At 35.2% G+C, this 53,176-nt stretch carries 52 protein-coding genes and 1 pseudogene; 49 read left to right on the top strand and 4 right to left on the bottom strand.

The window, feature by feature from the left end:
• Positions 1-93 precede the first annotated feature (93 nt).
• The 4 genes from ACR65M_RS12950 to tmk (ACR65M_RS12965) are packed head-to-tail and all read left to right on the top strand — an operon-like array spanning position 94 to position 5,710.
• Entirely contained in the window at positions 94-2,562 is a 2,469-nt protein-coding gene (locus ACR65M_RS12950) for a tyrosine-type recombinase/integrase (RefSeq protein ID WP_440273494.1), read from the top strand.
• A gap of 12 nt (positions 2,563-2,574) precedes the next feature.
• Positions 2,575-4,542 carry a tyrosine-type recombinase/integrase gene (locus ACR65M_RS12955; protein ID WP_440273495.1) on the top strand — a complete coding sequence of 656 codons (1,968 nt, stop codon included), beginning with the start codon at positions 2,575-2,577 and terminating at the stop codon, positions 4,540-4,542.
• Complete coding sequence (locus ACR65M_RS12960; protein ID WP_440273496.1) at positions 4,500-5,054, top strand: hypothetical protein; 555 nt, start codon at positions 4,500-4,502, stop codon at positions 5,052-5,054. Before ACR65M_RS12955 ends, ACR65M_RS12960 begins: the two co-directional genes overlap by 43 nt.
• Before the next feature lie 38 nt (positions 5,055-5,092).
• On the top strand, positions 5,093-5,710 hold the full coding sequence (gene tmk, locus ACR65M_RS12965) for a dTMP kinase (protein WP_440273497.1): 618 nt from the start codon (positions 5,093-5,095) through the stop codon (positions 5,708-5,710).
• A gap of 659 nt (positions 5,711-6,369) precedes the next feature.
• Here tmk (ACR65M_RS12965) and ACR65M_RS12970 read toward each other — a convergent pair.
• Complete coding sequence (locus ACR65M_RS12970; protein ID WP_440273498.1) at positions 6,370-7,743, bottom strand: hypothetical protein; 1,374 nt, start codon at positions 7,741-7,743, stop codon at positions 6,370-6,372.
• A gap of 382 nt (positions 7,744-8,125) precedes the next feature.
• Between ACR65M_RS12970 and ACR65M_RS12975 the strand changes: the two genes are divergently transcribed.
• From ACR65M_RS12975 to ACR65M_RS13025, 11 genes are all read left to right on the top strand, one after another.
• On the top strand, positions 8,126-8,812 hold the full coding sequence (locus ACR65M_RS12975; RefSeq protein ID WP_440273499.1) for a FadR/GntR family transcriptional regulator: 687 nt from the start codon (positions 8,126-8,128) through the stop codon (positions 8,810-8,812).
• A 135-nt stretch (positions 8,813-8,947) separates the two neighbouring features.
• Positions 8,948-9,967, top strand: a complete 1,020-nt coding sequence (locus ACR65M_RS12980; RefSeq protein WP_440273500.1) for a TRAP transporter substrate-binding protein — start codon at positions 8,948-8,950, stop codon at positions 9,965-9,967.
• Positions 9,968-10,051: 84 nt separating this feature from the next.
• Positions 10,052-10,540, top strand: a complete 489-nt coding sequence (locus tag ACR65M_RS12985; RefSeq protein WP_440273501.1) for a TRAP transporter small permease — start codon at positions 10,052-10,054, stop codon at positions 10,538-10,540.
• 15 nt (positions 10,541-10,555) lie between these two features.
• On the top strand, positions 10,556-11,848 hold the full coding sequence (locus tag ACR65M_RS12990) for a TRAP transporter large permease (RefSeq protein ID WP_440273502.1): 1,293 nt from the start codon (positions 10,556-10,558) through the stop codon (positions 11,846-11,848).
• 25 nt (positions 11,849-11,873) lie between these two features.
• Positions 11,874-12,887: a C-terminal binding protein gene (locus tag ACR65M_RS12995; RefSeq protein ID WP_440273503.1), complete on the top strand. Its 1,014-nt coding sequence runs from the start codon at positions 11,874-11,876 to the stop codon at positions 12,885-12,887.
• Entirely contained in the window at positions 12,874-13,518 is a 645-nt protein-coding gene (locus ACR65M_RS13000; RefSeq protein WP_440273504.1) for a bifunctional 4-hydroxy-2-oxoglutarate aldolase/2-dehydro-3-deoxy-phosphogluconate aldolase, read from the top strand. Before ACR65M_RS12995 ends, ACR65M_RS13000 begins: the two co-directional genes overlap by 14 nt.
• A gap of 20 nt (positions 13,519-13,538) precedes the next feature.
• Complete coding sequence (locus ACR65M_RS13005; RefSeq protein WP_440273505.1) at positions 13,539-14,216, top strand: RraA family protein; 678 nt, start codon at positions 13,539-13,541, stop codon at positions 14,214-14,216.
• Between the two features lie 10 nt (positions 14,217-14,226).
• Complete coding sequence (locus ACR65M_RS13010) at positions 14,227-15,216, top strand: 2-dehydro-3-deoxygalactonokinase (RefSeq protein ID WP_440273506.1); 990 nt, start codon at positions 14,227-14,229, stop codon at positions 15,214-15,216.
• 78 nt (positions 15,217-15,294) lie between these two features.
• Complete coding sequence (locus ACR65M_RS13015; protein WP_440273507.1) at positions 15,295-16,584, top strand: nickel pincer cofactor-dependent isomerase, group 22; 1,290 nt, start codon at positions 15,295-15,297, stop codon at positions 16,582-16,584.
• Positions 16,585-16,826: 242 nt separating this feature from the next.
• Positions 16,827-17,033: a hypothetical protein gene (locus tag ACR65M_RS13020; RefSeq protein ID WP_440273508.1), complete on the top strand. Its 207-nt coding sequence runs from the start codon at positions 16,827-16,829 to the stop codon at positions 17,031-17,033.
• 551 nt (positions 17,034-17,584) lie between these two features.
• On the top strand, positions 17,585-17,827 hold the full coding sequence (locus ACR65M_RS13025) for a hypothetical protein (protein ID WP_440273509.1): 243 nt from the start codon (positions 17,585-17,587) through the stop codon (positions 17,825-17,827).
• 267 nt (positions 17,828-18,094) lie between these two features.
• Here the strand turns inward: ACR65M_RS13025 and ACR65M_RS13030 are convergent, their stop codons facing one another.
• Entirely contained in the window at positions 18,095-18,352 is a 258-nt protein-coding gene (locus ACR65M_RS13030) for a hypothetical protein (protein ID WP_440273510.1), read from the bottom strand.
• Positions 18,353-18,736: 384 nt separating this feature from the next.
• Here ACR65M_RS13030 and ACR65M_RS13035 point away from each other — a divergent pair, with 384 nt between their 5' ends.
• From ACR65M_RS13035 to ACR65M_RS13045, 3 genes are read left to right on the top strand one after another with little or no spacing between them, the layout of a single operon-like run.
• Positions 18,737-19,120 carry a hypothetical protein gene (locus tag ACR65M_RS13035; RefSeq protein ID WP_440273511.1) on the top strand — a complete coding sequence of 128 codons (384 nt, stop codon included), beginning with the start codon at positions 18,737-18,739 and terminating at the stop codon, positions 19,118-19,120.
• Between the two features lie 10 nt (positions 19,121-19,130).
• The gene (locus ACR65M_RS13040) at positions 19,131-20,192 is read left to right on the top strand and encodes a serine/threonine-protein kinase (protein WP_440273512.1); all 1,062 of its coding nucleotides are present in this window, start codon (positions 19,131-19,133) and stop codon (positions 20,190-20,192) included.
• Between the two features lie 35 nt (positions 20,193-20,227).
• Positions 20,228-20,410, top strand: a complete 183-nt coding sequence (locus tag ACR65M_RS13045; protein WP_440273513.1) for a hypothetical protein — start codon at positions 20,228-20,230, stop codon at positions 20,408-20,410.
• A gap of 273 nt (positions 20,411-20,683) precedes the next feature.
• Here the strand turns inward: ACR65M_RS13045 and ACR65M_RS13050 are convergent, their stop codons facing one another.
• Entirely contained in the window at positions 20,684-20,971 is a 288-nt protein-coding gene (locus ACR65M_RS13050) for a helix-turn-helix domain-containing protein (RefSeq protein ID WP_440273514.1), read from the bottom strand.
• Between the two features lie 196 nt (positions 20,972-21,167).
• Between ACR65M_RS13050 and ACR65M_RS13055 the strand changes: the two genes are divergently transcribed.
• The 13 genes and pseudogenes from ACR65M_RS13055 to rsmI all read left to right on the top strand — a co-directional run bounded on the left by ACR65M_RS13055 (position 21,168) and on the right by rsmI (position 35,069).
• On the top strand, positions 21,168-22,835 hold the full coding sequence (locus ACR65M_RS13055; protein WP_440273515.1) for a DUF262 domain-containing protein: 1,668 nt from the start codon (positions 21,168-21,170) through the stop codon (positions 22,833-22,835).
• Between the two features lie 415 nt (positions 22,836-23,250).
• The gene (locus ACR65M_RS13060; protein ID WP_440273516.1) at positions 23,251-24,753 is read left to right on the top strand and encodes a type I restriction-modification system subunit M; all 1,503 of its coding nucleotides are present in this window, start codon (positions 23,251-23,253) and stop codon (positions 24,751-24,753) included.
• Entirely contained in the window at positions 24,743-26,023 is a 1,281-nt protein-coding gene (locus ACR65M_RS13065) for a restriction endonuclease subunit S (protein WP_440273517.1), read from the top strand. Before ACR65M_RS13060 ends, ACR65M_RS13065 begins: the two co-directional genes overlap by 11 nt.
• A complete protein-coding gene (locus ACR65M_RS13070; protein WP_440273518.1) occupies positions 26,020-29,163 on the top strand; it encodes a type I restriction endonuclease subunit R in 3,144 nt (1,047 codons plus the stop codon). The genes ACR65M_RS13065 and ACR65M_RS13070 overlap by 4 nt, the downstream gene beginning before the upstream one ends.
• Before the next feature lie 221 nt (positions 29,164-29,384).
• Positions 29,385-29,810, top strand: a pseudogene (tmk, locus tag ACR65M_RS13075) (dTMP kinase); the annotation flags it as partial.
• A 164-nt stretch (positions 29,811-29,974) separates the two neighbouring features.
• Positions 29,975-30,304 (top strand): cyclic di-AMP receptor DarA, encoded by a 330-nt coding sequence (darA, locus tag ACR65M_RS13080; protein ID WP_077620134.1) that lies wholly within the window; start codon positions 29,975-29,977, stop codon positions 30,302-30,304.
• Positions 30,305-30,456: 152 nt separating this feature from the next.
• A complete protein-coding gene (locus ACR65M_RS13085; protein WP_440273519.1) occupies positions 30,457-30,897 on the top strand; it encodes a YaaR family protein in 441 nt (146 codons plus the stop codon).
• Between the two features lie 18 nt (positions 30,898-30,915).
• A complete protein-coding gene (gene holB, locus ACR65M_RS13090; RefSeq protein ID WP_121449321.1) occupies positions 30,916-31,920 on the top strand; it encodes a DNA polymerase III subunit delta' in 1,005 nt (334 codons plus the stop codon).
• Positions 31,913-32,740, top strand: coding sequence for a competence/sporulation regulator complex protein RicT (gene ricT / locus ACR65M_RS13095; protein WP_099353536.1), 828 nt, complete (start codon positions 31,913-31,915; stop codon positions 32,738-32,740). The genes holB and ricT overlap by 8 nt, the downstream gene beginning before the upstream one ends.
• 13 nt (positions 32,741-32,753) lie before the next feature.
• Positions 32,754-33,107 (top strand): DNA replication initiation control protein YabA, encoded by a 354-nt coding sequence (gene yabA / locus ACR65M_RS13100; RefSeq protein ID WP_099353535.1) that lies wholly within the window; start codon positions 32,754-32,756, stop codon positions 33,105-33,107.
• Positions 33,108-33,198: 91 nt separating this feature from the next.
• Positions 33,199-33,942: a tRNA1(Val) (adenine(37)-N6)-methyltransferase gene (locus ACR65M_RS13105; RefSeq protein WP_440273520.1), complete on the top strand. Its 744-nt coding sequence runs from the start codon at positions 33,199-33,201 to the stop codon at positions 33,940-33,942.
• Complete coding sequence (locus tag ACR65M_RS13110; protein WP_121449319.1) at positions 33,929-34,228, top strand: GIY-YIG nuclease family protein; 300 nt, start codon at positions 33,929-33,931, stop codon at positions 34,226-34,228. The genes ACR65M_RS13105 and ACR65M_RS13110 overlap by 14 nt, the downstream gene beginning before the upstream one ends.
• On the top strand, positions 34,194-35,069 hold the full coding sequence (rsmI, locus tag ACR65M_RS13115; RefSeq protein WP_440273521.1) for a 16S rRNA (cytidine(1402)-2'-O)-methyltransferase: 876 nt from the start codon (positions 34,194-34,196) through the stop codon (positions 35,067-35,069). The genes ACR65M_RS13110 and rsmI overlap by 35 nt, the downstream gene beginning before the upstream one ends.
• 47 nt (positions 35,070-35,116) lie before the next feature.
• Here the strand turns inward: rsmI and abrB are convergent, their stop codons facing one another.
• Positions 35,117-35,401, bottom strand: a complete 285-nt coding sequence (gene abrB, locus ACR65M_RS13120) for a transition state genes transcriptional regulator AbrB (RefSeq protein WP_121449317.1) — start codon at positions 35,399-35,401, stop codon at positions 35,117-35,119.
• A 506-nt stretch (positions 35,402-35,907) separates the two neighbouring features.
• Here abrB and metG point away from each other — a divergent pair.
• The 18 genes from metG to ACR65M_RS13210 all read left to right on the top strand — a co-directional run bounded on the left by metG (position 35,908) and on the right by ACR65M_RS13210 (position 53,175).
• Positions 35,908-37,857, top strand: a complete 1,950-nt coding sequence (metG, locus tag ACR65M_RS13125) for a methionine--tRNA ligase (protein ID WP_440273522.1) — start codon at positions 35,908-35,910, stop codon at positions 37,855-37,857.
• Between the two features lie 55 nt (positions 37,858-37,912).
• On the top strand, positions 37,913-38,680 hold the full coding sequence (locus tag ACR65M_RS13130) for a TatD family hydrolase (RefSeq protein WP_121449315.1): 768 nt from the start codon (positions 37,913-37,915) through the stop codon (positions 38,678-38,680).
• A 224-nt stretch (positions 38,681-38,904) separates the two neighbouring features.
• Positions 38,905-40,101, top strand: a complete 1,197-nt coding sequence (locus tag ACR65M_RS13135; protein WP_121449314.1) for a resuscitation-promoting factor — start codon at positions 38,905-38,907, stop codon at positions 40,099-40,101.
• Positions 40,102-40,349: 248 nt separating this feature from the next.
• On the top strand, positions 40,350-40,913 hold the full coding sequence (rnmV, locus tag ACR65M_RS13140) for a ribonuclease M5 (protein ID WP_440273523.1): 564 nt from the start codon (positions 40,350-40,352) through the stop codon (positions 40,911-40,913).
• The gene (gene rsmA, locus ACR65M_RS13145; RefSeq protein ID WP_440273524.1) at positions 40,867-41,799 is read left to right on the top strand and encodes a 16S rRNA (adenine(1518)-N(6)/adenine(1519)-N(6))-dimethyltransferase RsmA; all 933 of its coding nucleotides are present in this window, start codon (positions 40,867-40,869) and stop codon (positions 41,797-41,799) included. The genes rnmV and rsmA overlap by 47 nt, the downstream gene beginning before the upstream one ends.
• Positions 41,800-42,797: 998 nt before the next feature.
• Positions 42,798-43,682 (top strand): sporulation peptidase YabG, encoded by an 885-nt coding sequence (gene yabG / locus ACR65M_RS13150; protein ID WP_440273525.1) that lies wholly within the window; start codon positions 42,798-42,800, stop codon positions 43,680-43,682.
• A gap of 244 nt (positions 43,683-43,926) precedes the next feature.
• A complete protein-coding gene (gene veg, locus ACR65M_RS13155; RefSeq protein ID WP_077620147.1) occupies positions 43,927-44,196 on the top strand; it encodes a biofilm formation stimulator Veg in 270 nt (89 codons plus the stop codon).
• A 287-nt stretch (positions 44,197-44,483) separates the two neighbouring features.
• Positions 44,484-44,669 (top strand): small, acid-soluble spore protein, alpha/beta type, encoded by a 186-nt coding sequence (locus tag ACR65M_RS13160; protein ID WP_121449310.1) that lies wholly within the window; start codon positions 44,484-44,486, stop codon positions 44,667-44,669.
• Positions 44,670-44,849: 180 nt separating this feature from the next.
• The gene (ispE, locus tag ACR65M_RS13165) at positions 44,850-45,719 is read left to right on the top strand and encodes a 4-(cytidine 5'-diphospho)-2-C-methyl-D-erythritol kinase (protein ID WP_121449309.1); all 870 of its coding nucleotides are present in this window, start codon (positions 44,850-44,852) and stop codon (positions 45,717-45,719) included.
• A 54-nt stretch (positions 45,720-45,773) separates the two neighbouring features.
• Positions 45,774-46,634 (top strand): pur operon repressor, encoded by an 861-nt coding sequence (gene purR / locus ACR65M_RS13170; RefSeq protein WP_121449308.1) that lies wholly within the window; start codon positions 45,774-45,776, stop codon positions 46,632-46,634.
• Positions 46,631-47,005 carry a RidA family protein gene (locus tag ACR65M_RS13175; protein WP_440273526.1) on the top strand — a complete coding sequence of 125 codons (375 nt, stop codon included), beginning with the start codon at positions 46,631-46,633 and terminating at the stop codon, positions 47,003-47,005. Before purR ends, ACR65M_RS13175 begins: the two co-directional genes overlap by 4 nt.
• Positions 47,006-47,148: 143 nt before the next feature.
• Positions 47,149-47,439, top strand: coding sequence for a septation regulator SpoVG (gene spoVG, locus ACR65M_RS13180; RefSeq protein WP_010285377.1), 291 nt, complete (start codon positions 47,149-47,151; stop codon positions 47,437-47,439).
• Positions 47,440-47,744: 305 nt separating this feature from the next.
• The gene (gene glmU, locus ACR65M_RS13185; protein ID WP_440273527.1) at positions 47,745-49,124 is read left to right on the top strand and encodes a bifunctional UDP-N-acetylglucosamine diphosphorylase/glucosamine-1-phosphate N-acetyltransferase GlmU; all 1,380 of its coding nucleotides are present in this window, start codon (positions 47,745-47,747) and stop codon (positions 49,122-49,124) included.
• 17 nt (positions 49,125-49,141) lie between these two features.
• Complete coding sequence (locus ACR65M_RS13190; RefSeq protein WP_341329577.1) at positions 49,142-50,095, top strand: ribose-phosphate diphosphokinase; 954 nt, start codon at positions 49,142-49,144, stop codon at positions 50,093-50,095.
• Between the two features lie 94 nt (positions 50,096-50,189).
• The gene (locus ACR65M_RS13195) at positions 50,190-50,825 is read left to right on the top strand and encodes a 50S ribosomal protein L25/general stress protein Ctc (RefSeq protein WP_440273528.1); all 636 of its coding nucleotides are present in this window, start codon (positions 50,190-50,192) and stop codon (positions 50,823-50,825) included.
• Between the two features lie 187 nt (positions 50,826-51,012).
• A complete protein-coding gene (gene pth / locus ACR65M_RS13200; protein ID WP_341329579.1) occupies positions 51,013-51,576 on the top strand; it encodes an aminoacyl-tRNA hydrolase in 564 nt (187 codons plus the stop codon).
• Between the two features lie 99 nt (positions 51,577-51,675).
• Positions 51,676-51,906 carry an anti-sigma-F factor Fin gene (gene fin / locus ACR65M_RS13205; protein ID WP_121449302.1) on the top strand — a complete coding sequence of 77 codons (231 nt, stop codon included), beginning with the start codon at positions 51,676-51,678 and terminating at the stop codon, positions 51,904-51,906.
• Positions 51,907-52,059: 153 nt separating this feature from the next.
• The gene (locus ACR65M_RS13210; RefSeq protein WP_440273529.1) at positions 52,060-53,175 is read left to right on the top strand and encodes a transcription-repair coupling factor family protein; all 1,116 of its coding nucleotides are present in this window, start codon (positions 52,060-52,062) and stop codon (positions 53,173-53,175) included.
• Position 53,176: the final 1 nt, after the last annotated feature.

Here is a 53,176-nt window from a genome sequence, read left to right on the forward strand (position 1 = left end):
GCCATACAGACACACCTCGTTATAGTTGATATATTTATTATAACAATCTGTGTCTACTTTTTAGTCTAGCATCAAAAGAGGGGGGCTGTATATTTGATTCAAATTTCAAAAGAGAAGATACAGGATATTAATAATATTCTTGATTCATATAAAGACAAAGATATTAGGAAAATTGTAAGTGAATTTGTTGAAGACTATTTATTTGAACAAGAAAAGAAGGTTTCAAATTTTTACTATTTTTTTGAAAGTTTAAAACAGGTATTAGACCTAGTAAGTAGTCACGTTCTTAATTTTAATGATGCAGATAAAGGGCAATCAATATTCTCTTGGGACAGTTATTGTGAGGTAATACAAGAAATAAATACATTTAAGAACACTAGACCTATTTTCAAGGGACAGTTGAGACAAATTCTTTCGGATCTTTACAAGTATGTTTTAAAGAATGTTTCAGTGAATAATAAATATATAAATCAGTTAACTCAGAACAGTTGGTTATTAGAAATTGAAGAAAAATCAACTTCTAGACGAACGACAGTAGAGTGGTCTAATTTTGTTTATCAACAGATTCATACTAACTTCCCGATAAATAGTGATCCGGTCGAACTTTATCTTTATGAGTATTTTTCTCCCCATTCTTCAAATAAAGATAAATATATACAAACAGTCTTGCATTTTAAAAAAACTAATAATTTTTTAAGAGAATTATTAATAGAATTTGTAGAATCCTTTCCAAAAGGTAGAGGTGTAAGCATTAAACCTTCAAAAATTCAATATAGACAATTTTTATATTACTTCGGAGGAAGCCTGTATTCAGTTCAAAATGAACCTCTGTCTATAGACTTTTTTTCTTTAGACACATTTAAAAAACAATATAGGTTTTATAAAACACTAGAGGATAAATTTCCACTTCTTGCTGCTGAAAAAGAAAAAAAGAAAAGAGAAGTAAGTCAATCTTTACTCAGTATATTAAAAGAGTTTTATTTATTTTTATTACAAAAGATAGCTCAAGATAATATAAATCATAACCCATTTTCAGGGTCAGGGATAAATGGGAGATTACTAATGATTAGCTCCTTCAATGTGTATTATGAAGAAGGGTTTGTCTTTGTTCATAGAAATGGGTTTGAGAGTCTTCCTAATAGGAATAGGTGGGCAATAATTTCAAATGGCAATAATGCTACTTCTAGTAAGAATTTGATTAATGGTTTTGATTTTACTGAGATTAAGGATAAAAGATATATAGATGATTTAAAGAGTTTTATTTGGTATGAACATAATGTTTCTAGTAAGGTTTTAAGGGATGAATTTAGGAATATTAAGGAGTTCCTAAATTTTAAATTTTCTTTTGATTTACAAAATAGAAATGTAATTAAAATGGGACATGAGGAAATGCTCTTTTCCGAGGAATTAATGCTTTTTTATAGAACCCATATTTTAAATAAATATAACGGGAATATAAGTTCCGTTTCAAAACATTTTGGTGCTGTAAAGAAGTTTATTAAATTTGTTTCAAAAAAATATGATTCGTCTACATCTGTTTTAAATTACTTGGAACTGCGCTATAGGGGGAAAAAGAAGTATGGTGGTAACCCTATTCCTCTAAATGAACTAGACTTAATAAAACAAGGAATAAAAGAGCTTAAAAATAATCCTTTAGAAGAATTATACTCAATAATCTTAAACTTAAAATTAACTACTCATCTTCGAGAAGGAGAGATTACAAATCTTAGAAGAGATTTTTTAGTAAGTAAAGATATTGAGAAGGGAACAGGAGAAATTCAATATTTTTCTAAACTTTCAGGTGGCACTAAAATAACAAGAACCGTTACAATAGATAAAATAATTCTAATAGAAAAAGCAGCTGAAATAACCAGTAGTTTGTATGAAGACGCAATAAATGAAGAAAAAGAATACATTTTCATTAAAAAAATCAATATTTATCAAAATACTAAGACTGGGAAATATTTTGTTAAACAAATATCAACTGAGGATTTAAATAATGCTTTTAAGAATATTCAAAGCCTAAAAGGGTTAGTAGGGAACAATTATAAAGTTAATAATTTAAGGCATACTTTTAAGGATACAATTTGGAAGGAAGGGATAAAAGCTGGATTAAGTACTATGATTATTGAATATTTAACTGATACAACCTTTGAAACAGATGTACTTAATTATAGAGCTAAGAGTACTTCTCAAAGGTATGCTGAGATATTTTCTGGAGTTACAATTTCAAACGTCAAAATTGATGGAACCATTATTCTAGATGATTCAATAGTTGATTCTTTAAATCCTGTAGAAGAAGGTTTAGGTGCTTGTAAGTATAATAGCTGTCAAAAGGTTGACGAAGTTATAAATGAATTAAGCGATACAATGTATAAATGTTTAACGTGTAGTAGCTTTATTACTTCATTTTCTAGAAAAAAAGGGTTTAAAGATAAAATAAATGAACTCAAAATTAAGAAAGAAGAAACAAAAAGTGAAGTTGAAAAAATTCACTATGTGAATGAAATAAAACTATATACTGCATATTACTCTGGGCTATTAGAATTAAATAATAATTAATTTTTCAATGGAGTGGTCAGGATAAACGAGATTAATACTAAAAATGAAATTGAATGGCATGAAAAGGAAGTAATCAATGTACTTTCATCGCCATTAATCGTTAACTCAGATTTATACGGTCCAATTACAGATGAAATCCTATTCACTGACGACTTATGGGATTTCAAAAAATACAATAGATTACAAAAAAGCAATGAAAGTAATTTCCAGTTTGATTTTTCTCAAATAGATGTTGTGTTCAAATATTACATTAAGGTTAGAGTTCTAAAAAACCTATTTTTCTATGATAATGATTTCACTACTGCTAAGGCAAAGTTTTATCATGTTCGAAACTTTATTAATTGGCTAGTGAAAGAACAAGTTACTCATGTTGAACTACTTGACATATATTTATTGGAAAAATACTTTGATCAGGAGAAATTTAAAAAATGTAGAGAAGAATACATTCAACAACAAAAGTATGCAATAAAAGAATTTATAGACGAGATAAAAAATAAAAATCCTGGTGCCACTAATTTCCAAGAACTATACGAATTTCTAGATGAAGTGAATTCCGGGTTAATTAAAGTTCAACGTGAAGAAGGAAAACATCCTTATATTCACCAGGATGTCTTAAATAAAATAGTGTCATTAGCGATGAAAGATATTGATAATACAACTCTTTTAGTAACTGATAGGATGAGTAGTTGTATGATTGTAATTTTAGCAGAAACAGGTATGCGTATAGGTGAGTTTGAAATCTTAGAAATCAATAAATTGATAAATTTAAGCATGTCGGATGAGGAAGAAATTTTCTATTTGCTAGAGTTCATAACCTTTAAGACAACAATTGAAAAAGACGGCCGAGTAGTAAATTCCTTCATGACTAATAACGCTATAAAGGCCTATAATGCATTGATTAATTTAACAAGTGATAGAAGAGAGAAGACTAATACGAGATACCTTTATATAAGCCCTAAAGGGACGAAGTACAGCCATAGAACTACAATAGGTAAACACATTAAAAGATTTTTTGTTAGACATCAATCTGAGTTAGCTTTTAATCAAATGAGCCAAAATAAATTAAAAAACTATAAATTATGGATTCCTAAAATTGAAGATATTAAAAATGGAACGAGAGGTATTGTTAGTATCAATGATATAGGAAAAAGTTTTTATTATGTAACAGCTCATCAGTTTCGAGTAACCTGTGCTACAGTTTTATATGAAAAGGGCTATAAGTTAGACTGGATACGTGAACATATGAATCATTTAGATGAGGCTATGACAACTCACTATATTAGATTAAGGCAACTTGAAAATAAGAAAGAAAAACTAAAAGAGACACTTAAATTAAGAGCAAACAAGGATGGTAATTTACTAGAAACTAATATAAATAATGTATCTAATCCACACATCAAACAAGAGTTATTAGACGAAAACATAAAAAAAGAATACCTTCAAATAAATAAATTTTTAAAAAGGCTCGAAAAGAAAAAGGTTAAATTAAATTTATTCAATAATATTGATCAAATAATTGATATATTAATGCTTACTGAAACACCTCTAATAGAAACAGAACTAGGCTATTGTGCTTCTAATGCACTTTCGATACTTTGTGAAAGACAAGAATATATAAGTACCGTTAATGATGCATACTATATTGTCCCACATATACCTAGCATTGAAAGCTTGAATTTTAACTATACAAGGTTCCTTGAGAAAACAAAAATTATTAATCATAATAAGAAATTATTTGAAAAAGATATAAGATATAGAAATCAATATGAAATGGAATTAAGTGGGTTGAAAAAATTCATTGAAAAGAGATTAATACCGGAACTAGAGGAACTAAAGAGCGAAATAAAGGCATTTGGAGTTGAGTCTGTTGTTGAGAAGTATGTTGAGATAGAAAAAATAGCTAACAATGTAAATGATATAGTAAGTGAGGTAAATAAATGGAAGAATACTTTATTACCGAAACAATTAGAGGAAAGTTAAAAGAATACAGCATAGGAACATATGATGATTTAAAGCCAAGTCTAAAATCAAATCTGGTAAGGATAGAGGGATATTTCCAAGAATGCCTTGATAAATTTAGAAAAATAGAGCTTGAATTAAATGAAATTGAATTAAATACTCGTGGTATATGCATAGGGGCCCATATCTCAAAAAGTACCGTTTACAATAATCCTGATACTTTACTAAAGTACATTGATAAAAGAAAAGTAGAATTAGAATGTAATATAGAACTAATTAACAGAAATAGAATAAAAGCTCTAGAAGAAGAAGTAGAAAAACAAAAAGATATTATTGATAAATTGATTATAGATAATATTGAATTTATGAACCAAAAACTATTAATTGAAAATTTACAAAAGGAAAATAAGAGATTACTAAATTATAAGGAGGTACATAGTAGAGAAAGAGCAGAATTAATCCGACAAAAAGATGAGATGAGTATAGAATTAAAAAAGATTAGAAATAATTTAATTGAATTTCCCACAAAATAAGCTGTTTTTTAGAAAAACAGTTGCTGGAGGATATAAAAGTGAATAACCTATTTATTGTATTTGAGGGTATTGATGGTTCGGGTACATCAACTCAATCAAGTTTATTAAGAGATTATTTTGTAAAGCAGGGAATTAGTGCAGTACTGACTGAAGAACCATCAAGTGGGCCAATCGGAAATTTATTAAGACAAGGCCTAAAAAAAAGGGTTGCATTTTCAATAGATGAAAAACGTTTTGATCAACAGATGGCGTTTCTTTTTGCTTCTGACAGACATGATCATCTGTATAATGATGTTGATGGAGTGTTTAAGTTACTAGGTGAAGGTAAACATGTTATCTGCACCCGTTATTATTTCTCGTCTCTTGCTTATCAAGCTGATGAGGATAGCTATGAACTCGTTTATGATTTGAATAAGAGATTTCCTGAGCCTGATTTAGTTATATATATAGATAATCCAGTTGAGGCTTCTATAAAAAGACTTCAGCAAAGGACGGTACAAGACGTTTATGAAAATAGTGAAAAATTATCTCAAGTAAAAGAAAGGTACAGTAAAATTTTTGCCGAATATGAAGGCAAATTGATGATTGTTAATGGTGACCAGACAATGCAAGAAATTCACTCTAAAATAGTGGATTATTTAGAAAGAAATTTTTGATAAATTTTTGGTAAACAGTTGAACGTCGTTCGGCTGTTTTTTATTTAGGCTAAATTAAAACTTAACTTCTGAATTATTTGGTTAAGTTACCAGCTTAGTTGAGTAAATATCCATTTTATGGTAACACTTGTGCTAAATTTTAAGTTAAAAGAAGGGTGACACTTAGGACTATCAGAGAACCACCTACATAAATGTAATAAGCATTTCGAAATTTTCTCTGATTTATGCCAATGAAATGTACAATCGTTGGTTTGTTGAGGAATGCTGTTAAGTAGTTAAGCTAATGGGTGCGATGATCCAAGAAGGATTATCGCCTATTTTCGTTGAAGTTATTATGCTAACGGTACAATTTAATAAAAGACTGGTCTTTAGCTGGTATTAAACAATCGGGCAAGATTATGGAATAACTTAGTAAAGAGAGAGAATAAAAATAAAGGCCCTATCTAGTGAAGATAGGGTCTTTTACCATTTGATAACGATGAATTACTTAGTTAAGTCTAATTTATTCATTCATGATACTCATTTGTTAAGATAGTAAACTATTGATAGAAAAGAAACGATTGATTAGGAGAATAGGATGCACAGGAGCCTGTGAAGTCCCTGTACCTAGGCTGATAATTTCCTCCATTCGTTTCTTGGGGAAAACCTAAACCTTATACTCATAACAAAAATAAAGCTATCATAATACCTACCACACTCATTAATACCGAGAAAAGAAAGTTCTGTCTCGTGATTTGATACGGGCTCACCCTGAGCTGTTGAGCTGTTAGGGTTGCGCTTATACCGTAGGGTGCAGAAGCAGATATTGATAATGATGAAACTATTAGGACAATTCCGATGCTTAATGGATTTATCACATTGAATAATGGTTGTAAAATTTCGAGTAGAACTGCAATCGTCGCTATCGGGTGGACTCCAATCATGGCGAATACAAAATACACAACTGTTATAAAGATGAAAATTAATAAAGCAAAGTTCGAGATTTGGTTGACTATTGATTGTAATAAATTTGGAAAATTGGTATTATTAAATCCATTTGAGAAAAAGGAGAGAGCTAAAAACAATGTGACCAAATTCTGCATCCCATTATTATAAGCTTTCCAACTCCGCCATCCTCCTTTTAAGAAAAGTGGTGTGATTCGCATAAAGATGGACCAAACAAATGCAAATGGGAAAATGACAAGTGATACTGATAATATAAAATTCAATTCAAAGAAATGATTCACCGTAACAATGGTTGATAGGAATAAACATAATACTATAAATAATTTACTAAATGCTTTCCGTAATAACTTTTTATCAATTTGATTTGACTCAAATTCGATTTGTAAATCTTTAAATTTCCTTTTGCTGATTACAATGTTAATAAAAGCGGTAAGAAAGGAACAAAGAAGCAGCCAGGGAAGGTAGGCTAAGTAACTAATGTTTGTGCCATCAACTGTCATTCCAACGAGTATCTCCATTGGACTCCAAATAACCGCTAGTGCAAGAGCGCGTAACGAAGTTTGAATTAAAAAACTATGTCGTGTTATTGGATTTATATTTTTCATCTTATTCATTAAAATTTGAAGGTACACGTAAATAGCAGATACATTAATAAAGATGACTAGGCTATAGATAGTAATAAATCCTCTACTATATAAGTCTGATAGATTATTTGTCTTTGGTTGGAGAATACTTCCTAGGTTTTGATCATATTCACCTACGCTAAAAGCAGTTGACATCCAGGGTAAGATACTCAAAAAAACCAGCATTGGAAGAGTTGTGGAGGTTTGACTCGGAATTTCATACCAAGGTACATTTCCAGAAAGACTCATAGTGATCCCTGAAATTACAAAAAACGTACTTATGACTTTAAATAATTTACTAGCCCAAAGCCAGGAAACGAAAAATATGAATACAGAGCTCCAACTGACGATGACATGGATGGCATATGATTCAATAAAAATATTACAGGTAAATAATAAAAATAATAGTCCATAGATTATATATTGATATTTTCGAATTTCGCGAAGTGCTAAAAATCGTTTCATCAGATCCCTCTCTCTTTTTTGCCCTCAACTAACCATATGTATAGAATTTTATCTATTATCTACTTACAATCTCACACATTTGAAAAGCTACTACCCCATTCCATTCACTATTTCTAGAACATTTCTATTTTATATTATATGCAACATGTCATACAACTTTTTAAAAAATTCGTTGTATTCTTTTTAAGTTGTCATACAGGATGCAGAATAAATGATATATTTTTTTAAAAAACCCCTTTTCAAACGCTTTCACGCATGATATTATACATTTAGGTTGTAGGACAATACAGATGTATTAATAATCTTGTATGACAAGTTGAGTGTAACTTAATGTTACTTGATGGTAAAATTTAACTTGTCAGACAAATTAGGTGGTGGATAAATGACTATTGAATTGAGCCCGAGTGAGAAGGTTTACAATTATATTATGGAAAAAATTGTTTCAAAAGAATGGAAGCCCAAGACGAAAATTATGTCAGAGAATCAGCTATCCACTGAGTTAAATGTAAGTAGAATCTCAGTAAGGGAAGCGCTAGAAAAACTAGTGGCCTTCGGAATATTGGATAAAAAACGAGGATCTGGAACAGTTGTAAACGAATTAAAGCCGTCAAACTTTTTAAAAAATCTATTCCCAATCATGGCACTAAGTGAGAATGACCTAGAGGAAATACTTGAATTTCGAATATTCTTTGAGTATGGCAATGTTCACATGTTCATGGAAAACTATGATGAAGAAAATGTGAAAAAGCTAAAAGAATATTATGAAAAAATGGTGGATAGTTTTGATGACGAAGAGCAATATCATTTATATGACTTTTATTTCCATAACGTAATTGCGAAAGGGACAAACAATCCAATTGTTATTACGATAAGTGAGACCCTTTATAGTATTTTAAAATACAATATTAAACAATTGTATCACGATGTTGGACCTGACAATGCAATATACTATCACAAAGTTATACTAGAGGCTATCGAGAAACGTGATGTAGCGTTAGCGTCATTACTAATGAGAAGACATCTTGAGGATGCATTGGAAAACGCTCGTAAAATAGAAAAAAAATCCTGATTGGTTACTTGCTGTATATATAAACCAATTATATAAGTTGACTGCTACATTAACCGAATAGCAATGTTATAGGCTGAGTAGCAGTTCGGCTTTGTTAATATACAATCCAATTTTAAAAAATAGGGGGAAATGTAGATGAAAAAACTAGCATTATTATTTGTTGTGTCAGTATTGGTAGCGCTTACCCTTGCGGCCTGTGGAAGTAATGGAGCAAGTGGTGGAGACAAGGTGAAGACAATTAAAATCGGTCATGGTGCGGCAGAATCACTACACATGCACCAAGCTTGGTTAAAGTTTAAAGAAGAATTAGAAAAAGACGGTGGTTTTGAAGTTGAAATCTATCCATCTTCACAGTTTGGTAATGATGCAGAGATGGTTGAAAGTGTTAAAACTGGAGACTTAACAATGGCTACACCGCCATCATCTTTCTTAACTGAAGAGGCTCCGAATATGACTCTCATTGAATTACCATATGTATTTGAGAGTCGAGAAAACGCTATCAATACACTTGCTGGTGAGTGGGGGCAGAATCAATTAGCAGATTTAGAGGATAATGGTTTAGTTGGTTTAGGTTACTTGGAAAATGGTTTACGACATTTCACAAATAATAAATTACCAGTACGTACTCCTGATGATTTAAAGGGTCTTAAACTACGTACAATGCAAGTTCCTGCACATGTATATTTATGGAATGATTTAGGTGCAACTGCAGAAGGAGCTCCATTTGCAGAGGTGTATAACAACCTGAGTTCTGGACGTTTTGATGGACAAGAAAACCCAATTGGACTTATCTATTCTCAAAAGTTTTATGAGGTTCAAAAATATCTTACACTTACAGGTCATGTCTATACTGCATATGTTCCAGTCATGAATAGTGATTTCTGGAATGAGCTAACTGAAGAAGAACAAACTGTAATCAAAGATGCTTTCAAAGTGGCGTACGATTACCAACTTGAGCTAATTGAAAAAGAAGAAACTGAACAACTTGAAGAAATTAAAGGCGATGATCAATATCCTACAGAGATTATTGAGTTAACGGATGAAGAAAAGCAAGCATTTATGGATGCTGCAAAACCAACACTAGATCATTTCCGTGAAGAAATCGGTGCGGATGCTTTCGATGAATTTATAGAGGCAATTGAAGCCGCGAAATAATGTTCGATTCATTTGGGGGCTACATGGAATAGAGTAGTTCCCTTTTTTAAAAAAGTTCTAGTGAACCTTCAGTGAGGTGAGAAAATGACTATTTTCAAATGGCTTAATGAAAATCTTGAAAAAACATTAGCAACAATATTATTTATGGCGTTTAGTGGGTTAATGATTGTTAATGTCTTAATGATACTTATTTCAAATGAAGCAATTGCTTGGGCATCTGAAGGTGTTATGCTCTTCTTTGTATTCTTCGTATGGATTGCCATCAGCTATGCTTTCAAAGAACGAAAACATATCAGTGTAACAGCTGTAGTGGATCTACTACCGGAAACAGGTAGAAAAGGACTGGCGATTTTGGTGAATTTCTTAGTAATTGGATTTTTTGCAGTGCTAGTTATTGCTGGGATTGAACTGCTCTTACATCCGTCGGTACAAAATAAAAGCTCTCTATTATTAAAATACCCAATGTGGATTTTTTATTTTTCAGCACCGCTGGGTGCATCACTTTCAATTATTCGTCTTTTACAAAATACGATTGTTGATATAAAAAATTTTAAGAAAGAAACTACAGTTTAGAAAGGAGGAACCTACATGGAAGCACTTGTATTATTTGGATTACTCTTTCTCCTAATTGCAATTGGGGTTCCGATAGCCATCTCATTAGGACTTTCTTCGTTGCTAATGATTTTTATATTCGGTACTTCAACTTTAAACTTACAAGCACGTTCAGTCGTAACTGCTCTTGATTCCTATCCTTTGTTAGCTGTTCCATTGTTTATTCTAGCTGGAGATCTAATGTTTTCAGGTGGACTTTCAAGAAGGCTAATTGCATTTGTTGATTCCTTAGTTGGACATTTTAAAGCGGGATTAGGTTATGTGAATGTATTAGCCTCAACATTTTTTGCTGCTATTTCAGGTTCATCACCGGCAACCGTTGCGGCAATTGGAACAAATATGATACCTGAAATGGAAAAACGCGAGTATTCAAAAGAATATAGTACATCATTAACGGCTGCATCAGGAATGATAGGGGTTTTAATTCCCCCAAGTATACCATTTATCATGTATGGTATCTCTGCTGAGCAATCAGTTGGTACGCTGTTTATCGCAGGTATAATTCCAGGCTTACTTTTTTCAATTGGATTTATGCTAACAGCTTATATTCTTTATATAAAATTAGGTTTCAAACAAATTGGTCAAGGTCAATTCGCATTATTAAATGTTTGGAATACGTTTAAAAAGGCAATCTGGGCATTATTGGCTCCGATTATTATCCTTGGTGGTATTTATGGTGGGTTATTCTCGCCAACAGAGGCTGCTGCAATTGGTGTGTTTTACTCATTAGTTGTTGGTGTGTTTATTTACAGAGATTTAAAAATTAAAGATATTCCTAAGGTTTTTATGCAATCAAGCTTAACGTCTGGTACAGTTCTTGCATTAGTAGCATTCGCATCAATATTCGGTAGACTTTTAACGTTAGAGCAAGTACCTGTTAAACTAGCAAACTTTTTAACGGGTGTGTCCGATAGCCCGATTGTGATCCTATTAATCATCAATCTCATGCTATTAATTGTTGGGATGTTCATGGAAACTGTTGCATCCATCATTATTTTAACACCAATTCTTTTACCTGTTGTTACAGCAGTAGGTGTGGATCCAATCCTATTCGGGGTCATTATGACTGTAAACCTTGCAATCGGATTCTGTACACCACCGCTAGGAGTTAATTTATTTGTAGCAAGTGGTATAAGCGGTCTATCGATTGAAAAGATTTCAAAGGCGATTTTACCTTACTTTATCGTAATGATTATTCTCTTGTTATTAGTAACGTATGTTCCAGCAATTTCATTATATTTACCTAGTCAGTTAATAGGTGCAAACTAAGTACAATCATCGGGGGAGAAGTGAAATGGCAAAATTTAAAGTATATATAAGTGATTATGATTATCCAGATATAGAGATAGAAAAAACTGTATTGGAGCCTATTGGAGCAGAAGTCATTGGTCTTCAATGCAATACAGGTGAAAATTTAGCTGAATTAGCTAAAGATGCAGATGCAATTATTCAGCAGTATGCGAAAATCCCTAGAGAAACCATTGAAAAGCTATCGAACTGTAAGGTTATTGCTAGATACGGCATAGGAGTAGATATTGTTGATGTCGATGCGGCATATGAACATGGTATGGTTGTGACAAATGTGGCAGATTACTGTATTGACGAAGTGGCAGATCACTCGATCTCGATGGCATTTACATTAATTCGTTCAATTCCTTCTTATAATAAAGCTACTCATGAAGGGAGATGGCATTGGAGAGATTGGAATGCGCCAATCCATAGAATGAGAGAAATGACATTTGGATTAGTGGGCTTTGGTAGAATTGCGCAAAATATGGCTCGCAAACTAGCCGCATTCGGATTTAATATCGTTGCTTTCGATCCGTATGTTTCGAAAAGCTTCATGTCTACATTTGGAGTTACGAAGGTGGACTTACCTACATTGTTAAAGGAATCGCATCTTGTCGATGTAATGTGTCCGCACACTCCTGAGACACACCACCTAATTAATGAAGAAACATTAAAACTGATGCGTAAGGATGCTATTTTAATTAATTGTGCTCGCGGAAAAGTAGTAGATAACCATGCTCTATATCGTGCATTAACAGAGGGATGGATTGTGGCAGCAGGTCTAGATGATACAGAAGAAGAGCCTGCGAAGGTTTCAAATTGGACACCTGATATGAATCCTCTTTTTACATTAGATAATGTGATTGTCACTCCGCATGCAGCATATGTATCTCAATCTGCATTAAATGAAGCTAGGAGAACAGCAGCTGAAAATGTGAAGGCTGTTCTATTAGGGGAAACTCCACCGAACTTAGTAAAGCCTAGTCTGAATGTGAGAGTTTTAAATGGACAGAAATAATATCATTAAGAGCATAAAAGAAAAAAAAATAATTGCCATTATCCGCGGAGTATCTGAAGAACAAATTGTTCAAACGGTGGGAGCATTAGAAGACGGTGGAATTTCATTAGTAGAGGTAACATTTGACCATGATAAGCCAGATTTTATAGAATCTACTACTAAAAAAATCTGGAAAATTAGAGAGAGATTTGGTGACCGGGTTTTAGTTGGTGCTGGAACGGTTCTCACTGAGGAAGAGGTTGTTGCAGCAGCTAATGCAGGTGCAGAATATATGATTTCTCCTAACGTTAATGAATCAGTAATAAGGAAAACAGTTGAGTTTGGTAAGGTATCGATTCCAGGCGCTTTAACCCCTACAGAGGCGGAATTTGCATATCGAGTGGGAGCAGATTTTGTAAAGCTGTTTCCAGCAGGTGATCTTGGAATCAATTATATTAAATCGCTGCTTGCACCACTGAAGCATATTCCGTTTCTGGCTGTTGGTGGCGTAAATCCTACTAATATCAAAGAATACCTTAATTTAGGAATTAGTGGTGTTGGAATTGGAGGAAGTCTCGTAAACAAAGAAACTGCTTCCTATCCAATGAAACTTACTACTATTGCACAAGAATTTGTGAAAAACTCAAAATAAAATTTGGAGGTTTTTGTAAAATGAGAAAAATTATCAATCCTAGACCAGAAATTAATGAGGCAGTGATTAAGCCATTCCGTGAAATGGAAGATGTGTACTCTTTATCATGTGTTGTTAGTGATTGTATGGAACGTAATGGAGTAATGCGAACCGATATGAAGCCGAAAGCGGCTGATAAAAAAATTATTGGACCAGCAGTTACTGTAAAACTAACAGCTGGTGATATCGTTGACTGTCTTGATGTATTCCAAATTGCAAAGCCTGGTGATGTTGTTGTAATTGATGCATTTGGTGAAACAGAAACATCGATTTGGGGCGGATTAATGTCCGGCCTAGCTCGTAACGCCGGCGTTGTTGGAGCAGTAATTGATGGAGCATGCCGCGACACAGATGAAGCAAAAATGCTAGATTTCCCAATTACAGCAAAGGCAGCTGGGCCACGTCAAGCACACACTGCATTATCAGGACGTAAAGAACCAATCGAAATCAACGTTCCAATTACTTGTGGTGGAGTAATTGTTAAACCAGGTGATTTAGTTGTAGCAGATGAAATAGGTGTTGCTGTTGTTCCATATGAAAATCTTGAAGAGGTTTATATAAAAGCAGCAGAACTTGCAGAAAATGAGAGTAAGGCACGTCAAGAAATCTTAAACGGTGCTACTGTAGAAGATCTATTAGCGAAATTCGGAAAAATTTAAGGGTGATACTGTGTATAGAATTACAATTGATACAGGCACAACAAATTCACGCGTAACCCTCTGGGAAGACGAAATTGTAGTTGCAAAAGCTTCTGGTGAAGTAGGGGTTCGTAATACTGCAATCGATGGTAATAACCAACAATTGCGGTATGCAATTAAAACATTGATTGAAGACGTATTACAACAAGAAAAAGTTTCACTAGGAGATATTTCAACAATTATTGGTTCTGGAATGATTACATCCAATGTCGGATTATTTGAAGTGCCTCATCTAGTAGCTCCTGCTGGTGTGGAAGAGTTAGCGGTGGGTATGGTACGAAAAGTGCTTCCAGATATCGTTGAAAAAGAAATTTGGTTTATCCCGGGAATCAAAAATAATATTCCTGAAGTAAGCCTTGAAAATTGTGAACAGATGGATATCATGAGAGGGGAAGAGGTTGAGACAATTGGATTAATAGATAGACTTAATAGTATAGGTCCATCACTTGTTGTCTTACCTGGCTCTCATTCCAAATTTGTTTCCCTTAATGAGCAAAATCAAATGACAGGCTGTTTAACATCTATAGCCGGTGAGTTGTTAGCTGTTATCACTCATAATACAATTATAGCTGATGCGGTGAACAAAACATTTGCAACAGATTTTAATCAGGAACTCGTTTTAAAAGGATTTGAGTATGGAACGCGTGTAGGCGTGACACGTACTTCATTTTCATTACGGATTTTAAGTCAGTTTACAAATTTAACTGATAATGAGAAGGCAAACTTTTTACTAGGTGTTGTCCTATCAGATGATATTAAGGCAATTAAACATAGTGAAGCACTGTCAGTCGATAAGGATACTAAAGTTATTATAGCTGGGAAAGATATAATGAAAGATGCTTTCAAAGCAATCATTGAGAAAGATGGCTATTTTTCAATGGTAAAAGCAGTTTCAAGTCAAGAACAAAGCGATCTTGCAGGTTTTGGAGCAATACGTATTGCACAAGAAAGAGGTTTATAAGAAAACTGGTTTGGAGGGCTATCTTCCAGACCTTTCTTTGTACATGTAAACTAAATTCCCCAAAGAAGGTGAATGAAAGTGGACTTCGGAAAAGTTAATGTAACAGTTGAGGGTGGTTTTGATATTAAACTACCAAATATGATAAAGGTTCATCAAGAGTTTAACGGTGAAAAAATTAATGATATTGAGTCACATCTCTCTAAAGAGCTGGCTGAGAAGAAGGTACTTGAAAATGTAAAAGGAAAAAGAATTGCCGTCACAGCGGGAAGTAGAGGGATAAAGGATATCGATAAAATCACAAAAAAGGTGCTTGATGAATTAAAAGCAGCTGGTGCCGAACCGTTCATCGTACCAGCAATGGGAAGTCATGGAGGAGCAACGGCCGAGGGTCAGAAACATTTTTTAGAGAACTACAACATAACAGAAGAAAGTATGGAGGTTCCTATTGTTTCATCTATGGAGACGGTGCAGGTTGGTGTGCTTGATGAAGGTATTCCTGTATATTGTGATAAAAATGCCTTTCAATCAGATGGCATTGTTGTGATAAACAAAGTAAAGCCGCATGCGGATTTTAAAGGTGATTATGAAAGTGGATTAGTGAAAATGATGGTCATCGGTCTCGGTAAACATGCTGGAGCTACAAGTCTACATAAACAAGGGTTTGATACCTTTCATACCCTCCTTCCGCGTGCAGCACAAGTCTTTTTAAAAGGTGCCCCTGTATTATTTGGATTGGCTATTGTTGAGAATGCCTACGATGATATTATGCGAATTGAAGCTATACACGTTGAGTATATTCTGGAAAGAGAAAAGGATTTACTAAAGCTTGCGAAGGAAAACATAGCAAGAATTAAAGTAAGTGAGATAGATGTCTTAATTGTTGATGAAATAGGCAAAAACATTAGCGGTGAAGGAATGGATCCAAATGTAACAGGTCGCCCAGGATCAATGTTAAAAGAAGGGTTTGACGTGCCTGATATTAAAAAGATTGTTGTACTAGATATAACAAAACAGTCGCATGGTAACGGTGCTGGAATTGGGATGAGTGATATATCTACCACAAAATGCGTTAGTAAGATCGACCTTGGAACGATGTATACGAATTCAATAACTGCAACAATCTTAGACCCAGCAAAACTACCAGTACTCATGAATAATGACAAGGAAGCAATTGTTATAGCTTTAAAAACATGTAATCGGGTTGACCCTACCAATGCAAAGATTGTGCGAATTAAAAACACACTCGAATTGGATGAAATTGAAATGTCTGTAGCCTATATGGAACATATAGAAAATACAAAAGAACTCACGATCGCTTCCGATTCATATTCGTTTGATTTTAATGAAAATGGCAATTTGTTTGAATGAGAGGGACCTCGTGCAGGAATGTAAGTCATATCGTAAAATAGAAAAGTTAGCTGTAAAAGAAGAACAACTAACAAAGTTATTTTGCTGTACAGTACTAATATTTTGCGCATTAAAACGACATCATATTTCTGTTAATTTTGTGAAGTATCTCACTTAAACTATAGGGTGCTTTAATAAACAACATGCCGCAAAGTAATCTCTTTTATATATAATTTAATCATGTATTGAAGGGGGATTGAGATATGGCTAATACATATAAGCTGCCTCTTAAAAATGGAGAAATAATGGTGTTTACATCAGAAATGAACAAGCAGGAAATATACGGATTACCACAGTTTGCTAACCAACATGAATTTTTTAGTTATTTTAAAGAAAAAGGAATCATACTTCATGGAATAGTTAAACCACCATTAGTGGATAGCAAAGAGATTAATCATTTTGATTCTTAAACCTCCTGTGGAACTAAAGGGTGCGTTGATCCAAGAATGATTAACCACCCTTTTTGTTGAATTCCTTATTGAACAAACGGGGCAGTTAAATTGAAGAAGCATAATAAATTTATATAGTCCCATCCCTAAAAATGTTTTTACATAAATACATTTTTGTAAAGTGATATTTGACCAACATTGACTTTTCTGAATATTCGTGGTATAATTATTATAGTTAAATAGTTCGTATGCTGAGCACTTACGAGTGTAACTGCAGCCCCATCTATACCAGTAGCTATAATCTTACTCCTGTTAGCAATTGTATTAAGAATTATCAGCATAAAAATTTTGACGGGAGAGATGTCTATGAAAAAATTACCTAGTCTTCTAAACGCGAAATTCCTTATATCTGTTGTAACGGAAACAGTTTGGACAGGATTAGCTGGTATCGCTGTAAGTGCTGAGTATATGAGCGAATAAGTTTTAAAAAGTCGTCATTTGACGACTTTTTTGTTTCCACTTTTTAAAAGCACATTATCTAAGGGAAAGGGGTTTGTTATTAAAGTAAGAGATTGCAAAGCAAAGATGAAGGGTATCTTTGTCAAGGAATATACTTAAACATTCAGATTGCTTTACTTGATCCAGGAGCAAGAGAATCAATTGATTTAGTTGAAGAAAAGCCTTCTCTTTTAGGAAAGCTTTTCTTATCACCCACAAGAGTTAGTTCGAAAAAGTGTACTTTTTCAGTTTTTAAAACACCTCAATTTTCTTTATTCTTCATAGGTAAAAATGAGGGTTTTATCATGAATATTTAATTCTTAATGATTGTAAATCGGACGGTAACAAAGGAATAGAAGGACACATAAAGAAAATTACCAAGGAACAATCATTGAAGCACTACTGTAACCCACTAGGAAGGACACAAAGAAGGGATAATAATAAGGAACTAGTGGGCACTTGATCACATTAACCACTACTGGAAAAGAATTCGGTTTAAGTTAGAAGGGGATAACAGGGTGGAAGGTTATAAGCTTGAATGCCATCTGCTATCTAAATTATATTTAAAGGTTGGACAACCCCTGCTATGATCTCACTACTTTATTAGACTGTCTAACCTTGAATAATACCCTAAAAGTCTTTACGTCATTTTCACGAACTATTACATGTGTTAAATAACGTGCAGTAGAAGGATTCATAGCATTATCAAATATGATCATATCCTCCTTAGCACTTCTAAGAGTACCCAACATCTCATTGACATATTCCTTGTCTTTGTCCTCATACTCAGCATGCCGCAGTACCTCTTGGGTAAAACAGTTAACGAACTCTAAATGGAACATTAAAACCATCCTCCTAATTTTGTAATCACTTATATCCATAATATACTGAAAATTAAAACGGAAATCTGTATAAAACATCACTTTTGCTTACATTTATCACACTTTATAGGAAAGTTATATTCACCTTGCTCTTCCAAGAATGTAAATAAGAAACAAATAATCTTAACATTAAGAAATCTAAATATAATATAGAGCTATTAGCAATTGACAAATAGTAAAAGATTGATATATTAGTAATGTTATATTACAAATAAAGGAATAATTGCAAATGATATCAAGGAGAGGTTTATAATAGTACGGTCAATAGGAATAAGAGTCTCACCCAAAACCATTTTTTACACTATTGCTGAGCGCGATGCTCAAGATAATCTTAATATACTTGTTGTGGATACTTTAGTAATACCGGTAGCATTAGATATTCCTTCTGCTTTAACATTTATTCGTACAACTTTAATTTCTATTATAGCTGAATATGATATAACGATAGGTGGTATTCGAATAATAGAAGGTAACTCCAAAACTAAAGATACTTTCAGGATGAACATTGAAGGGGTAGTACAAGAAATGTTTGCTAACTCAACAGTGGATAAATATTACTGTGGCACAATTAGTAGTTTGGCTAAACTTCTTGGGAAAAAACAAACTGAAATAACAGTTTCCCTTTCTTCAAAAGAACCATTAAGTGGTTTTGAAGTTGAAGGGTGGAACAAATTCAAAAAGGAAGAAAAAGAAGGCATACTTTTTTCGTTAGCAGCCTTGAATATATGAGGGGTATAATATGAGAGTAGAAACAAGACTCACCTTTGAGAAAATTCAGCAAATTGGAGAACAAGAAGGAAGAAATTCTAAAGTATTCCTTGCAAAGGATATCCAGTTAGATGCCAATATAGTCATTAAAGAGATACCAAAAAACAAATTTACTGAGCAAGACAAATATTATGCAGAAGCACGTAACCTATATAGTTCCAAACATCCAAATATAGTTGAAGTAAATTATGCTTGTGAAGACGAAAATAATATATATTTTTCAATGCCTTTCTATCCCAATGGATCACTAAATACTATGATAGAACAGCGTTTTTTAACTGTTAGAGAAATAATAAATTATTCTTTACAGTTCATGGGTGGAATACATTACATACATACAAAGGGATTAATCCACTTCGATATAAAGCCTACAAACATTTTAATAAACAATTCTAATGTTGCTTTATTAACTGACTTTGGTTTAGCTAAATACATTGATCAATACGGTTTAGCTACACCTGAAAGTGAACTTTATTCCTCCCATACGCCACCAGAATATAATACAGGTGAAGATTTAGATTTTCAAAGCGATGTATACCAATGCGGTTTAACATTATATCGAATGTGTAATGGAAATGAAGGCTTTCATTATCAATGGAGAAAAAAGCTGCAAACTAAAGAACAACGTGCTGAGGCGATAGCAAATGGTACTTTTCCTGATCGTTCGGGATATTTACCTCATATTCCAAAACAGCTTATAAAAATAATCAATTGTGCTTTAGAAGTTAATGATACAAAACGGTATAAAAATATTTTAGATATGATTAATGATTTGGGTAAAATTGACAAAAATTTAGATTGGGTATATAATTATGATAAGTCTAATCGAACCCACGTTTGGACTATAAATGAGGAAAAGACAATTAAACGAATTATCTTAATTTGTAATAAAAAGGGAGTATGGTCTTCTAGTGGAGAATCCGAGAGTATTTCCACTGGTAAAAAGCAAACTGTGAATGCATGGAACAAGGAAAAATATAAAGATATAAACGAAGCTTTTAAAGAAATAGCAAAAATGATTTCTTCTTATTAAATAACTAATAAGTGCTGTAAAGGAGTGTGATTGTCATGAGAATTAAAAACCAACAAATGAGAAGGCAACAACTTGGCAATCCCTTTGCTAATGAATCAATCTCAGAAAGACGTAAAAGAAAAGGAACAACTGATTTTCGCGATAATAAAGAAATTATTGACCACGGAAACGGTTATTGGACTTTTAAAGCAATAGATCCTTCAAAAAAATATAATTAATTATTGATTGTTAACCACTGTTTTAAAAAGACAGTGGTTTTATTTTTCATAAGTGCAAGTAAATATCCATTTATTAACTACATTAACATGTACTTGGAAGAAGTCCGGTTATGGGATGTAGTTTTGATTGAAATTATATTTCCTGAGAGTTACAAACATCAGTTTAGTAATCAATTTTATTTGATGATCAAAACTCTTGATATAACAAGATTAGTGAAAACAGAGGCTATCTCGAATATCGAGATAGCCTCTATTTTCACTAATATATTAATTTCAATTTATAAATGATTTAAGCATTTCATTAACCTTTTCAATTTGCTCTGGAGATAATTGCTTGGCAGTTTTAAGAAGGGCAGTTAAATCATTTTGTTCAAATATTTCTATAATAGATATTTCTAGTCCGTTACAAAGTTTTAGCAAAGTGTCAATAGTAGGAGATATCTCATTACTTTCAATTCTGCTTATATTAGATTGACTAATACCGGATATATATTCAAGCTGATAACTGGATAGCCCCTTTTCCTTCCTAATACTTCTCAACTTACTTCCAATATCATCCATTTCAAACCCTCATTTTATTAATATGATAAATTATTACATTTGTTCAATTAGCATAGCAAAAAGGGTATAAAAAATATTTCAAAATGCATATTTGCATTATTTGTTTAAAAAATATAAATTTTTTGTTTAAAAAAATGCATATTTGCATATAACTTGTTGTATCAAAGAATATGTTCCATCTTATGAGGTGAAATTAGTGTCTATAGATACAAAAAGGTTAAGCATAGGCAAATTACTTGGAAGCGTAAATGAGGTTTACCGAATTCCTCTATATCAGCGTCCTTATAACTGGGGGAAAGACCAGTGGAATGATTTATGGGAGGATTTAATTAGACTCGAGGGTGAAGAAACGCATTTTCTCGGTTCTGTTATAACTATTAGTCAAGAGCGTCAAAAGGGATTTAGTTATTTTGAAGTAGTTGATGGCCAACAACGAATAACAACCATATTGCTATTGTTGACTGCTATTCGTGATATAGCAGAAGAAATGGATAAGGATCGAGCTGCCTATATTAACAATTACTTTTTAAAAAGCTCAACTATCGATGAAACCGAGGCAAAGCTGATTTTGGGAAGGAAGGATAATAAAGTTTTTAAACGTTTAGTTGACAACAAAGTTAATCTAGAGGAGGCTAAGAATGAAAAATTAGTAGAAGCTTATAAATTTTTTAAAGACAAGCTTCAAAATAGCTATCTAAATTGGCAAATTGTCTATGCACGTTTACTTGATTCTCTTGATTTAGTCTTAATGGTCACAGATTCATACTATGATGCATTTAGGCTGTTTGAGACATTAAATACTCGTGGTCTATCACTTTCATCAGTGGACTTAATAAAGAATTATCTTCTAAGTAAAATATCGACCAACGATGTAATGGTAGAAGAGTGTATCGAAATTTGGGATAGCATAATTGAGAACATAGAAGAAATTGAGTCTGTAAGACATGATAAGGTAAGGTTTTTTAGGCACTACTTATTTTCAATAGAACCAGGTATAGTCCCAATACCAAAGTTATATCCAAGGTATCAAAAGCTTATTGACAATACAGATAAGGTAATAAACCTTATCGAGGATATTTGGGCAAAATCAGAACTTTATGTAAAGTTATTCAACGGTAGTTTAGGAATAAAAGAGGTTGATATAAAATTAAACACCATTGTTCGAATAGAGGCAACAACAAGTTATACTTTGCTTTTAAAATGCCTATCTGAAGGCCTACAAAAAGAGGACTTACTTAAAGTCCTTGAAGCAACAGAAATATTCACCTTGAGACGCAGTATTTGTAATATATCAACTAGGGATATTGATAGAATTTATAATCATTTAGCACTTGAGGCATTTAAACAAGATAGTCCTGTAAGTTATATCATAGAGTATTTAAGGAAGCGAACTCCAAGTGATACAGAGTTCTACCTTAATTTTCAAAGTCGAGATTTTACAAGGTCGGCACAAACGAAGTACATACTAGAAATGATTGAAAATGAATTAACAAATAACACCAAAGAAAAAATGATTAGTACTAGAACGGATGTTCATATAGAACATATTATGCCAAGAGAACTAATTAGAAAGAGAGCAGGTGATATTGAAAGTGATTGGAAGAATGAACTAGGTCCAAGAGTATCTGAATACTCATTATATGTAAATAGGATAGGGAATTTGACTTTATTAGGTAGCGAGTTAAATATTACAGCAAGTAATAGTCCTTTCAACGAGAAGAAAAAGAAATATGAAAGATCAGTAATTTCCCTATCGAAAGATATTTGTCAATATAAGAGATGGACGTTTGAGGAAATTGAAAATAGGAGTGAACAGCTTGCTAGTATAGCCAAAAAAATTTGGAACTTTAAAAAGCTTTTGTAATAAGTTTGCCTCCTATTTTCATACATCTATTTTGTTTTTAGTGTTGATTACATTATTTTTTCGTCAAAAAGTATTATGAAATTAAAAATAGACTGGCCTTATGTCAGTCTATTTTGCATTACTTATTAATCAGTTGGGAAAAGAGGATTTAAATTAGTATCCATCCAAAGTTTTAATTAATTGTTATATTACGATGTCCTGATCAATGCAGAAGGGATAGAATTTGTTAATTGATTAGAAAAAATTTAGCCGGTTTTATATAACAAAATAGAATTATTATCTGCTGGATATATATGTTATTTTTTAGGTTAAAATGTCTATAGTATGTTAAAATATTAACCATAAAGGACTAATATTTAGAAATAAAATTTAATAATTATATATATTCTTTTAATGAGATAAAGGGGAGAAAAAAATGGTGATTGAAACCTTTAAGGACATCGAAACACATCTGTGGGCTATGGCGAATAAGTTAAGAGGTAATTTGGACCCATCGGAATATAAACATACAGTTCTAGGTTTAATCTTTCTAAAATATGTTTCTGATTCATTTCAAGAAAAATATAACCAACTGGTAGAAAATGGCGATGATCCAGAAGATAGAGATGAATATATTGCAGAAAATATCTTTTTTGTTCCAGAGTCTTCAAGATGGAGTTACCTTGTTGATAATGCAAAAAAACCAACTATTGGCGTTATTATTGATGAAGCAATGGTAGAAATAGAAAAAGAAAATGATACTTTAAAAGGTGTGCTTCCAAAGAACTATGCGAGACCGGAGTTAGATAAGGTTAAATTAGGAGAATTAATTGACCTATTCTCATTTAAAATTGGTGGTAAAAAAAATCAAGAGCAAGACTTACTTGGAAGAATATATGAATATTTCTTAGGTAATTTTGGTTTAGCAGAAGGGAAAAATTCAGGATCATTCTACACACCAAGTGGAGTTGTAAAGTTAATGGTTAATATGATTGAACCATTTAAAGGTAGAGTTTATGACCCTTGTTGTGGAAGTGGTGGAATGTTCGTCCAGTCTGCACGTTTTGTTGAAGAACATGCAGGAAGGAAGGATAATATCCATATCTATGGTCAAGAGTATACAGGAACAACCTGGAAGTTAGCCAAAATGAACCTTGCGTTAAGGGGAATAGACGGAGATTTAGGTAAACGTGATGCAGACACTTTTGCTAATGACCTACACAAAAATTTAAAAGCGGACTTCATCTTGGCTAATCCTCCGTTTAACATGAAAGACTATTCCTTAAATACGGAAGATGTTAGATGGAAGTATGGGACACCTCCTTCTAGCAACGCCAATTTTGCTTGGATTCAGCATATAATTAGCAAACTTTCTCCTAAAGGTACAGCAGCATTTGTAATGGCAAATGGAACTCTAAGCGCTGACGGAGACCAAGGGAAAATTAGGAAGGCAATAGTAGATGAGGGTTTAGTCGATTGTATTATGACCTTACCCCCAAAGCTATTTTATAATACGCAGATACCAGCATGTGTTTGGATTGTTTCCAAGGATAAGAAGAAAAGAAAAGATAAAGTTCTATTTATGAATTTAACTGATATGGGAAGTCAATCACCTAGTGCAAGAACTGTAACTGAACTTACGGATGACGCAGTTAAGGTTATTTCTGACACATACCATAATTGGAAAGTTAATAACAACTATGAGGATAAACATGGTTTTTGTAGAGAAGTAACTATTGATGAGATAATTGAGAAAAATTATGTGTTAACTACAGGTAGATATATTGAAATGGAAGATATAATTGAAGAGGATGAAGAAAATTTCAGTGTAAAGATTACTAGAATTAAAGATGAATTAGAGTCGCTCTTTTTAGAATCCCATAATTTAGAAAGTAAAATCTTAGCGATTTTGGAAGGGGTAGAGCTAGATGAAAATTGATGAGAAATCATTTTGGCTATACTCAGAAATTCTATCACCAAGAACAGAAAAACAAGGTGATATGGATGTACCGGTTTATTCTGTCACAAATGAAGGGATTTTTCCCCGTTCTGAAAAGTTTGAGAAGACTTTATCGAAATCAAATTCCAAGAACAAATTAATCTATAAAGGTGATTTAGTTTTTGGTATGAGTCGAAAAATACTAAATTGGGGAGTTATGGAAGATGAGATAGGCTCTGTTAGTGGAGCTTATAACGTATTTTCTATTAATAAGGACAAAATAAATCCCTTGTATCTAAAGTTATATATGCTTGCAAACCCTGCCTATTTCTTAAATGTAATTAAACCAGGGGCTAGGGAAGGACAAGGTATTGATAAAAGTGTATTAATGAGTAAACAGATTCCAAAGATTTCTTTAGATGAGCAGAAAAATATTATCGAATCAATTAGGGCATTTGAAAATAAAATAACCGTCAACAATGAAATTAATAAACGGTTAAATGAATTATCACAATCTTACTTTAAGCAATGGTTTATTGACTTTGAATTTCCTAATAGAGAAGGCAAACCATACAGATCATCTGGTGGCGAAATGAAAGAAGTAAATTCTATAGAGATACCAAAAGAGTGGGCACAAAAGAAGTTAGAGGACGTTTCTGAATTCCAGAATGGTTATGCATTTTATAAGGTTGGTTATTCAAACGAGGGAATAAAAGTAATTGATTTAGGTAATGTCGATATATTTGGGAACTTTATAGAAACAAGTACTGATAAGTATATTTCAGAAGATATTTACGACCAGAAAAAAATGCAAAAATACCATGTTAAAAAGAATGATTTAGTAATAATCATGACTGATAGGAAACAAACAATGGATTTACTCGGGAAGGTTGGGAAGATAACCAAGGATACTCCATATATACTAAATCAAAGGGTTGGAAGAATAAGAGCTAATGATGGAATAAATGTAAACTTTCTTTATAGCTATCTAAATAGTGAGAAATGTTTAAATAAATTAAAAGCTAACGCATTGGGAAGTGTTCAAAAATACGTTAATACAGGGGATATAACAGGTCTTGAAATCATTGTACCTACAGAAGACATTATGATGAAGTTCAGCAGCTTAATCAACCCGGTTTTCGAGTTGATGGAAAAATACAGTGAAGAAAACTTTGAACTTGAAGGTTGTAAAAACTCTTTATTGCCTAAATTAGTAAATGGAGAAATATCTATTACTATTCCAACTGAAAAGGAGAATAGAGCTGTATGAGCTTAGATAACTTTATAGAATCAGACCTAGAAGAAGCTAGCCTAGAGTGGTTTGAAGAACTTGGTTATGAAAGAATATATGGTCCAGATATTGCACCTGATGGAGACTTTCAAGAAAGAGATTCCTATGCTGATGTGGTATTAAAAGGAAGGCTAAGGAACTCTTTAGAGGACATTAATCCAGAAATACCTGATTATGCTATTGATGAGGCAATTAGAAAGATATTAATACCACAAAAAATCACTTTACTGGATAATAATTTAGAGTTCCATAAGATGATAACTGATGGAATAGATGTTAGTGTTAAACAGTCTGATGGAAGTTATATGACTAAGCAAGTAAATATTTTTGACTGGGATAATCCAGATTACAATGATTGGGCGATAGTTAGTCAATTCACTATTATAGAAAACGGAATTGAAAAGAGACCCGACTTAATAGTTTTTGTAAACGGAGTCCCTCTTGTAGTTATAGAATTAAAGAGTTCTTCTGATGAAGACGTAGATATTGGTGATGCTTTTAACCAGATAGAAACCTATAAAGAAACAATTCCTTCATTATTTGTTTACAATGCTTTTAATATTATCTCAGATGGTATAAACGCACAGGCCGGTTCGTTAACAGCTAATACTGAGTGGTATAAAGCATGGAAAACAATAGATGGTAACAATATTGCTCCATCATCAATACCCGAATTAGAGGTTTTATTAAGAGGAATGTTGGACAAAGGTAGGTTTCTTGATATTATTAAGAGTTTTATAATGTATGATTCAGATGGAGAAAATACTTATAAAATACTGGCGGGATATCACCAGTACTATGCTGTTAATAAGGCCATAGATAATACTATAAAGGCATCTTCAACTGAAGGTAATAAAAGAATCGGAGTTATCTGGCATACACAAGGATCTGGTAAGTCCTTTTCAATGGTTTTCTATTCAGGAAAACTTGTAATAAACGATGAATTAAAAAATCCAACTATAGTTGTAATAACAGATCGGAACGATCTAGATGACCAATTATTTAAAACTTTTGATAGGTCACAACAACTATTAAGGTGTGAGCCTAAACAGGCTGGAGATAGAGCTGAATTGAGAACTCTACTAAATGGTAGGAGTTCTGGGGGAGTAATTTTCACAACCATCCAAAAATTTGTGCCAGATGATGCCGAAGAGTCCATGCCTATTTTAACAAATAGAAGAAATGTAATTGTTATGTGTGATGAAGCTCATAGAAGTCAATATGGTTTTTCTGCAGAGGTGATAAAAAATAAAGGACTAACCGATGCACATATTAAATTTGGTTATGCAAAGTATATGAGAGATGCTCTACCTAATGCTTCATATATTGGATTTACTGGTACTCCTATAGAGACAACAGATAAAAATACTCAAGCTGTTTTTGGTGACTACATTGATATATATGATATGACTAGGGCAGTAGAAGACGGTACAACTGTAAAAATATACTATGAAAGCAGGATTGCCAAAATCGAACTTTCTGAAAATGAAAAGCCTAACATTGATGAAAGTTATGATGAAATTACAGAAAATCAAGAAGAAACTCAGAGAGAACATCTAAAGAGTAAATGGTCTAGACTAGAAGCAATTGTTGGGGCAGAAAAGAGAGTTAACCTTATTGCAAAAGATATAGTTGAACATTTCGAAAACAGGCAGATTGCTCAAACATCTGGACCAGGTAAAGTAATGATAGTCTGCATGTCAAGAAGGATTTGTGTTGATATGTATAACGCAATAACAAGTTTAAGACCAGAATGGCATGATAAAGATGTTTCAAAAGGGAAAATAAAGGTTGTAATGACAGGGAAATCTTCTGATCCTAAGAGTTGGCATGTCCATTCTGGAACGAAAAAGCAAAGAGATGATTTAGCGAAGAGGTTTAAAGACACTAATGATGAGCTGCAGATTATCATTGTCCGAGATATGTGGCTTACAGGTTTTGATGTTCCAAGTATGAATACAATGTATATAGACAAGCCGATGAGTGGCCATAATCTAATGCAAGCAATAGCTAGGGTCAATAGAGTCTTTAAGGATAAGCAGGGAGGACTAATTGTTGATTATATCGGAATTGCAGACAACCTAAAAAGTGCTCTATCTCAATATACTGAGAGTGATAAGAGACAAACTGGTGTTGACACCAACGTTGCTGCAAATGTATTTCTTGAAAAATTAACTATAGTAAGAGAAATTTTACATGGCCATGACTATAGTAAATTTTTTAATAGCAAATCAAGTGAAAAAATGAAACAAATTGTTGAAACCATGGATTTTATAATGGGTTTAGATAAAGATAGGAAGAAAGATTACCTTAATCATGTTACTGAATTAGCTAGAGCATATTCTTTATGCTCTACAACGGAAATAGCAATTACTAATAACATAGAAGTGGGTTTCCATAAAGCTGTAAAATCAGGAATAATAAAAATATTAGGAACTAATGAAAAGAAGAAAACCAATAGCCAATTAGATATAGAAATAAATCAGTTAATTTCTAAATCACTTACATCTGATAAGGTTATAGATTTATTTGAATCAATAGGGCTAGATAAGCCCAATATATCAATTTTGTCAGATGAGTTTTTAGATGAGGTAAAAAATCTCCCTCAAAAAAATGTTGCATTAGAGCTTCTAAATAGATTAATTAAAGGAAGCATTAAATCATATGCAAGGAGAAATTTAACAAAGGCTAGGAAATTTTCCGAATTACTAGACTCATCAATAAGAAAATACCAAAACCGTACAATAGAGACTACAAAGATTATAATAGAGCTATTGGAATTAGCTAAAGAAATGAAAAAAGCCGAAGCAGCTGGGGAAGCTTCAGGGTTGAGTCTAGAGGAACTAGCCTTTTATGATGCCTTAACTTCAGATACAGATGCTTGTGGTGAAATTCCAAAGGAAGAACTAGAACAAATGTCTAGGGAGATAGTTCTGAAAATAAAAAACAACTTAAGTGTGGACTGGTCAATTAGAAAGAATGTGCAGGCGAAAATGAGACTGGCTGTTAAAAAAATTCTAAAAGAGCACGGATACCCCAAAGATAAAAGGGAAGAAGCAACAAAGTTAATAATGGAGCAGACACATTTAATGTGTGAGAGTGAAAGTGAAAAATTATAATTTTATTAGTTGTAAAGTGAAAAGCTTTTTATTGGATAATATTTTTAAGTGTCCCAAAATTAGTGCACATCATAAGTGCATAGTTGCTTTAAAACTATAAGAATTATGTGTGACACAAAACTTTGGTAAAGTTAAGTGTCCAAATGTAAATTTTGTAGAAGTTTAGAATAACCTTGATTTATTGGGGTTTATTAATTGGACACGTATCCAACTTATCATAATTTGCGGCTTCGCGTCGCCAACATTTAGTGGAGAAGGTCATTCCTGCATTAGAACAAGGAAAAATTGTTTTATGTGACCGCTTTGTGGATAGTTCACTAGCCTATCAAGGGTATGCACGAGGTCTTGGAATCGATGAAGTTTTATCTATTAATGAATTTGCTATTAATGGGTTGATGCCGTCATTAACTCTTTTCTTTGATATTAAACCTGAAAAAGGGTTAACAAGAATTGGAAAGAATGATGAAAGGGAAGTTAATCGGCTTGACCTTGAGAATCTTTCCTTCCATCAAAAGGTTTATGATGGTTATTTAAAGGTTGCAGCCCGTTTTAAGGACCGCTTTTCTACCATTAATGCTGAGAATTCAATTGATGTTGTATCAAAGGAAGCATTTGAAATTATTGAAAAGCATTTGAATTACAAGTAATGCTACGAATTGCCTCAAAAGTCTGATGACTTTTGAGGTTTTTGTTTTCGTTCTGGCTATACTTGTTATAGAATAAAGACAACATGGATATTCGCACAAATAGTTACCAAATTTCGTAATATGAAGGAACAAGTAAAAGTGATAAAATAAAGGGAGGCTAAACGATGAAGCTAGTCGTTGCAGTTGTGCAGGATAAGGACAGCAACCGTTTGTCACAAGCATTAGTCGAACATAATTTCCGAGCAACAAAGCTTGCTACAACAGGTGGTTTTCTAAAATCAGGAAATACTACGTTCCTTGTGGGAACGGAGGACATCCGTGTAAATAAATTATTAGATATTATTAAGGATAATTGCAAACATCGGGAGCAAATGATTGCCCCTGTTTCACCAATGGGTGGAAATGCAGATTCCTTTGTTCCGTTTCCTGTGAAAGTCGAGGTAGGTGGAGCAACAGTATTTGTGTTACCGATTGATGAATTTCACCAATTTTAACTTTATTAAGTGGGAGTACAGTCTCCCACTTAGTAAAGTTAAAGCTTCCAGCGGATACCACGATTTTTCAATGGAAGTTTTTCGAGCTTGCTCGAAAAAAATCGTGCGCAAATATGCCAAGGCGTATTTGATAAGAAGGTGACAATTAGTTCATGAAAATAAACCAGGATTTTCGTGTAAACATGGATAAAAATCACCCAAACCAATCCAATAAGGTTTCGGGAAATGTGAACTTTAGTAAATTTGTCCAACAGGAAGGTAATAAACTTCAAATGGAGCAATTGACAAAGCTCCTTTCTCAAATTGACATGGCTGGAGAACGACTCTCTCGCTCACAAACCTTTCAAGACTTAGCTTCCTATAAATCTCTTGTTAAGCGTTTTATCCATGAGGCAGTTGAATATGGAATGGATATAAAGCAATCCCACAGTTGGAATTTTAATGGACAAGGGAGAACGCATAAACTTATTGAGGAAATTGATAAGGAATTATTGGATTTAACGGAACAAATGGTTGACCAGGAGAGAGGATCAATTGATATTCTAGGAAATGTTGGATTTATAAAAGGATTATTAATCAACTTGTATACGTAATTGAAAGAGTGATGTATGATGGAAAAAACATGGGAACAACTTCAGGAATATCAGCCACTAGTCTTAAAGATGGTTGAAAATAGTCTCAAGAAGAACAGAGTGGCCCATGCTTATTTATTTGAGGGGAGCCGAGGTACAGGTAAAAAGGAAGTCGGCTTTCTTTTGGCAAAAAGTCTTTTCTGTCAGCATCCTGTTGAGTACAAACCTTGTAATGAATGTACAAATTGTCGTAGAATTTCATCGGGCAACCATCCCGATGTTCATGTCATCGAACCAGATGGTCTATCAATTAAAAAATGGCAAATTCAAGCGTTGCAAGAAGAGTTTTCAAAAACGGGTGTGGAATCAAATCGTAAAGTTTATGTAATTAACCATGCTGATAAAATGACAACAAATGCTGCAAATAGTTTGCTGAAATTCCTTGAAGAGCCGACAAGCCAAACAGTGGCCATTTTGCTAACCGAGCAAATTCATCGAATTTTGAATACAATTCTATCCAGATGCCAAATATTATCATTTCGGCCACTTGCTCCAAAGGTTATTTCCGAGCGGCTCATTGATGAAGGGATCTCTCCTACTATCGCTACCCTTGTTGCTCATACAACGAATAATTTGGAAGAAGCACGTGAGTTAAGCACGGATGCTTGGTTTGGACAGTCCCGTTCAATAGTGTTACAATTATATGAAGTAATCAATACAAGGCCAACCCATGCTTTCTTTTTATTGCAGGACCAATGGTTACCTCACTTTAAAGAGAAAGAGCAGTTAAGCTTTGGTTTAGATATATTATTGCTTATTTATAAAGATTTATTATATATACAGCTGGGTGATGAAGAGAAGCTTATCTTTCATGACCAGATTACTAGCTTTAAACAATATGCACTCAAGACGTCTACTAGACGTGTAAGTGATCAGATAGCAACGGTTTTAGAGGCGAAGCGTCGTCTATACACCAACATGAACCCACATTTATTAATGGAACAATTGGTAATAAAGTTACAGGAGGGATATAAGCTTGTATGATGTAGTTGGTGTACGCTTTAAAAAAGCGGGAAAAATATATTACTTTGACCCAAACGGTTTTACAATCCCTGACGGTGAATACGTGATTGTAGAAACGGTCAGAGGAATTGAGTTTGGCAAGGTTGTCATAAATAAAAAACAAGTCGATGAAAATGACATCGTACTTCCATTAAAAAAGGTCATCCGTATTGCGGATTCTAAGGATAAATTAATTGTAGAGGAAAATAAGCAAGCGGCAACAGAGGCGTATAATGTGTGTCAAGGAAAGGTAGTTGAACACAGCCTTGATATGAAGCTTGTTGATGTTGAATATACGTTTGATAGAAATAAAGTGATCTTCTATTTCACAGCAGATGGACGAGTTGATTTCCGGGAGTTAGTGAAAGATTTAGCGGCAATCTTCCGTACGAGAATCGAATTAAGGCAAATAGGGGTACGTGATGAAGCCAAGATGCTTGGTGGAATTGGTCCATGCGGAAGAATGCTTTGTTGCTCGACCTTCTTAGGGGATTTTGAGCCCGTTTCAATTAAAATGGCGAAAGATCAAAATCTGTCACTGAACCCTACTAAAATATCAGGTTTGTGTGGCCGATTAATGTGCTGTTTAAAATACGAGAACGATGAGTATGAAAGTGCAAAAGAACAGCTTCCAGACCTTGGTGAGATGATTGAAACAACAAGTGGTAAAGCGAAGGTTGTCGGGCTCAATATTTTGGAACGAGTACTACAGCTGGAATTAGTAGGTCGTGAACGTGTTGTTGAATATACGTGGGAGGAACTACTAAAAGAAGGAGCGATTTCGATTCAAGCCACAGAATAACGAGGTGGAATGCGTGGACAAAAAAGATATTTTTGAATCTGTTAGTAGTATGGAGAAACAAATTGGTAATCTGTATACTCAACTAGGAGAATTGAAAGAACATCTTGGGCAATTACTTGAAGAGAATCATAATTTAAAAATGGAGAATGATCTTTTACGTCGTCGACTTGATCAATCCATTTCAAAGAAAAAAGAAGAAAAAGCTGACAAAGCTTTACAAGAAGCAAAGCAGGTTGATATTGGTGAGGGATATGATAACTTAGCAAGACTTTATCAGGAAGGTTTCCATATTTGTAATGTTCATTATGGAAGTGTCCGTACTGAGGGTGACTGTTTATTTTGTCTCTCCTTTTTAAATAAGAAGTAGGTCCTTTCCTAAATAGGAGAGGGCTTTTTCATTTTTAAACAATACGTTTATAATAGTAGATAGATAATCATAGGGAAGGAAACAGAATGCAATGGTTCAATTATATGACGATGAGCGCTTAGATCATTTATTAGCGGAAAACTTGAGAATCATCCAAAGCCCCTCTGTATTTGCTTTTTCATTGGATACAGTACTTCTGGCGCGATTTGTGTATGTTCCAATTCAAAAAGGAAAAATCATTGACTTATGTACAGGCAATGGAGTTATTCCACTACTTCTCAGTAGACGATCAAAAGCAGAAGTTACAGGTGTTGAAATTCAAAAGCGTATATATGACATGGCCAAAAGAAATATGGAATACAATAAGCTTTCTACTCAACTATCGGTTATTCACGGTGACATTAAGGACATGCCTAATCAGCTAGGTCGTGGTAAGTTCGATGTGGTAACCTGCAACCCGCCTTATTTTCCAACACCAAAGGCGGATGAAATGAATCAAAATGAATACCTTAAGATTGCTCGCCATGAAATTTATTGCACATTAGAGGATGTCGTTCGTGTTAGTAGCGAATTGGTTAAGCAAGGAGGTAAGGTTGCATTCGTCCATCGACCAGGTAGATTAATGGATATTCTCACCTTAATGAGACAATACCGAATCGAGCCAAAGCGCTTGCAATTTGTTTATCCGAGACTTGGTAAAGAAGCAAATACGATCTTGGTTGAAGGGATTAAGTTCGGAAAAGCTGACCTAAAAATTTTACCGCCTCTATATGTATACGATGAACAGAATGAGTATACAAAAGAGCTAAGGAAGATTCTCTATGGGGACGAATAATCATTATTTCTATGTCGTCGAGTGCAAGGATGGAAGCTTCTATGCAGGTTATACAACAGATGTTGAGGAACGTTTAAAAAAGCACAACGAAGGTAAAGGGGCCAAATATACAAGAGGAAGAGGTCCCATTACCCTATTATTTTCTCAGGAATTTGAAACGAAGGAAGAAGCAATGCGTGCTGAATATAGATTTAAACGACTGAAGCGGCCTGAGAAAGAACGGTTGCTTGCAATGGAAAGTGGGGAGCGATATGTGGCAGCAAAAGAGCTTTCAACCAAATTATGAATATGGAACTTTATATCTCGTTCCGACCCCGATTGGGAACTTGGAAGATATGACTTTTAGGGCGATTAAAACGTTGAAAGAATCAGCAGTTATTGCGGCAGAGGATACAAGGCAAACTAGAAAACTTTGCAATCACTTTGAGATTGAAACACCAGTTATCAGTTATCATGAACATAATAAAAAGGTGAGTGGTGAAAAGATTCTTTCCTTCTTGCGTGATGGCAAAGATGTGGCAATTGTAAGTGATGCCGGGATGCCGACAATTTCTGACCCGGGCTATGAACTAGTAGTTGAAGCCGTTAAGGAGAAGATGTATGTTGTTCCTTTACCTGGTGCAAATGCGGCATTAACATCACTGATAGCCTCGGGACTTGGTACACAACCCTTTTATTTTTATGGTTTTTTAGACCGTAATAAGAAGATGAAACGAAAGCAGCTGGAGAGTATCGTACATATCCAAGCAACACTGCTCTTTTATGAAGCTCCACATCGATTAAAAGAAACACTAAAGATTATGAGGGAGATACTTGGAAATCGCAAAGTAACAGTTTCTCGTGAATTAACCAAGAAATTTGAGGAGTTTATTCGTGGAGATTTAGATGAAATTCTTACCTGGTCAGAAGAGGATACCGTTCGCGGTGAGTTTTGTCTTGTTGTAGAAGGAGCACAGCAAGGTGAAGAAGAGGCTTTGGAGGCTTGGTGGGAAGAGCTATCAGTCGAACATCATGTCAATCATTATGTTGAGACTGAGTCAATGACAACGAAAGAAGCAATTAAACAAGTTGCAAAAGACCGAAATCAGCAAAAGAGAGAAATTTATCAAGAATACCATGGTTTATAGAATAGAAAAAAGCTTCTCAATCCGAGAAGCTTTTCATCTATCATTTATTATTTTACAACTGTTAGATTGTTTTGAAGCTCTTTAAGAATTTGTTCGGCACCTTCACGGCTAAGAACAATCTTGCCATTAGCAAGTGTAAAATTATCATCTGAAATTTCACCAGTTACTTGACAAGTCATATTTGGCTTGTATTTCTTTAAGATAATTCTGTCATCGTCAACATAAATTTCTAACGCATCTTTTTCTGCGATGTCTAATGTACGACGAAGCTCGATAGGAATAACCACACGACCTAATTCATCAACTTTACGAACAATACCTGTAGATTTCATTTCTTTTTTCTCCTCTCAATATTTTTATTTATTTATCTCTCTATATCGTCAATTTTCGACAAATTGATTTCTAGATAATGATATCAAGATTTCCATTTAACGTCAATCACTTTTAACTACAATTCTTTTAAAATATGTATAATAATGGTACATGTGTCCTATAACATCAAGCCTTTTTAGAAATGCCAATCTTATTAATCTACTTTATTACGAATAAATACTGTACTATAATAAAGGGAAAAATGGTAATTCAATTCGACTAAATTCGACAAAATTCACGTTATTTTTGTCGAAAAAAAATTCTATTTCATATTTATCGAAACGTTTCCTATTTCATTCGCTTACATATTCTATTTAGATACGGAAATTTGGCATTTCTTTTTTCTTCAAGGGGCAGGGGCTACAGGCGCTTGCGCTTTTCTCGTGCTTTAGGTATATTTTGAAGATATAATAGGAATAGATGAATAGTATGTCTACACGTGTACTTGATAAGAGGAGGTTTAACGATGGCACAAGAAAATAAAACATTTTATTTAACTACACCCATTTATTATCCAAGTGGAAAATTACATATTGGTCACGCATATACAACTGTAGCGGCAGATGCTATGGCTAGATATAAAAGACTACGTGGATATGAAGTCATGTTTTTAACAGGAACTGACGAGCACGGTCAAAAAATCCAACGTTCTGCAGCTGAAAAAGGTGTTACACCACAAGCATATGTTGATGAGATTGTGTCAGGTATCCAAGAATTATGGCAAAAACTTGAGATTTCTTATGATGATTTTATTCGTACTACAGAAGATCGCCATAAAAAGGTTGTCGAAAAGATTTTTGACCAACTTGTTAAACAAGGCGATATCTATCTTGACAAATACGAAGGATGGTATTGTACACCATGTGAATCTTTCTTTACAGAAAGACAATTAGCAGATGGAAATTGCCCTGACTGCGGACGTCCAGTTGAAAAGGTAAAGGAAGAATCCTATTTCTTCAAAATGAGTAAATATGTAGATCGCCTGCTTCAGTATTATGAAGAGAATCCGGAGTTTATCCAACCTGAATCCCGTAAAAATGAAATGATTAATAACTTTATTAAGCCTGGTCTTGAGGATTTGGCTGTATCAAGAACAACTTTTGATTGGGGTATTAAAGTACCAGGAGATCCAAAGCACGTTATCTATGTATGGATTGATGCGTTATCGAACTATATCACAGCATTAGGTTATGGTACTGACGATGATTCTAAATATCAAAAATATTGGCCTGCTGATGTTCATTTAGTAGGTAAAGAGATTGTTCGTTTCCATACGATTTACTGGCCAATTATGCTAATGGCATTAGACCTTCCACTGCCGAAAAAGGTATTTGCCCATGGTTGGTTATTAATGAAGGATGGAAAAATGTCAAAATCAAAAGGAAATGTCGTTGACCCGGTTACATTAATTGACCGTTATGGGCTGGACTCACTTCGTTATTATTTACTTCGTGAGGTTCCTTTTGGTGCAGATGGTGTATTTACACCTGAAGGTTTTGTTGAAAGAATCAATTTTGACTTGGCAAATGACTTAGGAAACTTACTTAACCGTACTGTTGCAATGATCGGACGGTATTTTGATGGTACCATTCCAACTTATCAGGGTAATCAGTCAGAATATGATACGCAGCTTGCGAATTTTGCGGTGGACACTGTTTCTAAATATGAAGAAGCGATGGAGAAAATGGAGTTTTCCGTTGCGCTTACAGCTCTATGGCAGTTCATTAGCCGTACAAATAAGTATATTGATGAAACTCAGCCTTGGGTTGTTGCAAAGGATGAAGCGAAAAAGGATGAACTAGGTTCAATTATGAGTCATTTAGCAGAATCCCTTCGGTTTGCAGCAATTATGCTTGAGCCGTTCTTAATCAAAACTCCAGGTGAGATTTTTACACAACTCGGAATGAGGGAAGAAGCATTAAAAACATGGGAAAGCCTAACTGAGTTCGGAATTAAAACAGAAGGACTTCAGGTTACTAAGGGTGAGCCTATTTTCCCACGATTGGAAATTGCCGAAGAAGTAGAATATATAAAAGCTAAAATGCAGGGTGGTACGAAAAAAGAAGAGCCTGTACAAGAAGTGGAACAAGCAGATGAAATCACGATTGATGATTTTATGAAGGTCGAACTTCGCGTTGCAGAAGTGCTTCAAGTAGAGCCTGTAAAAAAGGCTGATAAGCTATTAAAACTTCAATTAGACTTAGGTTTTGAAAAACGTCAGGTTGTTTCTGGTATTGCACAATATTACACTCCTGAGGAATTAGTAGGTAAGAAGGTAATTTGTGTAACAAACCTTAAACCTGTAAAATTACGTGGAGAATTATCACAAGGTATGATTTTAGCAGGGTCTGTTGATGGGAAGCTATCAGTCGCCACGATTGATCAAAGCCTACCAAATGGAGCTAAGGTAAAATAACAAAAGGGACAGATAACTTCTGTCCTTTTTACATATTGAAAAAGGAGTTTTATTTATGTTAATTGATACACATGCTCATTTAAATGCGATACAGTATCAAGAAGATTTAAAAGAAGTAATTGAAAGAGCACAAAGTGAAGGTGTTGAAATCATTGTAGTTGTTGGGTTTGACCGTGAAACGATTACAAGAGCGATAGAATTAGCGGATACTTATGAGTTTATTTACGCGACAGTTGGGTGGCACCCAGTGGATGCAATTGATATGACAGATGAAGATCTCAAATGGATTGAGGAACTTTGTTCCCATCCAAAGGTCGTAGCGTTAGGTGAAATGGGTCTTGATTACTATTGGGACAAGTCCCCAAAAGAAATTCAAAAGGAAGTCTTTCGTAAGCAAATTGCACTAGCAAAGAAGGTAAAACTACCCATTATTATTCATAATCGAGAGGCAACTGCCGACATTATTGAAATCCTGGAAGAAGAGAAAGCAAGTGAGGTCGGCGGCATCATGCACTGTTTTACTGGTAGTGTTGAAGTCGCAAAACAATGTATGGATATGAACTTTTATATTTCATTTGGTGGGCCTGTTACCTTTAAAAATGCAAAAAAACCAAAAGAGGTAGCAACTGAAATTCCATTAGATCGTCTACTAATTGAAACTGATTGTCCTTATTTAACACCACATCCTTTTCGAGGAAAACGAAATGAACCAAGCTATGTGAAATATGTAGCAGAGCAAATTGCGGAACTAAAAGGGGTTACTTTTGAGGAAATTGCCCAAATAACATCCGACAATGCGAAGCGATTTTTCGGCATAAAATGATAGCAAATTTTGTCAAAAAATAGGATAGCTTGTCCAACAATAAGTTAATTAGAAAAAGTTCTACATGTCTCCTTTGTCTCATATATATCTTTGTCGACAACTAATTCTTCCTTTTTAAAAATTCTTCTTGCATAATATTTAGTACGGTGAATGAAAAAAGGGGTGGGGTTGACAGAATATAATATCCTTTATATAATCCACTGAGAGAAGGAGGCGTTTTTCATTTGCTTAAAAACATGAAAAAACTGTTTTCCGAGTCAAAGCACAGAAAGAGATTAATAGTCTCGATAAGTAGTTTTATAGTTTTAGTAGGTGCCGGCACAGGTTATGCTACATATGAAACTACAAAGGATACAGTTACACTATCATTAAATGGAAATGAGCAAGTTATAAGGACGCACGCAAACACGGTTGCAGAAGTTCTACAAGATTTAGAGATAGATGTCTCGAAACATGACGAGCTTTCACCTTCAATGGATACGGCAATCAAGGACAATTTGAAAGTGACATGGCAAGAGGCTATTCCGGTTGAGCTTGTAGTTGATAACCAACCACAAAAGGTCTGGACAACAGTCAAAACCGTGGGAGATCTTTTCAAAGACACTAAGGTAGAAATAACAGAACACGATAAAGTCAATCCAAGTTTAGATACAAAGTTAAAAGAAGATATGAAAGTGGAAGTTGAAAAAGCATTTCAACTCACTTTAAATGACGGCGGTACAGAATCAAAAGTGTGGTCCACTTCGACTACTGTCGCTGACTTTTTAAAAGGTCAAAATGTTACACTAAATGAATTGGATCGAGTAGAACCAGGAATGGAAGCACAGATTACAGCAAATAGTGTCGTCAATGTCGTACGAGTAGAAAAAGTCACCGATGTAGTGGAAGAATCAGTTGCCTTTGCGGTTGTTAAGAAAAAGGACAACAGCCTCGATAAGGGCAAGCAAAAGGTTGTAAATCCTGGCCAAGATGGTAAGGTTGCAAAACACTACGAAGTCGTTCTTGAAAATGGAAAAGAAGTTTCAAGAGATCTTGTCAAAACAGAAACCTTACAAGATAGTAAGGATAAAGTAGTAGCTGTCGGTACACGTGAAATTGTTCAACAGGTTTCCCGTGGTAAAAGTAATGTTTCAAAAGAATTCTATGTTTCATCTACAGCGTATACTGCGTATTGTAGTGGTTGCTCAGGAACAACTGCCACAGGAATTAACCTTCGTTCAAATCCAAATGTCAAGGTTATTGCGGTTGACCCTAGTGTCATTCCTCTAGGTACAAAAGTGTATGTAGAAGGATATGGCTATGCAGTAGCTGCTGACAAGGGAACTGATATTAAAGGTTATAAGATTGATGTCTTTTTCTCGGAAAAATCTCAAGCTTTTCGTTGGGGCCAACGAAAGGTAAAAATTCAAATACTAAATTAACTTGCATTGAACAGAGGAATATTCCTCTGTTTTTTTATGTCTGGTTCCAGTGCCTAGCCCCTCGAGGTCACAAGCCAATCCATCAAGAAGGTCAAAGAGCAACCTTCTCGCTGACTCGTCTTGTGCTTGTCGGGGCTGATCAAGGCACTGGAACACTTCTTTTTATGTCTATGTCTTTTTTGTTATAATTATGTAATATTTGTATCTATAATGTTAGACGAAATAAATCGAGAAAGGTTTCAATAAAAATGAAAATAAAAGAAATAATTGTTGTGGAAGGCAAAGATGATACCGTAGCTATCAAAAGAGCGGTTGATGCTGATACAATCGAGACAAACGGTTCAGCCGTTAATCAAGATGTTCTAGAAACCATTAAACACGCCCAACAAGTAAGAGGAGTGATCGTGTTTACAGATCCTGACTACCCAGGGGAGAGAATCCGCAAAATTGTGGCGAATGCTGTTCCTGGATGTAAGCATGCTTTTTTGCCAAAGAAAGAGGCACTTGCGAAGTCAGGTAAAAAGGTTGGGGTCGAGCATGCTACCCCAGAAGCGATTAGAAAGGCCTTAGAAGAGGTTAAACAAGAGCGGGAGGACTTTGACTCTGATATCGACTTGGACGCTCTTGTAGAGGCAGGGTTGATTGGAGGAAGTAAGGCGAAGGAACGAAGAGAAAAGCTAGGCGTCCTTTTGAAAATTGGTTATACTAACGGAAAACAGCTATATAAACGCCTGCAAATGTTCCAAATCACAAAAGAGGCATTTGATGAGGCTGTCGAAAAAGTACTACAGGGGGAAAGGCAAAGTGATTAAAGATATCGCCACACCTATAAGAACTAGAGCAATTTTAGAAAAGCATGGATTTTCATTTAAGAAAAGCTTAGGACAAAACTTTTTGATTGATACAAATATTCTCCACCGCATAGTCGACCACGCTGAAATTACAGAGGAAACAGGAGCAATCGAAATTGGACCAGGAATTGGAGCATTAACTGAACAGCTTGCTAAGCGAGCAAAAAAAGTGGTCGCATTTGAAATAGATGGTCGACTTTTGCCAATATTAGCAGATACGTTATCTCCATATCCAAATGTTGAGATTATCCATGAAGATGTATTAAAAGCAGATGTGCAGTCTGTCATTCATGAAAAAATGCAGGGAACTAGCGATATTATGGTAGTTGCCAACCTCCCTTATTATGTAACGACGCCTATCATTATGAAGCTTTTAACAGAAAACATCCCATTAAGAGGCATTGTTGTAATGCTGCAAAAAGAAGTAGCAGATCGGATTTCAGCTGTACCCGGTACAAAGGATTATAACTCATTATCAATTGCCATCCAGTATTATACCACCGCTGAAACTGTCATGACGGTACCAAGAACCGTGTTTGTTCCACAACCCAATGTAGACTCTGCGGTGATTCGTTTAATCAAAAGGAAGGAACCTGCAGTAAAGGTTGAAAATGAACCCTTCTTTTTTGATGTGGTTCGTGCTTCATTTGGACAAAGAAGAAAGACAATCTTAAATAATTTAACCTCAAATCTTCCAAACGGGAAGGCTTTAAAAGAAGTAATTGAAGGGTGTTTAGCCACTTCAAATATCGATCCAAAACGTCGCGGAGAAACATTATCAATCGAAGAATTCGGGCACTTGAGTAATGAATTGTATAAGAACTTAGACAAAGGGCCTACTGAATAGTTAACGTATTCCGATTCAAGGAGCAAAACAGTAAATTACAATACATTTCTAGCGTGAATTCACATACGAATTCACGCTTTAACTTTTTTGAGAACAACAGTTGCTGCTGAAGTACGGCAAAACCTTTTAATTAAATGGAGTTACTTGACTTTGGACACACCTGCGCAGATCATGCCTAGCGTCGTCCGAAGATGACTAAACTTCGGACACGCTCGCGAAGAAATTACCTTGTGCAGTCCGAAGATAGCAAAACTTCAGACTCACTTGAGCAAAAATTGCCTAGCGTAGTCCGAAGATACCTCAACTTCGGACGCACCTCAGCAGAAGTTACCTTGAGCTGTCCGAAGATGCCTCAACTTCAGACACAGCCCAGCAGAAATTACCTAGCGCAGTCCGAAGTTACCAAAACTTCGGACACATTTGCGCAGCTTATGCCCTCTGTAGTCCGAAGATGACTAAACTTCAGACACACTCTTGTGGAAATTGCCTAGCGTTGTCCGAAGATGACTCAACTTCGGACACAGCCCAGCAGAAATTACCTAGCGCAGTCCGAAGATACCTCAACTTCGGACACAGCCCAGCAGAAATTGCCAAGCGCAGTCCGAAGATACACAAACTTCGGACACACCTCAGCAGAAATTACCTAGCGCAGTCCGAAGATACCTCAACTTCGGACGCACCTCAGCAGATATTGCATTCCCTTGCCCGAAGAACCCAAACATCGACCACACCCTAACAGAAATGGCCTTCCATTGTCAGCAATACTTTATTACCTGGTAGTTTTTTGACTAAAATTTATTTGACATTAATCAAATGCGGGCGGATATGATAATTAAACTGTTAGTAATTCAAAACGGAATACGTTACTGAATAGTAAGCCCTTTGTCTTTTTTAGGTTGTTCCACTTTCTTTCCTCTCACCACTTTTGCCTATTCTGCATAGGCTAACCAGTAGGTATCTCATAAGCGCAAATTACCTCGAAGTTGGAGTGGTTGAGGATGGAAATAAAAGTTGGTGATATTGTTGCAAGGAAATCATATCACTTTGACCTTTTGTTTAAAGTAACAGAAATTGCACATGATCAAACAGTTTATTTATATGGTGAAGATGTAAGGTTGATTGCAGATGCTCCATATGATGATTTAGTTCTAGTCGATGAGAACGAAAGGCAGAAGAGACAGCGGAGTGATCGAGAAAAAGTGGATCATTCCTATCGCCTTTTTCGACAAGATTATCAGTTAATTAGGCAAAAAAATGAATACCATGCCACAGGTGGTTATTCAAGTGATACAGAGTTTTTTCAAATTCCAGGAAGAGTCCTGCATATTGATGGTGACCCCAATTACTTAAAAAAGTGCCTAGCGTTATATGAGAAGATAGGTGTTCCTGTATATGGAGTACATTGTCATGAAAAGGAAATGCCAGATAAGATTGATGAGTTACTTGATAAATATAGACCTGACATACTTGTGATAACTGGGCATGATGCATTTTCAAAGTCGAAGGGAAAGGTTACTGAACTAAAGGCATATCGGCATTCTCGCCATTTTGCTCAAACGGTTCGACAGGCAAGAAAACGAGTTCCGCATTTAGATCAACTTGTTATTTTTGCAGGTGCATGCCAGTCCCACTTCGAGTCTTTGATAAGAGCGGGTGCAAATTATGCAAGTTCACCTTCAAGAGTCAATATTCATGCGCTAGACCCTGTATATATCGTTGCAAAGATTTGTTTTACACCATTTGATGAAAGAATTAATGTATGGGATGTCCTACGAAATACATTAACAGGAGAAAAGGGCCTTGGAGGTATTGAAACGAAGGGTGTATTACGCACGGGTATGCCTTACCAAAAATTAGTGGATGAAGAAGAAGGGGATCTCTAACGTGTTACGCTAGAGATTCTCTTTGGTATTTTATTACATATATAACGATTGAAAAATATGTCGATGAAAGAAATCTTGATTTTTATACATATTAGCTACACTTTTGAACATACTATCGGTTGTGCACTAAGAAAAATGTAGGAAAATATATATTGACAAGTATTTTGTATCATTGTTATAATTTTAGTTTTGTTTGACGTTTTAAGATTTATTTGGTATACTTAAAATAGTGAGGTGGAGTGAAATGGGAAAAACTTTGCTTGATATCAAAAGGTCTTTAGATACAAATTTAGGCAAGAGGCTTACTTTAAAGGCGAACGGTGGTCGTAGAAAGACAATCGAGCGCTCGGGAGTACTCGCTGAAACGTACCCCTCTGTATTTGTAATTGAACTAGACCAGGACGAGAACTCGTTTGAGCGAGTATCATACAGCTATGCTGATATCCTTACAGAAACCGTTCAATTAACATTCTTTGATGAGACATCTGGGAACATTGCTATAAGTGGGCAGTAGACATTGTGTTTGCTGCTTTTTATTTTGTCTAAAAACGTGGTTTTTTTTAATGTCTAGCTTTAGGCGCCATTGGCTCTTTGGTCTAAGCAAATTGCTACTGAAGGTAAAGTACACCTTCTGTTAGATATTTACTTATGCTTCTTGCCGAAGTGTTGGTGCCTTTTTGCTTTTCTAAAAAAGAGCCACGTTTTTTGTTTAAAAAAGAATTAATAGGATAAATTGTTACTATAATTATCCCTTGTTTTTCTAATACTAAGGTTGTCGTAGGTAGAAAGGGGTTGTAGTTATTGGGAAGACGTAGAGGAATTATGTCGGAAACCTTTAAAGAAGAATTAGCAAAAGAACTTGGTTTTTATGACACTGTAAAAAATGAAGGTTGGGGTGCAATTCGTTCGCGTGATGCCGGTAATATGGTAAAACGGGCAATTGAAATTGGACAACAACAGCTTGCTAATAAGGGGAAAAACCAGTAAAACAGTTTCTTGAACTACGACGCCGGAGCAGATTCGCTTCGGCTTTCTTTATATAAGAATAAGGTCATTATGAACGATTTACATAAAAAACCGTGCAGACAGCACGACATCACTGTTTTACGTTGTTTACTTTATGGTACAATGTCAATATTGAATTTTACGTTTAAAGCAGGTGTTTTCATGAAATTATTAGTTAAGGCCCCGGCAAAGATCAATTTAGCGCTCGATGTATTACATAAGCGCCAGGATGGTTATCATGAGGTGCGGATGATCATGACTACTATCGATCTATCGGACAGGCTTGAATTATCCGATTATGAGGGGGATGAAATTAAGGTCGTTTCCCATAATCGTTTTGTACCGGATGACAGCCGTAACCTAGCTTATCAGGCTGCAAGCTTACTGAAAAAGCGATACGGAGTAAAAAAGGGCGTCGTTATTTCGATTACAAAATCAATACCAGTGGCTGCAGGGCTCGCTGGTGGAAGCAGTGATGCAGCCGCAACGTTAAGGGGACTAAATAAATTTTGGAACCTTGGTCTGAGTTTAGACGAACTAGCATCGATTGGAGCTGAAATTGGCTCAGATGTGTCCTTTTGTGTTTATGGTGGGACTGCCCTTGCGACTGGCAGAGGTGAAATTATAACCGAATTACCTGCACCCCCACATTGTTGGATCATATTAGCAAAACCAACAATAGGGGTCTCAACAGCAGATGTCTATCGGAACCTTTCAATTGATCAAATCAATCATCCAGACGTGGATGGGATGATTCGAGCAATTGAAATGAAGGACTTTGGTGGGATTTGTGATCGTGTCGGAAATGTATTAGAGGATGTAACTCTTAAGCTCCATCCGGAAGTAGCAAACATAAAGGAGCAAATGAAACGGTTCGGTGCGGATGCAGTATTAATGAGTGGAAGTGGACCTACTGTTTTTGGACTTGTTCAAAGAGAATCTAGAATGCAGCGGATTTATAATGGATTGCGTGGCTTTTGTGACCAGGTTTATGCAGTTAGATTGCTTGGTGAGCGAAATAAGGTTGAATAAAAACGTATATTAATGGTATATTATCTATAAAATATTCGGTTTTTGGAGGCAGCCATGAAATTTAGACGGAGTAGTAGACTTGTTGATATGACAAATCACTTGCTTTTACATCCACAGCACCTTGTTTCTCTCTCTTATTTTGCTGAAAAATATGATTCTGCTAAATCCTCAATTAGTGAAGATCTAGCTATTATCAAGCAAACGTTTGAGCAGCAAGGAATTGGAACATTAATTACAGTAGCAGGAGCTGCTGGAGGAGTAAAATTTATTCCAATGGTCGGGGAAGATGAAGCGAGTGAGGTTGTTGAGGAACTTTGTAAGGTAATAGCAAATCCAGATAGGCTTCTTCCGGGTGGTTATTTGTATCTTACTGATATACTAGGAGACCCGAGAATTGTTAATAAAATCGGGAAAATCTTTGCTTCTATTTATTCCAATCATGAGATTGATATTGTTATGACTGTTGCAACAAAGGGGATACCATTGGCATATGCAGTTGCATCATATCTAGACGTTCCCGTTGTCATTGTAAGACATGACAATCGAGTGACTGAAGGCTCTACTGTAAGTATTAATTACGTATCCGGATCTACAAAGCGGATACAGACAATGGTACTAGCTAAGCGGAGTTTGAAGGAAGGAGCAAATGTCCTAATTATCGACGACTTTATGAAAGCTGGCGGAACTGTAAATGGAATGGTTAGTATCCTTGAAGAGTTCAATGCAAACGTTAAAGGGATCGGTGTCCTAGTTGAATCTGAAGGTGTAGAAGAAAGACTAGTGGATGAGTACATATCCTTAGTAAAACTTACAGATGTTGATGTGAAAGAAAAACAAATTAAAGTTGCTGTTGGAAATTATGAATCATACTTACGACAAGTAGAAATTGAAGATGAGATGGGGGAAGAAGAATGAGGCAGGTACAAACGAATCAAGCACCCGCTGCAATTGGACCATATTCACAAGGAATCATTGTCAATAATATGTTTTTTAGTTCTGGGCAAATTCCTCTAACACCAACTGGTGAACTTGTTAGTGGAGGAATAAAAGAACAAACGGTACAGGTTTTTAAGAATCTGCAAGCTGTTTTAGCTGAAGCGGGCGCATCTCTTGATACAGTTGTTAAAGCTACTGTATTTATTAAAAATATGGATGACTTTGCAGAACTAAATGAAATTTATGGGGAATTCTTTGCCGGGCATAAACCAGCCCGCTCTACTGTTGAAGTGGCAAGACTTCCTAAAGATGTTTTAGTAGAAATTGAGGTAATCGCACTCGTAAAATAATAGCGTTATTCACTAACATTCTGTTCATTCACAAAAAAGTATGAATCTTTTTAAAAAAATATTTGATATTTAGCAGGAGATTCCGATTTTTCGTTGAATATGAATAACTAAGTTTTTATATAGTCAAAAAGGTGGTGAACAGAATGGAAGTGACAGACGTTAGATTACGCCGCGTTAATACTGAAGGTAGAATGAGAGCGATTGCATCAATTACGTTAGACCATGAATTTGTTGTACATGACATTCGTGTAATCGATGGAAACAATGGTTTATTTGTTGCAATGCCAAGTAAACGTACTCCAGATGGTGAGTTTCGCGATATCGCTCATCCAATTAACTCAAGTACTCGTGGAAAGATTCAAGATGCTGTACTAGCTGAGTATCACCGTTTAGGTGAAGTAGAGGTTGAGTTTGAAGAAGCGGGCGCATCATAAAATAAAAAATTATTACATCAAAGAGCCTACATATACATAGGCTCTTTTTCTTTCCCTCCTTATCCCCAATAAACTTTTTCCAGTTAAAAAAACATGTACTTTCGTTAGTTTTCTTGAAAATGGTCTCTTTTTAAGATATATTCGAAATGGATAAAAAGGTTTAACATTTTGCAATTGAGGTTTGCATGATGCTAAAGCCTCTGGCGGAGATATGCGATTTCAAAGAAAAATTTTTAGGCGTGCTCGAAAATTTTGGTCGCAATTTCACCGAGGCGAATTTGATTAGGTTAATTGGAGGCCTGAACATGACAAAAAGATACGGCGTAATTTTGGCCGCTGGGCAAGGAACACGTATGAAGTCTAAGCTTTACAAGGTACTGCATCCTGTATGTGGAAAACCAATGGTACAGCATGTAGTAGATCAACTTTCAACATTATCCTTACAAAAACTCGTGACAATAGTTGGACACGGAGCAGAAACTGTAAAAGCACAAATTGGAGATAAAAGCGAATATGCCCTTCAAGCTGAGCAATTAGGCACAGCGCACGCTGTTATGCAGGCAACGGACCACTTAGCAAATGAAAAGGGAGTAACATTAGTCGTTTGTGGAGATACTCCGCTTATAACAGCAGAAACGATGGAGGCGTTATTAAAACAGCATGAAGATGCTGGCGCTAAGGCAACAATCCTAACAGCTGTGGCTTCGGAGCCAACAGGTTATGGGAGAATTGTCCGTAATGCAGAAGGACATGTGGAGCGTATCGTAGAACATAAAGATGCAACAGATGAAGAACGAACAATTACCGAAATCAATACGGGTACATATTGTTTCGATAACGAAGCATTATTTGAAGCACTTTCAAATGTATCCAATGACAATGTACAGGGCGAATATTATCTTCCAGATGTCATTGAAATTCTGAAAAATAAGGGCGAAATTGTATCTGCATTCCAAACAGCATCATTCGAGGAGACACTTGGAGTGAATGATCGTTATGCCTTATCTCAGGCAGAAACGTTAATGAAACAAAGAATCAATAAAAAGCACATGATGAATGGTGTTACCATCATCGATCCGGATAATACCTACATTTCATCAGAAGCCAAAATCGGTTCAGACACTGTTTTACATCCCGGTACTATGATTATTGGCGATGTTGAAATTGGTTCGGATTGTGAGATTGGTCCAAATTCAGAAATAAAGAATTGTAAGATTGGTGATCGTACTGTGATCCGACATTCAGTTGCACATGATAGTAGTATTGGAAATGATGTAGCAATCGGACCGTTTGCGCATATCCGTCCAGCATCTCAAATTAGTGACAAAGTAAAAGTTGGAAACTTTGTTGAGCTAAAAAAGGCTGTTTTTGGTGAAGGAAGTAAAGCATCTCACTTAAGCTATATTGGAGATGCGGAGGTTGGCACAAATGTAAATATTGGTTGCGGCTCTATCACTGTCAACTATGACGGAAAAAATAAATTCTTAACAAAAATCGAAGACAATGCATTTATTGGATGTAATTCAAATTTAGTGGCTCCAGTGACAGTTGGCGAAGGAGCATACGTTGCGGCTGGCTCAACAATTACAAGTGAAGTCCCTAGCAACGCACTTTCAATAGCTAGAGCTCGCCAAGTTAATAAAGAAAATTATGTAGAGATCTTAAATCAAAAGAAAAATTCCTAATGGAGGTCAGTAAGATCATGCCTAATGAATACCGTGACTCAAGTTTAAAGGTATTTTCGTTGAATTCGAATGCACCTTTGGCTGAAGAAATTGCTAAGTCAATTGGTGTTGAGCTTGGGAAGTGCTCTGTAACACGTTTTAGCGATGGAGAAATCCAAATTAACATTGAAGAAAGTATTCGTGGATGCGATGTTTTTGTTATTCAATCAACGAGTGCTCCTGTAAATGAACATATCATGGAAGTATTAATTATGATTGATGCACTTAGACGTGCTTCCGCAAAGACTATAAATATTGTCATGCCTTATTACGGGTATGCAAGACAAGACCGAAAAGCACGTGCACGTGAGCCAATTACAGCAAAGTTAATTGCAAATCTGTTAGAAACAGCAGGAGCAGATCGTGTAATTACGTTAGATCTTCATGCACCGCAAATCCAAGGCTTTTTTGATATCTTGATTGACCACCTAATGGGCGTGCCAATTCTTTCTGATTATTTCAAAGCCAAGAATCTTGAAGATATTGTTATTGTATCTCCAGATCATGGTGGGGTTACACGTACACGTAAAATGGCGGATCGTTTAAAGGCTCCTATTGCGATTATAGATAAGCGTCGCCCAAGGCCAAATGTGGCAGAAGTGATGAATATTGTTGGTAACATTGAGGGGAAAACGGCAATATTGATTGATGATATTATTGACACAGCAGGGACAATTACGTTAGCGGCAAATGCACTTGTCGAGAATGGTGCTTCTGAAGTATATGCATGTTGTACACACCCTGTATTATCAGGACCAGCAATTGAACGTATTCAAAATTCAAAAATCAAAGAATTGATTGTAACCAATACGATTCTATTGCCAGAAGAGAAACAAATCAGTAAGATCAAGCAGCTTTCTGTAGCTCCACTAATCGGTGAAGCAATCGTACGTGTTCACGAGCAACAATCAGTAAGCACATTATTTGATTAAGAAAGCTTCCTTTCTTTTTAAAAAGAAGGTTTACTTCATCATCTTTAGGGGAAATTTAGTAATATGACTAAATCTTCCAAGGATGGTGTATAGAATGTCTGTAGTTTTAGAAGCGACAGAACGAGTAAAGGATAAAAATTCTACATTAACAAAGATTAGACAAGCGGGAAACATCCCGGCAGTCTTAAATGGGCCGAATCAAAGTCAACCCATTTACGTAAATAGTGCAGACTTTTTAAAAACGATTCGCACCACTGGTCGTAATGGAATTATCAAACTTGCAATTCAAAATAACCAGCATTCTGTTATGCTACAAGAAGTTCAAACAGACCCAATTAAAAGTGAAATCATTCATGCAGATTTCCAAATCGTAAACATGTCAACAGAAGTTACCGTTGACGTGAATATTAATTTAGTTGGGGAAGCGTCTGGAGTGAAGGATGGCGGAGTGCTTCAGCAGTCCATCCATTCAGTGTCCATTTCTGCACTTCCAACCGATATTCCGCAAACAATTGAAGTGGATGTGTCAAACGTAGAGGTTGGCGATGTTGTTACGTTAGAGGACATCGATACAAAAGGTAAATTTACAATTAACCAAGATACTTCACAGGTCGTGGCTTCTGTTCTTGCACCACGACAGGAAGAAGAGATTAGCACAGGAGAAGAACAAGAACCTGGCGAACCTGAAAACCTAGAGGGTAGAGAAACTAACGAATCTGAAGAAGGCTAAAGAAAAAGGTTGGACGTGACCAAAACGGTTACGTCCTTTTGCGACATCCAGTTCCAGGCGCCATCGGCTCGAGGTCATAAGACAATCACATCTGAAGGTAAAAGGCACCTTCTGCCAGCGCTTGTCTTATGCTTGTCGCCGATAGATGGGCGCCTTTTACTTTTGAATTAACAAGGTGGGGGAAAAAATGAAGTTGATAGTAGGGTTGGGAAATCCCGGTAGGCAATACGAGGAGACAAGACATAACGTTGGGTTTAAGGTTATTGATGAGCTTTCTAATCAATTACATATACCGCTGGATAAGGCAAAATTCAACGGAGTATTTGGTCAAGGCATGGTGAATGGGGAGAAGGTTATTCTTTTAAAGCCTCTCACATATATGAATTTATCGGGAGAAAGTATCAGGCCACTCATGGATTATTATGATATTCTAGTTGAAGATATACTTGTTGTATATGACGAGCTTGACTTACCAGTAGGAAAAATTAGGTTGCGCGAAAAAGGAAGTGCAGGGGGCCATAATGGAATGAAATCCATTATTCAGCACCTGAGCACTCAGGAATTTAAGCGTATTCGAATTGGAATCAATCGCCCTACAAACGGCATGAAGATAGCTGATTATGTCTTAGGTCGTTTTCCAGCTGAGGATTTGCAGGATATTCAAGATGCAATCCAAAAGTCCGCTGAAGCTGCAGAAAAATGGGTGTCAACATCATTTTTACAAGTAATGAACGAATTTAATGCAAAGTAGTGTAGTATGATAAGGTAAGAGGCAGTGAATAAAGAATCCCAACGCGGTTTATACTAGAAAGTGTAAACTATGGTCGTATCCGTAAAAAGGAGGATTCTTATGTCACTACACTACCATTGTCGACATTGTGGTGTGAAGGTTGGAAGTATTGATAACCTATCCCTACATAGTGAGAGTCTTGGATTTCATCAATTAACTGACCAAGAACGACAAGAGATGATATCTTACCAATCAAATGGCGACATTCATGTAAAAACAATATGTGAAGATTGTCAGGAAGCGTTGCAACGGAATCCTGATTTTCATCAATATGAATCATTTATTCAATAAGAGGAAAAGCTTTGGCCTTCGCAACCAAAGCGTTTTTCTATTTATGTAAAAAGGCGCGAAGCTCCATTTTACGAGATTCACATCCGATGAATGAATCTATTTAAGCACGAGTTACTACTATACACGTAAAAACTTCGAGAGGGGGTTTCCGAGTTGCTTAAGGGACTACAACAATATGTTGGGAATAATGATGAGTTAAAATCAATTATAAATGGAATTGAAGGAGGCTTGCGTGAGCAATTAATAGCCGGTATATCTGGTTCAGCTCGAACTGTGTTTGCGGCAGCTCTCTATAGACAAACAAATCGACCGATATTGGTCGTTACCCATAATTTGTTTCAGGCACAGAAAATTTATGAGGATTTAAACGGTCTTTTAGAAGAAGACGAGGTTTTTCTATATCCTGTGAATGAATTAATTGCATCAGAAATAGGAATTGCAAGCCCCGAGTTAAAAGGCCAGCGTATTGAGGCTCTAAATTATTGGAGTCATCAATCAAAGGGTGTCATAGTTGCTCCAATAGCAGGTTTAAAGAGACTCCTTCCACCTAAGAAACTATGGAATGAAAGTCAGCTGACATTTACGGTTGGACATGATATAGAAGTGGAGTCTATTTTAGAAAAACTGGTTGAGATGGGATATGAACGTGTGTCAATGGTATCAGCACCCGGGGAATACAGCGTAAGAGGTGGAATTCTCGATATCTATCCCTTAACAGAAGAAAATCCTGTACGTATTGAGTTATTTGATACAGAGGTAGATTCCATTCGCACATTCTCACTAGAGGATCAACGATCACAGGCGAAAATTGACTCAATCACTATTGGACCTGCTACCGAAATTTTATTAACACCTAAGCACTTAGATAAAGGCGTACATGCATTAGAAGAAGGACTAGCAAAAAGCCTTAAAAAAGTTAAAGATGAGAAAGCAAAAAAACTGTTATTAGAGAACATTTCCTACGAACTTGAACAGATGAGAAGTGGTCAAATTTTGCAGAAAATGTTCAAATATCTATCTCTTGTCTATGATACGCCTGCTAGTTTACTAGACTATTTACCTGCAAATGGTCTCGTACTTTTAGATGAAATTAGTAGAGTTCAGGAGATGGCTGATAGTCTTGATAAAGAAGAAGCTGAGTGGGTAACAAGTCTTTTATCGCAAGGGGAGATTATTCATAACATTACCTTGTCTATAAATGTCAATGATAAAATGTACATTTTCGCTCGTTTAAGGATGTACAATTTTGCTTCCCAACTATTTTTATGAA

The sequence above is a fragment of the Ferdinandcohnia sp. SAFN-114 genome (assembly GCF_059415045.1).

Coding starts and splice junctions, on each gene's coding strand:
- ACR65M_RS12960 (WP_440273496.1), top strand. CDS start 4,500: ATGGAAGAATACTTTATTACCGAAACAATTAGAGGAAAGTTAAAAGAA.
- ACR65M_RS12970 (WP_440273498.1), bottom strand. CDS start 7,743: ATGAAACGATTTTTAGCACTTCGCGAAATTCGAAAATATCAATATATA.
- ACR65M_RS12975 (WP_440273499.1), top strand. CDS start 8,126: ATGACTATTGAATTGAGCCCGAGTGAGAAGGTTTACAATTATATTATG.
- ACR65M_RS12980 (WP_440273500.1), top strand. CDS start 8,948: ATGAAAAAACTAGCATTATTATTTGTTGTGTCAGTATTGGTAGCGCTT.
- ACR65M_RS12985 (WP_440273501.1), top strand. CDS start 10,052: ATGACTATTTTCAAATGGCTTAATGAAAATCTTGAAAAAACATTAGCA.
- ACR65M_RS12990 (WP_440273502.1), top strand. CDS start 10,556: ATGGAAGCACTTGTATTATTTGGATTACTCTTTCTCCTAATTGCAATT.
- ACR65M_RS12995 (WP_440273503.1), top strand. CDS start 11,874: ATGGCAAAATTTAAAGTATATATAAGTGATTATGATTATCCAGATATA.
- ACR65M_RS13000 (WP_440273504.1), top strand. CDS start 12,874: ATGGACAGAAATAATATCATTAAGAGCATAAAAGAAAAAAAAATAATT.
- ACR65M_RS13005 (WP_440273505.1), top strand. CDS start 13,539: ATGAGAAAAATTATCAATCCTAGACCAGAAATTAATGAGGCAGTGATT.
- ACR65M_RS13020 (WP_440273508.1), top strand. CDS start 16,827: ATGGCTAATACATATAAGCTGCCTCTTAAAAATGGAGAAATAATGGTG.
- ACR65M_RS13030 (WP_440273510.1), bottom strand. CDS start 18,352: ATGTTCCATTTAGAGTTCGTTAACTGTTTTACCCAAGAGGTACTGCGG.
- ACR65M_RS13040 (WP_440273512.1), top strand. CDS start 19,131: ATGAGAGTAGAAACAAGACTCACCTTTGAGAAAATTCAGCAAATTGGA.
- ACR65M_RS13045 (WP_440273513.1), top strand. CDS start 20,228: ATGAGAATTAAAAACCAACAAATGAGAAGGCAACAACTTGGCAATCCC.
- ACR65M_RS13050 (WP_440273514.1), bottom strand. CDS start 20,971: ATGGATGATATTGGAAGTAAGTTGAGAAGTATTAGGAAGGAAAAGGGG.
- ACR65M_RS13060 (WP_440273516.1), top strand. CDS start 23,251: ATGGTGATTGAAACCTTTAAGGACATCGAAACACATCTGTGGGCTATG.
- ACR65M_RS13065 (WP_440273517.1), top strand. CDS start 24,743: ATGAAAATTGATGAGAAATCATTTTGGCTATACTCAGAAATTCTATCA.
- ACR65M_RS13070 (WP_440273518.1), top strand. CDS start 26,020: ATGAGCTTAGATAACTTTATAGAATCAGACCTAGAAGAAGCTAGCCTA.
- darA (WP_077620134.1), top strand. CDS start 29,975: ATGAAGCTAGTCGTTGCAGTTGTGCAGGATAAGGACAGCAACCGTTTG.
- ACR65M_RS13085 (WP_440273519.1), top strand. CDS start 30,457: ATGAAAATAAACCAGGATTTTCGTGTAAACATGGATAAAAATCACCCA.
- holB (WP_121449321.1), top strand. CDS start 30,916: ATGGAAAAAACATGGGAACAACTTCAGGAATATCAGCCACTAGTCTTA.
- ACR65M_RS13105 (WP_440273520.1), top strand. CDS start 33,199: ATGGTTCAATTATATGACGATGAGCGCTTAGATCATTTATTAGCGGAA.
- ACR65M_RS13110 (WP_121449319.1), top strand. CDS start 33,929: ATGGGGACGAATAATCATTATTTCTATGTCGTCGAGTGCAAGGATGGA.
- rsmI (WP_440273521.1), top strand. CDS start 34,194: ATGTGGCAGCAAAAGAGCTTTCAACCAAATTATGAATATGGAACTTTA.
- abrB (WP_121449317.1), bottom strand. CDS start 35,401: ATGAAATCTACAGGTATTGTTCGTAAAGTTGATGAATTAGGTCGTGTG.
- metG (WP_440273522.1), top strand. CDS start 35,908: ATGGCACAAGAAAATAAAACATTTTATTTAACTACACCCATTTATTAT.
- ACR65M_RS13130 (WP_121449315.1), top strand. CDS start 37,913: ATGTTAATTGATACACATGCTCATTTAAATGCGATACAGTATCAAGAA.
- rnmV (WP_440273523.1), top strand. CDS start 40,350: ATGAAAATAAAAGAAATAATTGTTGTGGAAGGCAAAGATGATACCGTA.
- rsmA (WP_440273524.1), top strand. CDS start 40,867: ATGAGGCTGTCGAAAAAGTACTACAGGGGGAAAGGCAAAGTGATTAAA.
- yabG (WP_440273525.1), top strand. CDS start 42,798: ATGGAAATAAAAGTTGGTGATATTGTTGCAAGGAAATCATATCACTTT.
- veg (WP_077620147.1), top strand. CDS start 43,927: ATGGGAAAAACTTTGCTTGATATCAAAAGGTCTTTAGATACAAATTTA.
- ispE (WP_121449309.1), top strand. CDS start 44,850: ATGAAATTATTAGTTAAGGCCCCGGCAAAGATCAATTTAGCGCTCGAT.
- purR (WP_121449308.1), top strand. CDS start 45,774: ATGAAATTTAGACGGAGTAGTAGACTTGTTGATATGACAAATCACTTG.
- ACR65M_RS13175 (WP_440273526.1), top strand. CDS start 46,631: ATGAGGCAGGTACAAACGAATCAAGCACCCGCTGCAATTGGACCATAT.
- spoVG (WP_010285377.1), top strand. CDS start 47,149: ATGGAAGTGACAGACGTTAGATTACGCCGCGTTAATACTGAAGGTAGA.
- glmU (WP_440273527.1), top strand. CDS start 47,745: ATGACAAAAAGATACGGCGTAATTTTGGCCGCTGGGCAAGGAACACGT.
- ACR65M_RS13190 (WP_341329577.1), top strand. CDS start 49,142: ATGCCTAATGAATACCGTGACTCAAGTTTAAAGGTATTTTCGTTGAAT.
- ACR65M_RS13195 (WP_440273528.1), top strand. CDS start 50,190: ATGTCTGTAGTTTTAGAAGCGACAGAACGAGTAAAGGATAAAAATTCT.
- pth (WP_341329579.1), top strand. CDS start 51,013: ATGAAGTTGATAGTAGGGTTGGGAAATCCCGGTAGGCAATACGAGGAG.
- fin (WP_121449302.1), top strand. CDS start 51,676: ATGTCACTACACTACCATTGTCGACATTGTGGTGTGAAGGTTGGAAGT.